Below are 56,911 nucleotides of genomic sequence, written 5' to 3'. Positions count from 1 at the left end.
CAAACCTAACCAAACTCCGAATACCTAAGAGTGATATGCGGGAGACAGACGGCGGGTGCTAAGGTCCGTCGTCAAAAGGGAAACAGCCCTGACCTACAGCTAAGGCCCCCAAATCGTATCTAAGTGGGAAAGCATGTGGGACTTCCAAAACAACCAGGAGGTTGGCTTAGAAGCAGCCATCCTTTAAAGAAAGCGTAACAGCTCACTGGTCTAAACAAGAGGTCCTGCGGCGAAGATGTAACGGGGCTCAAGATACGTGCCGAAGCTTAGGGTGTGCCACTTATGTGGTACGCGGTAGCGGAGCGTTCCGTAAGCCTGTGAAGCGATCTGGTAATGGGTCGTGGAGGTATCGGAAGTGCGAATGCAGACATGAGTAGCGATAAAGAGGGTGAGATGCCCTCTCGCCGAAAGACCAAGGGTTCCTGCGCAAGGCTAATCCGCGCAGGGTGAGCCGGCCCCTAAGACGAGCCCGAAGGGGGTAGTCGATGGGAACCACGTTAATATTCGTGGGCCTGGTGGTGTGTGACGGATCATGTGTGTTGTCATCCCTTATCGGATTGGGATGGCTTCGAAATGGTTCCAGGAAATAGCCCCACCGTATAGACCGTACCCGAAACCGACACAGGTGGTCAGGTAGAGTATACCAAGGCGCTTGAGAGAAGTGTCCTGAAGGAACTCGGCAAATTGCCTCCGTACCTTCGGAAGAAGGAGGCCCTCACTATGCGCAAGCACTTTGAGGGGGCACAGGCCAGGGGGTAGCGACTGTTTAGCAAAAACACAGGGCTCTGCTAAGTCGGCTTCAAGACGACGTATAGGGCCTGACGCCTGCCCGGTGCCTGAAGGTTAAGTGGAGGGGTGCAAGCTCTGAAATGAAGCCCAGGTAAACGGCGGCCGTAACTATAACGGTCCTAAGGTAGCGAAATTCCTTGTCGGGTAAGTTCCGACCTGCACGAATGGCGTAACGACTTCCCCACTGTCTCCAGGACATGCTCAGCGAAATTGAATTCTCCGTGAAGATGCGGAGTACCCGCGGTTAGACGGAAAGACCCCGTGCACCTTTACTGCAGCTTCAGAGTGGCATTAGGAAGAAACTGTGTAGCATAGGTGGGAGGCTTTGAAGCATCGGCGCCAGCTGATGTGGAGCCATAGGTGAAATACCACCCTGTTTGTTTCTGATGTCTAACCTCGTTCCGTAAGCCGGAACAGGGACCCTCTGTGGCGGGTAGTTTGACTGGGGCGGTCGCCTCCTAAAGAGTAACGGAGGCGCGCAATGGTGGGCTCAGGACGGTCGGAAACCGTCTGTTAGAGTGCAATGGCATAAGCCCGCCTGACTGCGAGACTGACAAGTCGAGCAGAGACGAAAGTCGGTCATAGTGATCCGGTGGTCCCTCGTGGAAGGGCCATCGCTCAACGGATAAAAGGTACGCCGGGGATAACAGGCTGATAACCCCCAAGAGCTCATATCGACGGGGTTGTTTGGCACCTCGATGTCGGCTCATCACATCCTGGGGCTGGAGCAGGTCCCAAGGGTTTGGCTGTTCGCCAATTAAAGTGGTACGTGAGCTGGGTTCAGAACGTCGCGAGACAGTTTGGTCCCTATCTGCCGTGGGCGTCGAAATTTGAGAGGAGTTGACCCTAGTACGAGAGGACCGGGTTGAACATACCTCTGGTGTACCAGTCGTTCCGCCAGGAGCGCAGCTGGGTAGCTATGTATGGACGGGATAACCGCTGAAAGCATCTAAGCGGGAAGCCTCCCTCGAGATAAGATTTCATAGAGCCGTCGGAGACCACGACGTTGATAGATCGGATGTAGAAGTGCGGTAACGCATGGAGCTAACCGATACTAATTGCTCTATTCGCGCTTGAGAGTCTCACACCATCAATGACAACACTGGGTCACCAGTAGCGACAAACGATGCGTGCGGATGATTAAGACGACGCCAGATTGCCAATCCCCTCGCCGTCGAGGGATTGGTACCAACTACAAATACACCAGCACTCGGTGTTCCGAGAGGCTGGCAACCAATATGTGCACGGTATCGATTTTAAGCCCCGTCCCAGCGAAAGCGCCGACGGGGTACCCAAAGCATTCCCCAACGTATCGTCGCACCGGCTCCATTGCCTGGTGGCTATAGCGTCGGTGTCCCACCCGATCCCATTCCGAACTCGGCCGTGAAACCCGACTGCGCCAATGGTACTATCGCTCAAGCGATGGAAGAGTAGGTCGTCGCCAGGCATTGAAGCCCGTGCGGCAATACGCAAACAGAACGCTTAAAACCCATTCACCATGTCTCATACCCCCTTCGCGAAAGCGAATGTCGCGGGGTGGAGCAGCCCGGTAGCTCGTCAGGCTCATAACCTGAAGGTCACAGGTTCAAATCCTGTCCCCGCAACCACCACTACAGAACTCGACATCACGCCGCCCCTTGGGGCGGCGTTGTCGTTTGTGGCCCAGGCTAGCAGGTCCGATACTTTGGCGACCACCTCCGCCTCCGGGCCGCCGGGTTCGTCGGGGCAGATCGTCACGCTTTCGATGAGCGTCGACATCACTGCCGCAGCCTCGGTCCGGATCGCTTCGTCGTCGAGCGACTGGCGGAGTGCCGCAACCTTGCTCCGGAAGCGGTCCACAAGCACCGGGTGGGGCAGGGAGACTACGATCGGTTTCCCGGTAGTGGTTGCAACTCTTTGTGCCTCCAGCCGCTCCTTCTCCGCCTCTCGCTCCGCGATCATCGCCCGGAGCACCGGACTGGCAATGCCAGCGAGCAGGTTCTGGTACAGATTGTCGAGTTCAGTAGTGACCTGCTTGAGGCGGTGTTGAGCTGCGTGCTCCATGCCCGCGTCCTGGCGGCCCAATCGCTGCATCTCGTGCTCGAATTCTTCTATAAATAGGCGCACATGGTTCTCGGTCAGCAGATGCTCCTGCAGAACCGCCAGCGTCGCGGCCTCCAGAGGTTCCTTGCGCACGGAAACACGATTACCGCACGTGCCTCGCTCCTTCTGACCAGCGCAGCGGTAATAATCCTTCCCGCTGATCGTATAGTTTGCCCCGCAGCAACCGCAGCGGATTAGCCCGGACAGGAGATGCTTTGCGCGCTTGCTGCCGACCGTCGACGATGCGGTTGCCGGGCGCTTGCGGCGTTCGATTTCATCGCGCGCGGCCTCGAAAACAGTATCGTCGATGATCCGCAGGTCAGGGACCGCAACCTCGACCCACTCAGACTGGTCACGGAGCCGATAGCGGCGTTCGCGCTTCTCACTGTCGGGGTTCCTGCGCCACTCCCGGCGCCCCCATACTAGGCGTCCCACATAGAGCGGGTTGTTGAGGATGCCGACGAGTTTGGCGGGATCGCCTCGGATCGTCGAGGCGTTCCACTCCCCACCACGGGGGCCCGGCACGCCCTCGTCGTTCAGCCGGGTGGCGATCTGAATAGAGGACAACCCCGCGGCGAACCATGCGAAGATGCGGCCCACCACCTCGGCCTGCGCTTCGTCAATTTCGAGCAGCCCGCGTTGAACCTCTCCGCTCGCATCGAGCCGCACCATCCGCTTGTATCCATATGCACGCCCTCCGGCGAACCGCCCCGCAAGCACGGCTGCCTCCATGCCACGCAGCGTCTTGTCGACGAGATGCTTCAGGAAGATCGATCCGAGTAGCCCTGCCACTGCGAATTTGATCTCGTCGACATGGCCTTCGCTAACCGTGTGGAGCTGGACGCGGTGATAGGCGAGCTTCTTGCCCAGCCAGGCCACGTCTTCTGCATCACGCGCCAGCCGGTCGAGCGACTCGCAGACGATGATGTCGATTTCGCCAGCTTCCGCTGCGCGCAGCAACAGCTGTAGTCCTGGGCGATTGCGGCGATAACCTGACAACTGAGGATCAAGCTGGGTCGCCACGACGTTTCCGCCCAGAAAGCTGACCAGCGGTGCACAGGCCGCAACCTGATCAGCGCTTGATGACGCGGTCTGCATGATGGTCGAGTGACGGCCGTAGAGCGCGATGCGGCGGGGTAGGGGAGTCAGCATGACTTATTCTTTCATAACTTCGAGGCGCCGGGAATCCCGCGCTTCCCGATGAGCCTCTCTTGCTGCCTGATGCGCGAGCAGCCGGACGAGATCGGCAAGCGCCTCCTGCGCCTTCTCGTCTTCCACCCACTCGATTTGCACAGCGACCATGCTGACGTTTTGGGATGGTTGTTATCTAGCGTGCATCAACGATACAAAATCGGTAAATGCTCTCAATGTCTTGCGCACGTCCGCGTCCCCGCATGCGTCTGCCTGCAGGCTTTGGCGGGCTTCGTGCCGATTTGGGTGAGATCATACGGAGCTATCGACAAGGCGAGGCGGGAATGGGCGAGCCGATCGCGCCGAAGGTTTTCGCGGCGCGGGTCGGGATCGGTCGGGTTGCGCTGTCGCGGATCGAGAACGGAAAAGCGTGGCCCCGTTCCGAGACGCTCAAGCGAATGATGGCGATCTTTGAATTGGACTGGGCACAAGTGGCGGAGGTTGGATCAAACACGGGGTCTCATCCCCGGATGCGCGACACCCCCAGGATGGTCAGCAAGTTTATCTTTGCAGAATCTCTCCGATGGGGACGCCGACGGCTTGGTTGGACGCTCGCCGAGCTTGCCCGCCGTAGCGGCGTCTCCGCGTCGCAATTGTCCCGGATCGAGCGCGGTCAGGTTGCACGCTCCGCAGTGTTCACCTGGCACCCGGAAGACGGAAACATCGTTCGTGAGGATCGGAGGATTGTGTTCGGCCACCCGCTCCTCGCTGCGGTCGCGGGGGGCAAATTGCGCAGCGCCTCATTCTGATCTTGGCGCCGATCGTTCATGCAATCTCTGCACCGTGCGTTCGAGCGGGGCGGGGTCATCGCTGATGCCGACACCGACCCAATCCGCGTTTCTTGGTTGCTCTGGATCGGCGATCGTTGTGATGAACCAACCGAAATGATGGTCCAGCATACAGATCGGCGATCTGGACGAGGCAGGCGAACATGGAGAACAATACGTTCTCATCGCGCGACGGATCAACGCGCGATGCGGTGGTCGGGCTGATTAGCCAGACCGTCTAGCTGCAACCATTCGTCGATGGAGATGACCGGCTCCGTGGCGCCTGTCCGTGGCATCCCGATGCAACCCGCAGCCTCCACGCGACTGACACGGCATGGCAATGCTTTGCCTGCCGCGCTGGTGGTGATGCCGTCGATTGGAACATGAGGCGGGACGCGGTGGACAAGAGACAAGCGGAGGAAAGATTTCAGGAATTTCGCCGTTCAAAGCAATGAAGTCGGTCGTGGCGGCGCATCGTCCAAGACATCAACGCGCACGGGGCCTTGTCTGATCGATCGGGCGTGCGGATATCAATTGTGTGGCGGATCGCCGTGACGAAACACGACCGTCCGCATTTGGTGGAAAGCGGCCCGGCCGTTCTCGGGCGGCGACTCCGGTAAACAGCCGTTCGTACATTTGATGGGGCAGGGGGGCTAACCGGCCGTTTCCTGGTGGATTGCGGCCAGTCTGCTTTCGGGCAGCGATCGCGAAAGCAGCTGTTCGTCCAGGTGATGGGGCAGGCGCCGAGACGCTGGGAACAGGCAGACAGCCTATACGGGCGCGATCAAAGCGTCGCCGACCAGCGAACAGGCCGGACAGTCGCTGGCAAGCCAGCCGCGCGACGCCGGCCGACCGCCGGCAGATTCTCGACCGACGAGCTCGCAAGCAGCCTCACTCCAGGCGCCGCCGCTCGCCAGAAGACGATCCGCCAATACTTCGATCACCAGTATGACGAGGCGCTGGCGGTCTACGACGACATCAGGGAACGGCTGGGGACGGGGCCGCACCAGGAAGTGGATGACGCGCGTCTCTTTGCGACCTGCTCCCGCAATGGTGCGGAATGCCTCCTCGATCCCGCACTGCGGCCGATCGACGGCGCGATACGCGATCGGCTGGAGCAGATGCTGAACGCGGGCCGGGATGTGGCGGAGGAAAGCGGCCTCGGCGAAGTCGCGGCGGACATCGACTACACTCTCGCCCGGATCGCCGAGGCGGCTGGAGACGAGGCCGCCGCGACCTCCATACTCGTTGGCCTGGTTACCGATGAGGCAAAGGAGGGCTATCCGCTCCTGGCGGCGATCTCGGCGATGCGGCTCTTCTGGTCCGGGATCGCGCACGGTCGCGCGGCCTTCGCCTGGGACCGTTTCGATCGGCTTGTTCGGGCGCTGGACCTGTTTGACCACGCATGGGCCGTGCGGGTCGCGATCCGGGCGAGGCTTCGCGCCACCAACGCCCTATTCCTTCGGGGAGCCGCGGACGACCCCGCACGCGCGCGCGCTGGTGAAGGAGAATATAGCGGCGATCAACCGGAACCACGGTTTGCTGAGTCACGACGATACGCGCGACGCGGCGCTGACTGCGGCCGCCGGGGACATTCTTGCCGTCGAAGATTCTCAAAGGTGGCCGCAGTTCGCGGCCGGGCCGAGGGTGGCGATGCTGCCGTACGGCTGGGCCAGGAAGACTGCGGCAGAAATCTGGGAGGAGGCCAGCTGATGGGAACGGCGAGCTTCGGCGGCGGGAGCGGATCGATCGGCGGAGGCGGCTCCGGCGCAAAGGGCTCCGGCGGGTCGCTCACGAACGCGATCACCCACCTCCTTGGGATATCCAGCCGGCTCAAGTTGGACGGGGATCAGGGGAGGCTGACGAAGGAGATCAACACGCTACTCCAGGACCGGGGGCGAGCCTCTTCGATCAAGACCCTGCTCGGCGACGGCTTCGCTGACGCGCTTCTCGGCGATCTGCTCGACGTGAAGGCCCGCCTCGACTCGGACGAGAGCTGGGCCGTGATCGTGGATGCCTACGGTGTCACCGCAGGCATCCGCTCTATGGAGGCGTTCTGCGACAACCGTATCGATGCCGCCCTGGGGACGAGCCACTACGACGACCGGACAGTGGAGCGGGCAGCCATCATATTGAGTGACGTTAGCCGTTCAATTTACACTAAAGTTTTTGGGCCGCCCCTGCCACATACCATGCAATATACCATACCGATGAATTTTTTCATGTGTGGCTGGTATAGCCGTATTCGAACTTAAGCCCAGGATCACCGGGTAGCTGTTCAGAAAGCCTGGCTATTTGGCCTCTACGAAACGAGCTGACGATACGAAGACCTACCGGCGGTTGCGAAGCTGGGGGTAGGCGCAACGTTTAAGCGTCGAACTCCGGCCATTCCTTATCAGGATAGATTCCCGAGGAATGAGCAGCCAGATTTCTGCAGGATGCCGCCAGATAAGCCCTATGCATCCCTTCGGCGTCGTCAGTATATTGCGATATGCCGGCTCCTCCTGATCCAAATGTACCATTGCGCTCGTCGCGATATTTCATCGCTGGGGAGGACGTTGGCCTGTCAGGCGGAACGTCCCGAGATTGCCGTTATATTAAAGGGTCGATAGCCTTCACGGAGTGGATGGTGGGCTTTCGGGAGGGATGTGCAGCGCGCTTCGATCTCACCGATGACATGATAATCTGCCCTCCCTATGCCCCGAACTCGGGACCTTCCTCATCAGGATAGAACGCGTGGGGATCGTGAACCGGCCTCGCTGTGGCATGTAGTTAACCGAGCTTTCACGCCTTTCTGCGATCGAAGGGCTGATGAATTTGCATGAGAATACAGCCCTTAAGCCCGGTCGGCACCCGACCGATGAACGCGTCGCCGTCCGGCGTCCTATCCACCTGCCTGCATTCTTGATCGCCTCTGGGGGTGAGCGGTTTTCTGCGACCCTTCTTGATGTTTCGACGCATGGCTTTCGGATCCGCTCCGGATACCCGACAACGATTGGCCGATTTCTCGCGGTCGACATCCCGGCGTTCGCTCGATACTCAGGATGGGTGGCTTGGGCCTACCAATTTGAGTTTGGCTTTGACGTGGCCAATCCGCTCCCCGACGAAGTCGTGAACCATCTGCAGTGGTTGGCCGCTGCCGACTAAAGTCAGGCGTCAACTCAGGCCCTTCATCACGATAGAAACCGTGCGGACCGGAAAATCGTGGCGGCGGCTGCGTTCGATCAGCCGTCGACGAGCTTTAAACGCCGGTCGCCGTGATGCGCCGGCCGCCCCGTCGCCTGCAGAAGTGCGATCACTCGCTCTTCGTAAAATTGGGCGAGATTCATATGAAGTTCCATCACCGGTGCGGTCACTGCCAGTGCTGCCAGCATGACGTGATGTCGGCGAGAAGCCTCTAGGTCGATCAGATTGAAATCCGGCGGAAACAGCATGGGAGCCATCTGCGGCACCTAGATCAACAGGGCAAAAACGATGCCTCAATCCGAGTGTAATTCGGGTCAGTACGAGTGGAATTGCACGCAAACGGCTTCGGCTGGCACAGGCACGCATTCTCGATCAGTGCCCGAACTCAGGCCTTTCCTCATTAGGATAGAACGCGGGGAGATTTTTTCTCGAGCGTGAATGCGCAGCGCAGGGCAGTGCCGAGGAATAGGCCGAGCATTACCTGCCACGATGGAGCTGCCGCAGAATCCTTTGCAATGGCGAGTGCCCTGTGACCGCGAGCAACGCGATGGCGACCCACAATATGTCTTTTGCAAAGCGTAGAAGCCGGGGCGGTACGAATGCTAACACCTGCGCGCACTCCGTTGAGATCAGGCGTCCCATTCCGGCCTATTAGAAATTGGATAGAAAGCGTGGGGATTGTACGCCGGCAGTCAGATCAGGTTGAGTGCTCGGTAACCGGCGCGCGCAGCAGGTGCGACCTCAAGCAGCGCAGCACGCATTGATTTGACGGCATCCCGTTTGCCGTCGCTCTTCTCACGGGCCGCAGCGATCGCGGCGAGCTCGTCAGATACCAGGGGGCGACCCAACATTCGCTCATAGTGCGAGACGAATTTGCTGGGCTTCATCCTCCTGACATAGGTGAAGCGGGGTCAACAACCTAATGTTAAGCGCTGAACTCGAGACCGTCTTCGTCTGGTAAAGGCGTGAGGATAGTACACCGGCCGCGGCCCTGATCGCATCCGACGGGGAGGTTGAGGCTTTAGAACATCAGGAACTGGGTCGTCCAGAGTAGGTAATCCGCCTCCGAACCGGATCCGGATATAGGCCCTATTCCTGTGCATCGCCTGAAAGACCGCGGTCGCGTCGTCTTCCTTCATCCGCTTGCCGATCAGGGGCGCACGCTCGGCGCTGACGTAGCCCAGTTCCTTGCCGCGATCGCTCCAGCCGGCGACCGCGTTCTCGTCGAACGTATTCTTTGGCTCAAGACGCAATTCCACCAGATCACCCGGGGCGCACATCATGGACTCCATCCGCCTGTTGCTCTTGCCCCCGCCCTCGTTTGAAAAGTCGATTCCGACGATTGAGGTGGTGAGTTCGTCCATATGCCACACTTGCGCGTTACTGAACGGGTGACCAACTTTCCACACCGTTATCCGGGTAGCCAGTAATGGACATCGAAAAGTTCGATCGGCTTTATCCATCGCCTGCACACGCAGCGGTCGCGGATTTGCGCGACCGGTATGCGCCCAGACATCTTCAGCCTGAGCCTAGGAGCTTGGTCCCTGATCGCTCAGGCATCGTTATTGGAGTTGCCGCACTCACAGCGGCGTTTTTAGGCGGTGCGGCATACGTGTTGACGGCAGGACAAACGTTAAAGCCGACTCCTAGTAATAGGAAGATTCAAGTATCCTTAGCAGTGCCGGCGGCAGAGCAGTTGGCTCCGACCGCACGCGTTTTGCCGGTGCCAGCCCAACCCATGATAGCGCCGCGGAGCACAATCGTAGCAGGTTATCGAACTAGGGCTGCACCAGAGTTAGAAAAACCCGTTCCTGAGCGAAAGGGGTCGTCTGGCTGGATCCTTGACCCGCTGTCAGGTGACGCGCTAGCCGCTGCGCTTGTCATCGATAAACAGCGGACGATCGAACTGAACGCGCAGCAGTTGGGTAAAATGACAAGAGAGGATATTCAGCCACTTCCTACAGTCGATGCTGGCGGTGAGAGCCCTGATAGGTCGTAGGCGGTATGTTCGCCAATCCAGATAGTTCGCCTGAATCGGTCGAGGCGGCGACCGCGTTTTCGTCGAACGGGTTCTTCGGATCGAGGTCCAATTTCACCAAGTCGTTCGGGCGCACTTCAAGCACTCCACCCGCCTATTGACCTGCTCCCCAGAATTCATGCCATTGGTAAGTTAGCTCGTCAGATGGAGACGAGTGATGCGGCGAGGCCGATTTACCGAGGATCAGATCATTGGCGTGCTGCGCGAGCATGAGGCCGGCGTGAAGACCGCCGAGCTGTGCCGGAAGCATGGGATCAGTGACGCGACGTTCTACAACTGGAAGGCGAAGTACGGCGGGATGACCGTGTCGGACGCGGCGCGGTTGCGGGCGCTCGAGGACGAGAACCGCCGGCTGAAGAAGCTGCTGGCGGAGTCGATGCTCGACGTGTCGGCGCTGAAGGATCTGCTGGAAAAAACTGACCCGGTCTGGAGATCGCTACGCTGCGGTGGAGAAGCTGATGGCCGACCACAGCTTCTCCGAGCGTCGCGCCTGCAGGCTGATCGGGGTCAACCGGTCGGCGTGGCAATATGAGCCGCTTCGCGGGAAGGACGATGCTGTCCGCGAGCGGATGCGCGAGATCGCGAATGAACGTCGTCGCTTCGGCTATCGACGGCTGGCGATCCTGCTCAAGCGGGAGGGCAAGGGCATGAACCTGAAGAAGGTGTATCGGCTGTATCGCGAGGAGCGACTGACGGTGCGCAAGCGTGGCGGTCGCAAGCGCGCGCTGGGCACGCGGGCGCCGATGGCGATCCCGCAAGAACCCAACCAGCGCTGGTCGCTCGACTTCGTATCGGAATCGTTGGCCTGCGGCCGGCGGTTCCGCATGCTCAACGTCATCGACGACTACAGCCGGGAATGCCTGGGATGCATCGTCGACACCTCGCTGTCGGGTCGGCGGGTTGTTCGCGAGCTGAGCGCCATCGCCGAGCGTCGCGGGCTGCCGTGCATGGTGGTCAGCGACAACGGCACCGAGCTGACCAGTCATGCCGTCCTCGCCTGGTGTCAGGACACCGGGGTCGAGTGGCACTACATCGCCCCGGGGAAGCCGCAGCAGAGTGGCTTTGTGGAATCGTTCAATGGTCGCTTGCGCGACGAGTGTCTGAACGAACACCTGTTCCCCTCGCTGGCTGCGGCGAGACGGATCATCGAGGCATGGCGGACGGACTACAACACCGTGCGTCCGCACAGCAGTCTTGGCGGGATGGCACCCGCCGAGTTTACGAACCGCCCCCGCCAGGGGCATATGAACACCGAAGCTAAGTTATCAGCGGCCTGAAAACGGGGAGCAGGTCAGACCGGGTGGCTGTTTGCAGCCGGATCGGTTAATGCGGTAGCAGCAGCAATGGCTGAATGCATGGCAGCGCCAATCGAAGTCTGCGCTCAAATGGGCGAAGCTGGTAAATCTTAGGTTCGAGAGCGTCACAACGCAAGCGTGGAAGCGCGTAAAGTTTATAACCTTATCGTTTCGAACACCCGAAAAGGTAACGCTGGCCGAGAACGTGCCGAGCTGCACGATGGTATCGTTTGCCTCGCATCCTCAGATTTCATCGTTTCCGCTTGAGACGGTCAGGAAAAGGACTGAGGTTGGCGACCGTCGCGGCGTCATCTCTGCCTTGGTAGATGACGCGGCGATACCTAAATTTCTACAAACCTGCGGACGATCCTGCGGAAACTTGGGGATACCGCGCAGCCGAGGGCGACGCTGAACATCATTACCAGCGGCGCGCCCCATAGTACCGACAGCGAAAACCAAGAATCATCAAAGATGGGACCGATATAGACTGATGCTCATGCCTAACGCAGTGGGAGGCAATCGTGGTCCTTTCAAGGGAGCGGAGAAGTTGGTTAATTCTTTTGGGAACACAGGTGGTTAGCCAAGCGTCAGATCGATGGCGGCACGATTGGAGAACCTGATGCTGGACGACTCTGAGAAACGTGCCGATCATCGCGAGGCGTTGAAAGCTCCACAAATGAGCGGGCTCGTCATTGGAGCACTCGCCGGCGCGTTGGCTTGGATGTTGATCGGCCTGATCGTTTCTGCACTGACTTGACGGTTTAATGGCCGTGATGAGCGCGACAGTTTTGCTAATCGCGCAGGATTTTAGCTCCACTGCCCAGCAACCAAAGCCGCCTGGAACGACATGGCGTACCCGGCGACCTTCTCGGCACGGTCGATCCCGTTGATGATGCGCCGCGCCGACGTGAACTGTACGTTTGTCGCTGGTCCCTTCGCCGGCAGGTAGCTGGCGAACCGCTTCCCGATGAGCCAGCCCTCAGTCTTGCCAAGGGCCATGATCTGCGCGGAGATCTCGGTCTCCATCGCCCGGTCGTAGTTCGACGTCAGCGCGCCCTTCAGTCCGAGCTCGTCGTCCGCGCGCTCGTAGTTATAGTCGTGCGTCAGCTGGACATCGCCGCGGCCGTACGCGACTTGGCCGCCATGCCTCCCAGGCTTGCCATATGGATAGTTGTGGCCGCGGCCGATCTCTGGGACCGGCTGCATCTTCTGAGCGGTCTCGTGAAACGAGGTGGCAAGCCCATACGCCACGTACGCGACGGGCAAGCCCTGCGCGGCAAACGCGGTAAGCTTCGCCTGGATGCTCTCGAGCTGCGCTTGCGTCGTCGTCCCGAACAGCGGTCGAATTGTCGCGAAGAATTTGTCCGGCGACGTCAGCCCATGCGTCAAGCGCGCAGAGGCGGTCGCCGGCTGTGATGCCGTCGGCATGTTTATTCCTTCCATAGTGATTAGGGTTAACATCGCCTCTGGAGGGCGGGCCTAGACGCGGTGGCCGGCAACGCTCCCACCGTGCCGGCGCAGGTCCATTGACTAGTCCTGCAAGCGGCCAGCCTGTTTGTTTTCACAGCATGTTTTTCAGACAGGTTGGCCGCCTAAAGCGTCGAGCCCCTTCGCTACAGTCGCGCTAATTATTCGGTTTGTGAGGGGCCGATATCCGCGTCGGAAGGTTCTGCCCTCGCCGGGGCGTTCTTCCAAGCCGGTCGGCCCGCCCCCACGCCCCCGTGGGTCGGGTCGTTACTTCGCAGGTTTATCAATCGTTTCGACACCGAACACGGCGCCAGCCTTCTGCAGATACTTCTCGGCGATCTTTAAGATGCCCTCGTCGAGCACGCCCAGCCCGGCGCGGTATAGCAGCCCGCCCAATGGTTCGGGACGCATCGCGATCACGATCGCCGCGGACACTGCCAGCGCCATGCCGGTGACCGGAATATCAAGGCTCCAGCGGTGCTCATGCCGGACGGACTGGGCGGCACCGATCCAAAAGCGTGCGGCGAAGCACGCGAACAGCGCCTCAATCATTCCAGCTGCTTCGAATGGATAGCCGAGGAAATGCTAGATTACCGGTACCGACGTCGCGATCGTCGCCCCCTTCTCTGTCAGCGCAGCAGCGGCAACAGGTAGTATAGCCGCCATCGTTGCGCCCCCTTTGTAAATGCTGCCCGTGCCGATCATCGCGTGGAAACCACACCGAGCTCGGTCACCGCGAGCATCGGCCCGCGCGCGATCTCTACGGTTCGGGTCGACCAGTCGCCTGACGTCGATCCCGCCTCCGGGGCCAGCTTGCGAAACCGGTCGGCCCATTCGGGAACGCTGATCCATGGCGGGGGCGTCATGCCCCGGCGCCACGATCGTTCTAGCCGTTCGTCCTTACTCGGCGTTTGCGAAGTCGGCTTCCGGCTCGCCGAGAGACGCGAGGTGCTGCTGGACATGGTCGTTCAGCGCCTCCAGCAGCGGCTCGACAGAGATCCCCAGTGATGCAGCGATCAGTGGCGAGACGCGCGACGGCCAGTTGAGCCAGGCATCTCCCACCGACCGCGCCATGTTGAACAGCAGGGTCTCGGCGACTTCGAGATCGATGACGTCGCCGGCCTCACGTCGGGCTGCCAGCAGGCTTCGGGCGGCAAGGCCGTTTTCCTTTACCCGCTCAGCTTCGCCGGTGAGGGCGAACCTGCCAGCCAAGACTTCGGCAATGAAGTCCTCGTCGTCGAGCCGCAGCGGATCGAGGGTCTCGTCCGCAGGTGCGGACACTTTTGCGTCGCGCTTCGAGGTGCGGACAACAGGTGCGGATATTTGCGCGGTGTCCGCACCTTGTCCGCACGCTTTGCGGTCCTCCGATTGGTCCGCCGCCAGCCCGTGCCGGCGAGTGCCGGATCGAGCTTGCCGTCGGCTGAAAGCCGAAGTTTTCCTTCGCTTATTGCCCGTCGGACCAGCTTATCGCTGCACCCGTCCAGCCGGGCGAACTCGCGAATGCTGACGGTGTCAAAAGGTGCGGACATTCTAGGTGCGGACCCCTTTGGCGACCTGTAGCTGGGGATCATTCACGCCTTTGCCCCCCGTATTACCCAGGATGCCAGGAAGGACGCAAAGCGACCACCCCGGCCCTTTCGTGATCGTGCGCGGTAGCGCAACAATCGTGCGTGTAAACCGGGTCAGGTCAGAGAGTTAGCATCAGTCGTCTGATTACTTGGAGGCGGATGCTGGCTCGCAAATCCGCTGCGGCTTAACGGTGTCAGGCTCGCCGTCCCTGCGGGTAAGGATCGATAGATTTCGGCACTGTCCCCGACCGGTATCTTCTGCGGTGCCAGCGACTACAAAACCATGCGCGCCAGTTGCGAGATCACCCCACTCCTGCACTTCGCCGGTTGCCATTGCCAGCTGCACTGCCTTCGCCACGTCCCCCCTTTGCGCGGGTTGCGCAACGTCACGGTGCGCCGAGGTTGAGGCAATCAGACCCGGAGCAGGCAGGGATACAGTTTGAGAGGTCACCTTCGCCAGCGGGGGGCGGATCAGCGATGCGCGGTGTACCTCGGGCTTGGCGATGCTGACTATGCGTGCCTTCGGTAAGGCGTCCGGGACCGGTACAGCGACCGAGTATACCGATCGGGCGCTAGCATGCTGGGTGGCTAGTCCGATCGATATAGCCACGATCATACAGACCGCAGCAGACGCTCCTAAACGCCAGCTGATCAGCGGCTTGGCAGCGTAAGGCCTGCCATCGCCTGTGAAATGCTGAGCTACCCGTCTATCCCACGCCTCAAAACGAAAGCGACCAAGCTCAATGCTGAAGCCGCGCTCCTGCATCAACGGTGGGATAGGGTAGACCGCGCTCATAAAACCCCTTCGACGACCGATCGAAGGCTAAGCCGTGATGGCGAAGATTACGAGGACTATCGCATCAGACCAAGACGATACCGCATCGAACGGCCATCTAGACCGCACAAACATAGTTACTCGAAAGCACGAAGTTGCGACGGGAACAAGCTTGCCATACCGCAGGACAGTTGCCCGAAGCACTGCTCCCGGGTGAAGGACGAGGGTGGCTTGCCACTGCGCTCGTCACGGTCCGCTTATGCGGCGATTGGCGAGCTATGTACCTCATCCGTTCCAAGTAGCCAAGCCCCGATCTTCATGTTGATGCCGGCAAAGGCGACGAGCACGAACTTGCCGCCACCATCTTTCACCACCTTACCTGACAAGCCAGCATCAGGCCCCTCGGTGACCTTGACTGGCCGACCGATCGTGAACGCCTGTCGCTGGCCCATTTTGGCAGCGCGCTTCCCTCGCTCTTCGATGCGACTAGCTTCGGCGATCTCTGCATCACTGATCGTCGGGATGGCGCCGAGGTATCGGAACACCGAGAATCCGGGATGCCCAGAGAAGGGCAGAGCGGCAAGGCGTGCCAGGTCGTCGCGCCTATCTGCGCGGGCGAACACGAACGTCGGCATGATCGGAGCGCCGCCGACGAAGGCACTTGTCAACGCCGGGCACCGAGCGTGGTCCAGGGCAACGCGCCGTTCCCGGTTTCGATGTTCCCGGCGACCCACGAGAGCCGCGGTTGCGGAGAATGGGTCGCGAGGAGCGGCACGGGCGGCGCGCCGGATGACGGTGAGCGCATGGGGGAGGGTGGGGCGGCTGACGATACCGTCACGCGATTTCGAAAGATCGTCGCATGATACGGCTGCGACCGCTTTCAAAGGCTACGCTCTGTCAGCTCGATTGCTCGTTCAGGATCCGCCGAAGGTTTAGATCTGCGATCAATGCGCCGAGGGCATGCCCGTCGAACGTATGCGGTCGCACCCGTCGATCGGGCAATGAGACCGAGTATCCTCGCCTCGCCTCGATCGGTGTACCCGCGACCTTTTCGATTACCTTGTGCAACGGGCCTTCGAAGAGGATTTCGCGATCCGCTTCCGTGCTGCTCGTCCGGTCCTTGATGCGAATGAGCGTCGCAAGCTCGTTCCATGGAATGTCCATCCCGCTTCACCCCTCTTCTGCTCTCCTGCAGTTATTAAAGCAGTGCTGCCAGATTGGAATTGATGTGGGGCAATACGTCCCCGGGATGGGTGCATCGCGAAGGATGCGGTCGGGGTGGCTGAGATGCAGCGACACGCAGACCATCGTCCCGCGCATCGCCACGTCAGTTGTCCGATCAATCGGTCTCGCTCGTGCCGCTGCCGTCGTCGGTCGACTTCCAATTGCCTTCGGCGACCTTGTCGTCATCGCCTTCGATCGCCTGCTCGTACGCAGCGCTTTCGTCCGCGATGCCGGCCTCCGCGCTCTTCTTGGCGGTGTCCTTGAAGTCAGCTGCGCTCGGGTCGGTCTTTTTGCCGTCGGTCATGGTCTGCTCCTGTACTGGAATGGTTCGAACGCGCGACGACCGTGGGCGGGTTCCAAACGCTCTTCCTATCCCTGGTCAACATTCGGGAGCATCCACTGATGCGCCTTGCACTGGAGCGGCTGCCTGATTGGCCTGTCGCCATGAACCGGGAGTTGGCGCTCGCGTGCACCGGTGTCGCTGAAGCCCAGCTCCGCGAGTGGGAACGGCGCGGCACTGTCCGCTTCTGCATGCGCGGACCTCGGGGCGCCGCGATCGCAGCCCGCTCTTCGCTAGACGCCGCGGTCCAGAGTCTGTTCGCAGCGACCGCCGACGATGGCGCAATTGAATTCGACTGATGGCGATCGCGCGACTGCCGGCATACGTCCGGCCGATGAAGCTCGCCGGCGACAAGACCGGCTACTATTTCGAGCTGCCCGCTTGGGCGCGACCGACGAAGGATCGTATTCGAGCTTCAGTACGTTGCGGACGCTTGCGTTCGACAAGATCAAGATCGACCGCGAATTCGTGACGAACGTCGACACGCGGCGCGATAGCCAGGCGATCTGCCAGAGCATCGTCGCGCTGGGCCGAGGGCTCGGTATCCGCGTCCTTGCCGAAGGTGTCGAACGGCGTGCCGAGTATGAATGGCTGTTGCGTCACGGGTGCAGCCATTTCCAGGGCTATTATTTCTCGCCACCGCTAACCGGCGCGGATTTCGTCGCGTTTGCGCGCGACACCACCGGTCTCGCCAAGTTGCTGGCCATCCAACCGCGTATCCGAAGTCGGATCACCGAAAGGCTTACCGCATGACTCCCTCCTTCCGCACCACGACACGCGTTGGAGCGCTGATACTGACTCTGGCGATAACGGCCTGTTCGCATGGACCCAAGGCCGGGCCGCAACTCGCGCCGATCGCGACGACCACACCGGCGAATGAGATCGACACGATCCTGTCTCTGCTCGATCTGGGCGAGGTGGGCGCTGCGAAAAAGCGCATTGCCGCAATATTGAAGAGCGATCCGATGGACCCGTCGGCCCAAGTGCTGCGCGCTTCGATCGATGAGGACCCTAAGGCGCTGCTTGGGCCGACGAGCTTCGCCTATGTCACGCAGGCTGGCGACACGATGTCGGGGCTGGCGCAGCGTTTCCTGGGCAACCGCCTGAAGTCGTATCAGCTCGCGCGCTACAATGGGATCGCCAAGCCCGCCGACCTTACCGCCGGACAGACGTTGCGCATTCCGGGCGTGCTGCCACGCGCCCAAGTGCCCAAGCGGATCGAACCACGGTCCGCGACGCCTGCTGCATTGAAAGCCAGGTCCGCCGCACCGAAGCCTGTATCGGTCGCCAAACCGTCCCCCGTGGTGGTTAATCCGGGCGCGGCACGGCAGGCGCGCGTGGCGGGGCTCGCGGCGCTCAATGCAGGCAATGTCGCCCGTGCCGTAGGTCTGCTGCACCGCGCCGCCGCGCTCGATCCGCGGAACCCGGTGATCTCGCGCGACCTCGCGCGCGCCGAGCGGATCGCTGCTACCGTCAAGGCGCGCAAATGATGACCGAGATGCTGGGACGCTACCGGATTGACGGACGGCTGGGCGAGGGCGCGATGGCGGATGTCTATCGTGCCTTTGATCCGGGGATCGGCCGGACCGTCGCGATCAAGGTGCTGAAACCCGACTATGGCCGCGATCCTGAACTCGGCGAACGCTTTCTGCGCGAAGCGCGCGCGGCAGGCGCCCCGAACCATCCGAACATCGCCACGATCTACGATGTCGGCGAAGCGCAGGGCGTCGCCTATATCGCCATGGAGTTGATCGAGGGACAACCGCTCGACACGCTTCTCCAAGAGCAGGGTCGTCTGCCCTATGAGCGGGTGCTGGCACTGGGGCAGCAACTCGCCTCGGCACTCGATTATGCACATAAGGCAGGGGTCGTTCACCGCGACGTCAAGCCATCGAACATCCTATTGTCGGCGGACGGCCGCACCGCAAAGCTGCTCGATTTCGGTGTCGCGCGGATCGGCGAGATCGACGTGTCGGGAGCGGAGGGCCGGCTCGCGCGGACGCAGGTCGGGCAGATGATCGGTACGCCGCGGTATATGAGTCCCGAGCAGGCGCTTGGCATCCCGGTCGATCGACGCTCCGACCTCTTCTCGCTCGGTGTGGTGCTGTACGAGATGGTGACGGGCAAAGTCGCTTTCCCGGGCATGGGGCTGGCGACGCTTGCCATTCAAATCTCACAGGAACGCGTCGAGCCGATCGCACGCTCGGTTGCCGATTGCCCACCTGGCCTGCGGTTCGTCATCGACAAGTTGCTCGCGAAGAAACCCGATCAGCGTTTCGCCGATGGCGACGCGGTGTATCAGGCACTGACCCGCGAGATTGCGGCAACCGGCGAAGCGTCGACGGGGCGGCGTGGCCTGCCGCTGAAGATCAAGCTGCCTCTGGCGCTCGTCACCGTTACCGCGATCGCACTGGTCGCGAGCGTGTCGTCGATTCTCGCGCGCGAACAGCGAACGCTTGAACATATGGCGATTGTTTCGGGCGGCTCGATTGCCGCCTTCGTTACCAGCAACACCGCGGTGTTGGCGGCCGACAATGCAGGCCTGGCACCCGAGCAGCAGGACTGGACCGCGCTGCAGGCGTTCGTCGCATCGGCGTCGCGCGATCAGGAGATCCGCGACCTGGTGGTCGCGGATACTGGCGGGATCGTGCGCGCCGCCGAGAACGTCAAGCTGATCGGTACACGCTATCGCGCGCCCGTGGGCGAGGCCGCGATCAGCGGGGATGCGGGCGTCACGGCCGCACCGGATCGTGGAACGGGTGCCGGGCTGCGTTTCGTCCGACCGATCCGCTATGCCGGTGCCCGGTTCGGCACGGTCGATCTGGTGCTACGCCGCGCCGCGCTCGACGCCGCGATCGACAATGCGAGAACGCTGCTGATGGTGCTGTCGCTTGTCATCATGGGCGTTGTGCTGGTGATCGGCTATCTCAGCGGCGCGATGGTCGCGCGGCCATTGGCACGATTGCGGAAAGCGCTCGACGAAGCGGCAAAGTCCGATTTCGGCCTGCGCATCTCGCATCGCCGCCGCGACGAATTCGGCGCGGCGTTCGATGCCTTCAACCGTGCCGCCGCCGCGGTCGAACCGCATCTGGCTGGCACGGGCGCGCAGGCCGACAGCGCCATGCTCGCCACGCGTGTTGCGCCGTCTCCCCGTCTGGCTGCCTGAGGATCGTCTCTATGTACATGTTGCAGCTTTTCGATACGGATGACGTGATCCAGCCCCTCGACGTGCGGCTGATCAGGGAGGGCCTGCTGACGATAGGGCGGGATGCCGATGCCGACTGGCCGATTGCCGACCCCGATTGTGCCTTGTCGCGCGCGCACTGCGAATTGAGCGTCGATCGCGATGGCCTGACGCTGCGCGCGCTGGGGGCGAACGGGGTGTTCGACGCCGATACGGGCGAGCGTTTTCCGCAGGCGATCGACGTGCTGCTGCCGGTGCCGAGCGCGCTCCGGCTTGGGCGGTTCAAGATGGTCGCTACGCATGCACCGCACGGCGACATCGAGGTCGATGGCGCGCTGACCATGGTGTTGACGCCGCCGCTCGGCTCTTCCGTCGACGTGCCGAGCGACTGGGTCGATGCCAGCACGCCGCACGTTGCCGGCGAGGGATCGCTGCTCGAGGCGTTCTGCGAGGGCGCCGGGCTCGATTGTTCGCTGTTGTCTGCCGAGGAGCCGACCGAGATCATGCGACGGGCGGGGGCGGTGTATCGACAGATGGTGCTGGGCATTGGTGATCTGATGGCGGAGCGCGACCATGCGCGCGGGCGTTATCAGCTGACCCGTACGACGATCAGCGGCGCGGACAATAATCCGTTCAAATGGGCACCGACGCAGCGGCTTGCGATCGACCTGCTGCTCGCGGAGTCGACGGGGTTCTTATCGGGACCCGCAGCGCTGAAGGCCTCGTTTCGCGATGTGAAGCGGCATCTCGTCGCAACCTTCGCGGGCTTGCAGGAAGCCTTCGCGCGGCGATCGGAAGTTTTGCGCCTGCGGTGCTCGACGCAGCGGTGGCAGACCGCGTTACGATGCTGAAGAGCCGTGCGGGCTTGCAGATGGCGGAGGTGGCTGAGCGTCACGCCGATTTGACGCGACAGATCGCGGAGTCCGCGCCGGGGTCGCTCGATCGCGCCTTCGCGGTGGCCTACGACGCCACCGACTCTGCGATGGCGCGTGACAGCGTATGAACCTCGGCGGTCTGCTGCGTCGCAAGGTGCGTATGGTTCCGGTCAGGACCTGTCCCGCAGGTTATCGATCGGAGGGGCGGACGCACGTTGGGCGCGTGCGGGCGGTTAACGAGGATCGGCTCCTCGACCGTGCCGACCGGGGTCTTTGGGCGGTGGCCGACGGTATGGGCGGACACAGCGGAGGAGCAGCGGCAGCGACCACCGTCGTGCGGATGCTCGATGCGCTGGCGGACGATCCTCGACCGATCGACGATGCCCGTTTGCGCGACGCGCTCGCCCGCGCAAACCGGGCAATTCATCAAGACGGCAGCGCCGACGCGACCAGCGGTGCGACGGTGGTGGTCGCGTTGACCATGGGACCGACCGCGGTGATCTGCTGGGCTGGCGACAGTCGCGCCTATCGCATTCGCGGCGGACGCGCCGAGCAACTGACGCGGGACCATAGCGTCGTGCAGGAGATGATCGATGCGGGCGTACTGAGCGCGGCCGCGGCGGAGCGGCATCCGCAGGCGAATGTCGTGACGCGCGCGCTCGGTGTTGCGCCGACGGTCATCGTCGACAGCGTGCGGGTCGCGCTGGAGCCGGGCGATCGCTTGTTTCTGTGCTCCGACGGCGTGTCCCGGTCGGTCGATCCCCGTGATTTCGTCACCATGCCGGAATCGATAAGCGACAGTGCCGACCGGTTCCTCGCAAACGCACTGCAACGCGATGGAAGTGACAATGCAACCTTGGTCGTGATCGCTGTTTCGTGACCTGAAATACCGGACTAAGTGCGCTCCGCTGCAGCATCCATAGCGATCCTCGACTGCGGGAGGTTCGCTCGCTCGCGACCTGATCGCTTCGGGGCGTGCGGCGTCGGAGGTAGCTCAGCATCGGACGAAAGGTCGCGAACCGCGCTAGAAACCTATCCCGTTCTCGCAGGAAAGGGAGCGCGTTGCGTACGTCCTGACTTTGCCAGAGACGCGGTTAAGACCTTGTACCGCGCAATCGCCAAGAGGGGTGAAGCTCAGACCCGCGGTGCACGCGACGACTGCGCCGCGAGGCTATCAGCGGATTTCCGCGGGGGCGGTGAATACCTTACTGCTATCGCCGGGCTGTAAAAAATGGTGGACGCACTTGGGCTCGAACCAAGGACCCGCTGATTAAGAGTCAGCTGCTCTACCAACTGAGCTATGCGTCCATTCCGGGGCGGTTTTGAGTGGCGCCCTGGTGTGGCGCCCCGCTGCTGGAGGCGCGCTGTTAGCAGACTCATCGGGACCCGCAACCCCCTTTTCGTCGATCCGAGTCCCTTTTCTTCAAATACGCAGTCTTTTTGCGGATTAGGCCGCTTTTCGACCTACCAGCCGACCGTCTTGCGGTTCTGGCGGTCGATCGACATGAGGATGCCGAGGCACAACAGCACGGTCATCTGCGCCGAGCTGCCGAAGCTCACCAGCGGCAACGGGATGCCGACGACCGGCGCCAGACCCATCACCATCATCAGGTTGATCGCGACGTAGAAGAAGATCGTCGTCGACAGCCCGGCAGCAGTGAGGCGGCCGAAGCGGGTCTGCGCGCGCTGGCCGACCTCAATCCCCCAGCGGATCACCAGCAGGAAGGCCAGGATCAGCAGGCAGCCGCCGACCAGCCCCCATTCCTCCGCCATCGTCGCGAAGACGAAGTCGGTATGGCCCTCGGGGAGGTAGTCGAGATGGCTCTGCGTGCCCTGGAGGAAGCCCTTGCCCCAGATCCCGCCCGAGCCGATCGCAATCTTCGACTGGCTGATGTGATAGCCGGTGCCGAGCGGATCGCTCTCGGGATCGAGAAAGATCAGGATGCGGTTGCGCTGGTAATCGTGGAGCAGGAAGTTGATCGAGAGCGGGATCGCCACCGCCGCCGCGATCGCGCCGCCGACGAACAGCCGCAGCGGGATGCCGGCGAGGAACATCACCGTCGCGCCGCCCGCGCAGATCATCAGCGCGGTCCCGAGATCGGGCTGAAGCATCACCAGCGCAGCAGGGACGCCGATCAGCATCGCCGCAGGCCAGATCGCGCCGAACCGCCGCGTCTCGTTGGGCGGGAGCATGTCGTAGAATTTGGCGCAGGCGAGCACGATGCCGGGTTTCATGAACTCGGACGGTTGCAGGCGGATGAAGCCGAGGTCGAGCCAGCGCTGCGACCCGCCCGACACTTTCCCCAGCACCTCGACCGCGATCAGCGAGACGACGAGGATCGCGTAGGTCGGCAGCGATCCCGCCTTCCACACGCTCTCGGGGACGTAGGAGAGCCCGATCGCGCCGGCCAGCAGGACGAAGAAGCGGATGCCCTGCGACAGCGCCCAAGGGTGCAGCGAGCCACCCGCCGCGGAATAGAGCACGACCTGGCCGAAACAGCCGATCGCGACGACCAGCAGGATCACCATCCACGGCAGCTTGGCGAGCGGTTCGGGGACGATGCGGTTCACGGCTGACGGTCCCTTGAATCATCTTCGGCGACGGTATTGCCGGGCGTGGTGAGGGCTTCCTGCGTCGCGTTGGCCATGTCGGTGGCGTTCTCGACCGCAGGCGCGTCGCTGGGGACAATCGCGTCGGTCTTGGTCGCGATCGCCGCTGGCGGCGCGGATTGTGCCTTGCGATAGGTCTCCGCGGTCGCCGCCATGCGGGTGCGGATGTCGCCGCCCCAAGTCGGTTCGACCTCGGCGAGCGATTTCAGCGCACGCTCGCGGTCGAGCATATAGGTCATGATGTCTCGGCCAATCATCGGCGTGTCGAGATTGCGCACGGTATGGCCGTTATGCTCGAGCACCACGGCGAGCGCATAGCGTGGGTTGTCGGCGGGCGCGAAGCCGATGAACAGCGCGTGGTCGCGCATCTTGAACGGCAGCTGGCCGTTCTTGAGCACGCCCGAGCGTCGCTCGGCCATCGTGATGCGGCGGACCTGCGCGGTGCCGGTCTTGCCCGCGATCGCGACGCCAGGGATCAGTAGCTTGGCCGCGCCGCCGGTGCCGCCCTGGTTGATCACCCCGAACATCGCATCGCGAACGCGCGCGAGATGCTCGGAGTCGATCGCGAGGGCAGGGGAGTCGCGGTGGACGTGGCTGGCGAGGATGCTTGGCTGCAACGCGCGCCCCGAGGCCAGCCGCGCGGCCATCACCGCGAGCTGCAACGGGTTGGCCAGCACATAGCCCTGGCCGATCGACGCGTTGAGGGAATCCGCGACGGTCCAGTCGTGCTTGTATTTCTTCAGCTTCCACGCCGGATCGGGCACCGTGCCGTAGCGCTGCGTCGAGAAGGGCAGGTCGAACTTCTGGCCGAGGCCCAACGTGCGCGCGATTGGCGCGATCGCGTTGTAGCCGACCCGCCGCGCCATCTCGTAGAAATAGATGTCGCAGCTCTGCATGATCGCGTTTTTCAGATCGAGCGGACCGTGGCCACTCTTCTTGTGGCAATGGAACACGCTGGTCCCGAGCCGCATCGCGCCGGAACAGTTCACGCGGGTCATCGGATCGATGCCGGCGTTCATCAGCGCGAGGCCGTTCATCGGCTTGACGGTCGAGCCCGGCGGATACAGCCCCTGCGTGACCTTGTTCATCAGCGGCACGTGATCGTCGTCGCTGAGCATCTGCCATTCGAGATGGCTGATCCCATCCGAAAAGCTGTTCGGATCATAGGCCGGCATCGACACCATCGCGAGCATCTCGCCGGTGCGGGTGTCGAGCACGACGACCGATCCGGAATTGGTGCCGAGGCGCCGCGCGGCATATTCCTGGAGGCCCGCGTCGATCGTCAGCCGCGCGGTCTTGCCGGGGACGTCGGGCTTGGTGGCGAGTTCGGCGACCAGCTTGCCGCGCGCGGTGACCTCGACGCGCTTAGCGCCGGCGACGCCGCGCAGTTCGGGTTCGAGCATCTTTTCGAGCCCGTCCTTGCCGAGCTTGAAGCCAGGGGTGACGAGCAGCGGGTCGCGGGTTTTCTTGTACTGTTCGGCGTTGGGCACGCCGACATAACCGGTCAGGTGCGCGACCGCGGCACCCGCCGGATAGCTGCGCGCAAAGCCGCGGGTGGGCGCGACGCCGGGGAGTTCGGGGAGGCGGACGCTGACTGCTGCGAACCGCTCCCAATCGAGATTCTCCGCGACTTGGACCGGCTGGAACCCGGCGGCGTGCTCCAGGTCGATCGCAATCCGCTCGACTTCCTCGGGCGGCAGCTGGAGGATGCGGCCGAGCAGCGGCAGCACGCGCTCCTTGTCGCGGAGGCGGTCGGGGATGATGTCGACGCGGAAATCGGTGCGGTTGTTGGCGATCGGCACGCCGTGGCGATCGACGATCCAGCCGCGCCGCGGCGGCAACAGCGTCATGTTAACGCGGTTGCTCTCGGACATTGCCGTGTAGCGCTCGTTCTGCGCCACCGACAGCCACGCCATGCGCCCGGCGAGCAGCAGCCCGACGCCGCCTTGCGCCGCGCCCAGCATCCAGGCGCGCCGCGAAAAGCTGTACGCCTGCGACATCTCGGTGACGATCCGCGGGGTATTCCTCATTCGGCGCCGCGCTTGTTCTGGATCGCCGCGACGATGCGCGCCGCGAGCGGGAAGGTGAGGATCGTGACCGCGATCTGCGCGATCAGGATCGTATCGACATGCGCGCCGACGGGCACCGCGATGAAGCGGCCGACGATGATGCACAGCGCGATCAGCCCGCTCGCGATCAGCCAGTCCTGCCAGTGATCGCGGAACGCCAGGCGCTGTTCGATCATGTCGATCGCGACGAACGCCAGCGACCAGAGCAGCACCGAACTACCGAGCGGCTGCCCGCTGACGAGATCATCGAAGAAGCCGAGCGGGGCGGCGGCCCAGGGCCGGAACGCGAACCGAGCGAGCAGCCGCCACGCGAGCAGCACGACCAGCCCGAACGGCGGCAATAGCGGGATCGTGGCGATCACCGGAATGATCGTCACCAGCGATCCCGCCATCACCGTCAGCCACGGGATGATCCGGGCGCGGCTCGCGGGGAGCTTGGTCTCGAACGGCTTGTAATCGACGCTGTCGACGACGCGCGGGCGACTCATTGCTGCGCCACCGGACGGGGCGGCGGTACCGGCATGAACATCCGCTCGACCAGCGCAAAATCGAGCGTGTCGGGATCGGCGAACGCGCGCGCCATCACCGAATCCGAGCCAGCCTTAGTCACCCGCGCCACGGGAACTCCCGGCGCATAGATTCCGCCAGTGCCGGTCGTCACGAACAGGTCACCCGCGTTGAAGCGGACGTTGGTCGCGTTGACCGAGCGGATGTCGATCATCCCATCGCCGCGCCCCGCCGCGATCGCCGGCATGCCGTCGCGGGTGCGGCGGACGGGGACGATGCTGTCGCCGTCGCTCAGCAGCAGCACGCGCGCCGCGTTCGGTCCGGTCTCGACGACGCGCCCGATCAAGCCGTCGGGCCCGCGCACCGGCATGCCCGGCAGCACGCCGTTCCAGCGGCCCGCATTGAGCAGCGCATACCGCCGCCCGCTCGACGCACTCGAACTCACCAGCCGCGCGGTCACCACGGGGTCGGGCGAGCGATCGCGGATCGCCAACAGCGAGCGAAGCCGCCGGTTGTCATACGCGATCGTCCGGGCGCGCATCAGCAGCGCGCGCGTCCGCTCGCGATCGGAGCGCAGCGCGACGTTCTCCTGCTTCACGAAGAAGTAATTGCCGATCGCATCGGGGATGCCCGAGATCGACGAGCCGACCGTGGCGAGCCCGGTCGACACCGGCGTCGTCACCCCTGCAACGCCCATCCGCAGCGCCGAAAACGCAGGCGGATTGAAGACCGACGCGACGAGCAGCACCAGGCCCACCACCGCACCAGCGACGGCGAGCACATAGCCCATGAACACACCATATTGCCGACGCCGGGAAAACCCCGTGCGCCGGTCGCGGGCTGGCGCCATGCGCCTGTCCCCCTGTCTCGGGCGCCGGCGAACCGCGAGGGCCAGATCCCCCGCGACTCGGACGACGCGATTTCGTGTCCGCGTGTCTTAAAGCAAAAACAAACTCTTAGCCGCTCATCAGCACGCCGCGGAACAACGGATCCTCAAGCGCGCGACCGGTGCCGAGCGCGACGCAGGTCAGCGGGTCCTCGGCTACCGTCACTGGCAGACCGGTCTCGTCGCGCAGCACTTCGTCCAGCCCCTGAAGCAACGCGCCGCCGCCGGTGAGCACGATGCCTTGGTCGACGATGTCCGCGGCCAGCTCGGGCGCGGTGTTCTCGAGCGCGACGCGGACGCCCTCGACGATCGTCGCGACCGGCTCGCTCAGCGCCTCGGCGATCTGGCCCTGGTTGATCTGGATCTCTTTCGGCACGCCGTTGACGAGATCGCGGCCCTTGATCTGAATGATCATGCCGATGCCGTCGACCGGCGGCTTGGCGATGCCGACCTCCTTCTTGATCCGCTCCGCGGTCGCTTCGCCGATCAGCAAATTATGGTTGCGGCGAACATAGGAGACGATCGCCTCGTCCATCTTGTCGCCGCCGACGCGCACCGAGGTGGTGTAGGCGAGACCGCGCAGCGACAGCACCGCGACTTCGGTCGTGCCGCCGCCGATGTCGACGACCATCGAACCGATCGGCTCGGTGACCGGCATGTCCGCGCCGATCGCCGCCGCCATCGGCTCCTCGATCAGCCAGACCTGCGACGCGCCCGCGTTCGACGCGGCATCGCGGATCGCGCGGCGCTCGACTTTGGTCGAACCCGACGGCACGCAGATCACGATCTCGGGCCAGCGCGCGAACTTGCGCGGGCCGTGGACCTTCTGGATGAAATACTTGATCATCTGCTCGGCGACGTCGATGTCCGCGATCACGCCGTCGCGCAAAGGCCGGATCGCCTCGATGTTGCCCGGCGTCTTGCCCATCATCATCTTGGCGTCGTCGCCGACCGCCTTGACGCGCTTGATGCCGTTGATCGTCTCGACCGCGACCACCGACGGCTCGTTCAGGACGATGCCGCGGCCACGGACGTAGACGACGGTGTTCGCGGTGCCGAGGTCGATCGCCATGTCGTGCGACATGAACTTGAAGAAACGCGAGTAGAAGGCCATTCAATCAGGGTCCCGTAATCCTGGCCGCCGGACGGGCGGCACATCGCACACATCATCTCGCGTGACCCGCCGGTGATGTCGAGCACCGGGTGCCTGTTTAAATGGCGTTTGCGGGTCGCGGGATGCCGTCGCTTGGTCTAGACGCAAACCCATGTCAATACGGCGTCTCCCCGAGCATCTGGTCAATCGCATCGCCGCCGGTGAAGTGGTGGAAAGACCCGCCAGCGCGTTGAAGGAGTTAGTCGAAAACGCGATCGACGCCGGCGCTGGACGCGTCGCGATTCTCCTTGTCGAAGGCGGCACTTCGCGGATCGAAGTCGCCGACGACGGCTGTGGGATGACCCCTGCGGACATGGCTCTGGCGCTCGAACGCCATGCCACCTCGAAGCTACCCGACGAGTTTATCGAATCGGTCGTGACGTTGGGCTTTCGCGGCGAGGCGTTGCCCTCGATCGCGAGCGTCGCAAGGCTGACGATCGAGAGCCGGATCCGCGGTGCCGAAGGCTGGGCGCGGACGGTCGACAATGGCCGGGTCGATCGCGAAGGCCCTGCCGCGCTCCCGCCCGGTACGCGCGTGGTGGTCGAGGATCTGTTCGCCCGCGTCCCCGCCCGCCGCAAATTCCTCCGATCCCCCCGCGCGGAGTATGCCGCCTGCCTCGACGTCGTCCGCCGGCTCGCAATGGCGCGGCCTGACATCGGCTTCACGCTGGAGCATGACGGCCGCCGCGCGCTGTCGGCGATGCAGGTCGAGGACAGGCCGGGCAGGGTGGCAACGCTCACCGACCGCGCGCTCGCCGACAATTCGGTCGCGATCGATCTCGAACGCGAAGGTCTGGTACTCGGCGGCGTCGCCAGCCTGCCGACCTATAATCGCGGCATCGCCGACCACCAGTATCTGTTCGTCAACGGCCGCCCGGTAAAGGACCGCCTGCTGATGGGCGCGATCCGCGGCGCCTATGCCGAGATGCTCCCGCGCGACCGCCACGCCGTCGTCGCACTGTTCCTCGACATCCCCACCGACCAGGTCGACGTCAACGTCCACCCCGCCAAGACCGAAGTCCGCTTCCGCGACCCCGCGATGGTCAGAGGCCTCATAGTCTCCGGCCTCCGCCGCGCCCTGGACGCAGCCGGCCACCGCAGCCAACGCGCCAGCGAGTCCGCCCTCTCGATGTGGCAACCGGAAAACATCTCCTCTCCCCCGGGGGGAGAGGAAGGGGCCCATCCGCAAATCGGATGGGAAGGTGAGGGCACGCCCCAAAGGCTCCCGCTGGAAAGCCGAAGCTACAGCACCGTAAACGAAGCCCGCCCCACCTTCTTCGCCGCACCCCCGCAGGCGCGCGCCGAACCCGCCTGGACGCCTCCACCTCAAACCGCCGCCTTCCCCATGGGCGTAGCCAGAGGCCAAGTCGCGAAAACCTACATAGTCGCCGAAGCCGAAGACGGCCTCGTCCTCGTCGACCAGCACGCCGCCCACGAACGCCTCGTCCTAGAACGCATGCGCGCAGCCCTGATCGGCGGCACCATAGCGAGCCAGGCCCTGTTGATTCCCGAAGTCGTAGAACTCGACGAATCCGCCTGCGACCGCCTCGAATCCCGCGCCGAGGAACTGTCTGAGTTCGGCCTCGACCTCGAACGCTTCGGCCCCTACGCGATGCTCGTCCGCGCCACCCCAGCCTTGCTCGGCCAAAGCGACCCCAAAGGCCTCGTCACCGACCTGGCTGACGAACTCGCCGCCTTCGACGAAGCCCTATCCCTAAAAGAGCGCCTCGACGCAGTAGCCGGCACGATGGCCTGCCACGGCTCGGTCCGCGCGGGTCGCATATTGTCGGTAACTGAAATGAACGCGCTGCTTCGAGAAATGGAAGTCACCCCGCACTCGGGCCAATGCAACCACGGCCGCCCCACTTGGGTGAAACTGGCGCACGGCGATATCGAGAAGCTCTTCGGGCGGAAGTGACCGGGCTTTACGCGGCCTTGCGGGGGCGTCCGCCCTTCGCGCCATTCGCCCGCGCCGCCGCAGCCTTGGCGGGCGACGTCGTCTGTCCCGCATGACGCGCCAACTCACGCGTCATCCAGTCGCGCGTACCGAAAAGGCTTGATACCAGCGCCGGTACGTAGAGGTCGGCATCGAGCGCAGGCCAATGGAGATTGAACCCGAGGCCGTCGACTTCGACGTGGGCAAGCTGATCGTCGGTCGCACCGCTCAGATCCTGGACGAGCCGAGCCGGAAAGGCATAGGCGCAACCATTGGTCAGATCGATCGTCACGCGTCCGGTCGTGCGATCATAACGGGCTTCTGCCGCCCGCACCGCGGTCGTCATCAACTCCTGCCCGCGCGCTTCCGCCGCGTCGAACTGGGCTTCAAGTTGGGCGTCAGTCTTTTGAACCATGTATCTTCTCCCACTCCGCGAGAAAGTGCGCTTGATGCTCCATCGCCTCCGCCATCAGGCGGCGGATGTCGGCACGTTTGATGCCGATGCTCTGGATCATCTCCGGTCTGCCATCTGCGCTCAGCAGATTGATCTTGGCCTGTCCTGCGCCGGTGATGTGAACATGCGCGGGTTCGTGATCCAGGGTGTAGATCACGAACCGAAAGCCAAGGGCGCGGTGAACTACACCATCACGTCAAATAACCCATCCGATGGGTTTTCACAATGGAGCGGCTATTAGGTGCTTGGACAGTGGTACTTGGAGAGTGATGTGCAAAGGAGTTGCCATAAGGTCAGGCGTGGCATTGGCATTGTCGCGGCATTCCGGGCACAAGGTCGCAAATGGACTCCTCTCCCTATTCGGCCTAGCCGCAGTCTCCTTCACCCTGCTATGCTACGCCAAGGAGGCCGGGACGCACTGGTGGACGCTCGGCTTTGCGTTTGGCTGTGTGCTCGGCTCGATCTACGGCTTCCTCCAGGGTGCTTGGCCGTTCGGGGTGGTCGAGCTGATCTGGACGGTCGTCTCGTTCCGCCGCTGGCTCAAGCTGCGCCAAGCCGTACCGCCCGCCGCGGAACCGCTCGCTTGACACTGCGTTAGCGCGCGCCTATTCGAACTTTCCCCGACACGACGGTTCCGGCGGCGCTTGTTTGCGTTCGTCGCTATCGTGCGTTTCGGTTCATCGCTAAGAGATGGGGTCTGTGCAGCCATGCCGGACCTCGTGGAGCAGGAGAACCAAGTTCATGGCACGTATCGCGGGTGTTAATATCCCGACCAACAAGCGCGTGGTGATCGCGCTGACCTATATTCATGGCATCGGTTCGACCAAGGCCAAGGAAATCGTCGCGAAGCTCGGCATCGCCGACACTGCCCGCGTCCAGGACCTGACCGACCAGGAAGTCCTGCACATCCGCGAGACGATCGACGCCGATCACACCGTCGAGGGCGATCTGCGCCGCCAGACCTCGATGAACATCAAGCGCCTGATGGATCTCGCCTGCTATCGCGGCCTGCGTCATCGCAAGGGCTTGCCCGTACGCGGCCAGCGCACGCATACCAATGCGCGCACCCGCAAGGGCAAGGCCAAGCCGATCGCCGGCAAGAAGAAGTAATCCACTTTTTCAATGGATTACTCCGCCGGCGCTGGTCCCAACGGGCCGCCCGGCGTCACGCAGATACAGGTCAGGAAATACACCATGGCACGCGAACCTCAGCGCATTAAGCGGCGCGAGCGCAAGAACATCACCTCTGGCGTCGCTCACGTGAATGCCAGCTTCAACAACACCATGATCACGATCACCGATGCCCAGGGCAACGCGATCTCGTGGTCGTCGGCCGGCGCAATGGGCTTCAAGGGCTCGCGCAAGTCGACTCCGTACGCGGCCCAGGTCGCAGCGGAAGACGCCGGCAAGAAGGCCGCCGAGCACGGCGTCCGGACTATCGAAGTCGAGGTCAAGGGCCCCGGCTCGGGTCGCGAATCGGCACTGCGCGCGCTTCAGGCAGTCGGTTTCCAGATCACGTCGATCCGCGACGTGACCTCGATCCCGCACAACGGCGTGCGCCCTTCGAAGCGTCGTCGCGTCTGATTCTCCGCCTCCCGTGCGCGGTTGATCGCGCCGCACGGGTGTATTTTATTGGTCGGCGGACACACCCGTTCGCCGGCCCCCAAATTAGGGGAAGCATGTGTCTGTCAACGCAAAGAACTGGCAGGAACTCAAGAAGCCCAGCGGCCTGGAGAAAAAGGCCGGTGGCGACACCAAGCGCAAGGCGACCTTCATCGCCGAGCCGCTCGAGCGTGGCTTCGGCCTGACGCTCGGCAACGCGCTGCGTCGCGTGTTGCTCTCGTCGCTGCAGGGCGCGGCCGTCACCTCGATCAAGATCGAGAACGTGCTGCATGAGTTCTCGTCTCTGGCCGGCGTCCGCGAGGACGTGACCGACATCGTCCTCAACGTGAAGCAGATCGCGATCCGCATGCAGGGCGAGGGGCCCAAGCGCCTCCAGCTCTCGGCAACGGGTCCGGGTGAAGTCAAGGCCGGCGACATCGCCGTCTCGGGCGACATCGAGATCATGAACAAGGATCTCGTGATCTGCCACCTCGATGAGGGTGCGACGCTCAACATGGAGCTGACCGCCGATATCGGTAAGGGTTACGTGCCCGCGACCGCAAACCGCCCGGCCGACGCGCCGATCGGTCTGATCCCGGTCGATGCGCTGTACTCGCCGGTACGTCAGGTTTCGTACAAGGTCGACCCGACCCGCGTCGGTCAGGACCTGGATTACGACAAGCTGACGCTGACGATCGAAACCGACGGCACGATCACCCCGGAAGACGCTGTGGGTTACGCAGGGCGCATCCTCCAGGACCAACTCGCGCTGTTCGTCCACTTCGACGATTCGTCGGTCACGCGCTCGTCGGCCCCGATCGGCCAGGCAGCCCCTGCTGCCGGTGGTGCGGAGCCAGCAGGCGACACGCAGCAGATCAACCGTTACCTTCTCAAGAAGGTCGACGAGTTGGAGCTGTCGGTGCGTTCGGCGAACTGCCTCAAGAACGACAACATCATCTACATCGGCGATCTGGTCGGCAAGACCGAAGCCGAGATGCTGCGTACGCCTAACTTCGGCCGCAAGTCCTTGAACGAGATCAAGGAAGTGCTGTCGTCGATGGGTCTTCGCCTGGGTATGGAAATCCCCGGCTGGCCACCTGAGAACATCGAAGAGATGGCCAAGAAGCTCGAGCAGGAAATAATGGGCTAAGCGCTTCCGGACCCCATGCCGTCACCCCAGCGAAAGCTGGGGTATCGCGGTTCGGGTCCGGTCCGTTCCTCATGGAGATCCCAGCGTTCGCTGGGATGACGGTGAGGCTGAGGAAGCGTCCTAGGCGTAACCTTATCCTAACCTTCTTTTACGAAAGGCGATCGGTCGCGGCCTTAACGGCGACCAGCTCCCGGGTACCTCATACGGCCCCTGAACGAACGAAAAGGTATTAAACATGCGCCATCGCGTAGGCGGCCGTAAGCTTCAGCGGACCTCGGCCCACCGTCTTGCTCTGTTCCGCAACATGAGCGCCGCGCTCATCAAGCATGAGCAGATCACCACCACCGTCGCCAAGGCGAAGGAACTGCGTCCTTACGTCGAAAAGCTGATCACGCTCGCGAAGAAGGGTGGCCTGTCCAACCGTCGTCTCGCGCACGGCAAGCTGCTCGACGATGCGCAGCTGATCAAGTTGTTCGACACGCTCGCGACCCGTTACGCAGATCGCAACGGCGGTTACACCCGCGTCATCAAGGCCGGTATCCGCATGTCGGACGCCTCGCCTATGGCCGTCATCGAGTTCGTCGACCGCGACGTCTCGGCAAAGGGCCAGGATTCGGGTCCGGTGATGTCCGACGAGGATTACAACGAAGCGGCATAATTCCCGCCTAGTAGTATTCGAATTGCAGGCCGCGTTTCCCATCCGGGAAGCGCGGCCTCTTTCGTTACGGGCCCCATCCGGCTATGCGCCCGACATGGAGCACCCAGACAGCATTCTCATCGTCGATTTCGGCAGCCAGGTAACCCAGCTGATCGCCCGCCGCGTGCGCGAGGCCGGCGTCTATAGCGAGATCGCCCCCTTCCAGTCCGCCGAGGCCGCGTTCGACCGGATGCAGCCCAAGGGCATCATCCTCTCCGGCGGCCCTGCCTCGGTCACCGCCGAGAATTCCCCGCGCGTGCCGCAGCGCTTCTTCGAGGCGGGCATCCCGATCCTCGGCATCTGCTACGGCCAGCAGGTCATGTCCGCACAGCTCGGCGGCAACGTGATCGTCTCGGGCGACGGTGGCGAGTTCGGCAGCGCGTTCATTGAGGTCAAGTCCAACTGCGCGCTGTTCGACGGCCTCTGGGCCGAGGGCGAGCGCCACCAGGTCTGGATGAGCCACGGCGACAAGGTCGACGCGATCCCGCCCGGCTTCACCCCCGTCGCCACCTCGACCGGCGCGCCCTACGCGATCGTGGCCGACGAGGCGCGACGCTTCTACGGCGTCCAGTTCCACCCCGAGGTCGTCCACACCCCCGATGGTGGCAAGCTGATCGCCAACTTCGCGCGCCACGTCTGCGGGCTCAGCGGCGACTGGACGATGGCCGAGTTCCGCGAGACCAAGATCGCCGAGATCCGCGCGCAGGTCGGCAAGGGCCGCGTCATCTGCGGCCTGTCGGGCGGCGTCGACTCCGCAGTCGCGGCGGTGTTGATCCACGAGGCGATCGGCGAGCAACTCACCTGCGTCTATGTCGACCACGGCCTGATGCGCGCGGGCGAGAGCGAGCAGGTCGTCAGCCTGTTCCGCGGCGCCTACAACATCCCGCTGATCCACGTGAACGTCGAGGAGCTGTTCCTGAGCGGCCTCGCCGGGATCACCGACCCCGAGCTGAAGCGCAAGTTCATCGGCAAGACCTTCATCGACGTGTTCGACACCGAGGCGAAGAAGCTCGGTGGCGCGGAATTCCTCGCGCAGGGCACGCTGTATCCCGACGTGATCGAGAGCGTCAGCTTCACCGGCGGCCCGTCGGTGACAATCAAGAGCCACCACAATGTCGGTGGCCTGCCCGAGCGCATGAACATGAAGCTCGTCGAGCCGTTGCGCGAACTGTTCAAGGACGAGGTCCGCGTGCTCGGCCGCGAACTCGGGCTTCCCGAGATCTTCGTCGGCCGCCACCCGTTTCCCGGACCGGGCCTCGCAATCCGCATCCCCGGCGAGGTCACCAAGGAACGCTGCGACATCCTGCGCAAGGCCGACGCGATCTATCTCGAGGAGATCCGCGCGGCGGGTCTCTACGACACGATCTGGCAGGCGTTCGCGGTACTGCTCCCGGTCCGCAGCGTTGGCGTGATGGGCGACGGCCGCACCTATGACAACGTGCTCGCTCTCCGCGCGGTAACCTCGACCGATGGCATGACCGCACAGGCGTTCCAGTTCCCCGGCGACTTCCTGCCGCGCGTTGCGACCCGGATCATCAACGAGGTCAAGGGCATCAACCGCGTGACCTACGACTACACCTCGAAGCCGCCCGGCACGATCGAGTGGGAATAAGCTAGACGGGCGTTTTAACGATCCTCCCCCGCAAGGGGAGGTGTCTGGCTCTTGCCAGACGGAGGGGGAGGATAAGATGCAGAGGTTGCCGCTGACCGCCCCCTCCGTCAGGCTACGCCTGCCACCTCCCCCTGGCGGGGGAGGATTGCTGAGCTTCCACGCGCGGTCGTTGGTGGGCGCTCTAGCGATCGTCGCCACCGCCCCACTGCTGCTAGGCGCGGCCGACCCACCAGCCTGGACCCGGCCGCAAGCCCCGTTCCCAATCGCCGGCCCGATCATTTATGTCGGCAGCGAAGGTATCGCCGCCTACCTCATCAAGACCAGCGCCGGCGCGATCCTGATCGACGGTACGCTTGCTGAGAATGCAGGCATGATCGGGCGCAATATCGAAAAGACCGGCGTGCGGCTTCACGACGTAAAGCTAATCCTCGTGACCCACGCGCATTTCGATCACGCCGCGGGCGTCGCCGCGCTCAAACGGGCGACCGGCGCGCGCGTGGTCGCCGGCGCCGGCGACGTCCGCGCGCTCGAAACCGGCATACCGCCGGGTGAAACCAACTACGGCGTCATCCGCTTCCCGAAGGTGCACGTCGACCGCGGCATACGCGATGGCGAAACGGTGACGCTCGGCACCACCACATTGACCGCACGCGCCACACCCGGTCACACGCCCGGCTGCACAACCTGGACGATGCGGATCCCCGCAAGGCCGCGCCTGCTCGACGTCGTCTTCCCGTGCAGCGTCAGCGTCGCCGGCAACCGCCTGGTCGGCAACCGCGCCTATCCCGGCATCGTCGCCGACTATCGCCGCAGCATCGCGATGCTCGGCACGTTGCATGCCGATATCGTCCTGCCCTCGCACCCAGAACTCACCGACGTAATCGGCAGGGGTAAACGCCGTCAGGCTGGCGATACGACCGCGTTCGTCGACCCCAATCTGCTCCCGAAGATCGTCGCGAAGGCCAAGACCGCGTTCGCCGCCGATCTCGCCAAGCAGGCGCGCTAGACGGCATGCTGGTCCTGTGCGGCATCGCGGTGATCGTCGCCGGCTTCCTGCTCCGGTTCAATCCGCTGCTGGTAGTTGCTGTCTCCGCGCTCGTTACCGGTCTTGCCGCCGGGATAGCGCCACTCGCGATTCTCGCCGCGTTCGGGAAGGCGTTCAACGAGAACCGCTACGTCACCGTGATCTACATCGTCCTGCCGGTCATCGGGCTGCTCGAACGCCACGGCCTGCAGGAGCGTGCCCGGCTCGCCATCGCCAAGCTCAGGGGCGCAACGGTCGGGCGACTGCTGATCGGTTACCTGCTGTTCCGCCAGCTTACGGCAGCCCTCGGCCTGACTTCGATCGCCGGCCCCGCACAAAGCGTCCGGCCGCTGGTCGCGCCGATGGCCGAAGCCGCCGCCGAAGCGCAGGGCGTCGAGCCCGGCGGCGACCGCATCCCCGCCATGGCCGCCGCGACCGACAATATCGGGCTCTTCTTCGGCGAGGATATCTTCATCGCGATCGGCTCGATCCTGCTGATGAAGGGCGTGCTGGAGGGCTACGGCATCGTCATCCAGCCGCTCCACCTCTCGATGTGGGCGATCCCGACCGCGATCGCCGCGTTCGTGATCCACGGCTTCCGCCTCTGGCTGCTCGATCGCAGACTGGCGCGCGCCGCGATCCGCGAAGTGATCGGCACCGGCTTTATCTACGGCGTCGCGGGCCTGATGTTCGCAGCCTTCGCGATACTGAGCGCGACCGATCGCACCAACCCAAAGCGCTTCGGTAACGCGGCGTTCTACGCGGTGCTGGCGATCAGCTTTCTGATCGGCGGAAAGCTCGGCGATGTCGGCAACGGCGTTCTCGTCCTGGCTCTGGTCGCGATCGCGGGGTCGGGCGCGATGGGGCGGGGCGGGCGTGCCACCACCACGCTCGACGAGCGGCGCGCCAAAGCCGAAAGGCTCGGCAACCGGATATTCCTGCCCGCGCTGATCATCCCCGCCGCGGCACTCGGCGGCACCGTCCTCTTCCGCGCAGTCCCGAGCCTCGTCGATCCCAAGCAGGCGACGCTTGTCGCGCTCACCTGTGGTGTCCTGATAGCGCTGGTCGCGATGCAACTCTGGTTCCGCCCCCGTATCGCAACACCCTCGCGGAAGGCGTCAGGCTGATGGACGCGATCGGTTGGGCCGCCGTGCTCCCGCAGATGCTGGCGAGTCTCGGCGCCGTCTTCGCACTGGCCGGCGTCGGCGACGTGGTCGGCGGTCTGGCCGGCCACGCGATCCCCGAGGGCAGCCTGATCGGCGCAGTGCTCGCCTATACGCTCGGCATGGCGCTGTTCACGATGATCATGGGCAACGCGTTCGCCGCGTTCCCGGTGATGGCCGCGGCGATCGGCATCCCGCTGCTCGTGCGCCATTACGGCGGCGATCCCGCGGTGGTCGCCGCGATCGGTATGCTTAGCGGGTTCTGCGGCACGCTGATGACGCCGATGGCGGCCAACTTCAATCTCGTCCCCGCCGCGCTGCTCGAGTTGAAGGACAAGAACGCCGTCATCCGCGCGCAGATACCGACCGCCTTACCCCTGCTCGCGGTCAACATCGGCCTGCTATACTGGCTCGGCTTCCGCTGAGCCTCTAGCCGAGCTTCCAGTCCCAGCCGAGCGGGTCGCCGTCCATGACCTCGACGCCCGCCGCCGCCAGTTCGTCGCGGATCGCATCGGATCGCGGAAAATCCTTCGCCACGCGCGTCCCGCCGCTCCTCGAGCCGGGCGTAGATCGTCGCCTCGTCCAGCTTCGCGTCGGCCGGGCGGATACGCAGATCCTCGCGGCGGATCGTCGCGAGGTCGAGCCCCAGCACCGCGTCGAAATCGATCAGCGCGTCCAGCCGATCCGCCGGCGCGACCCGCTTGTCGCCGAGCATCTCGTCAAGGATCGGCAACGCGCGCGGCGTCGAGAGATCGTCCGACACCGCGGCATCGAGTCGATCGCGATAGGCGAGGGCGCTCCCCGAGGGTCCACCCGGCGGTCGCTGGCGCAAGGCATCGACGGTAATCGCCAGCCGCTTCAGCCGCGTCTGCGCTGCGGCGAGGTTCTCCCACGAGAACTCAAGCTCGCTGCGATACTGCGCCTGAAGGCACATCAGACGGTAGGCGAGCGGGTGGAAACCGCGATCGATCAGCAACTGCAGCGTGGTGAACGCGCCGCCCGATTTCGACATCTTGCCCGACCGCTCGACCAGGAAGTTGTTGTGCATCCACAGCGTCGCGCCGGTATCGCCGCACTCGCAATGCGCCTGGTTCTGCGCGATCTCGTTCGGGTGGTGGATCTCGCGGTGATCGATCCCGCCGGTGTGGATGTCGAACGTCGCGCCGAGATATTTCTTGCTCATCACCGAGCATTCGAGATGCCAGCCCGGTGCGCCGCGCCCCCAGGGCGAGTCCCACTCCATCTGACGGTTCTCGCCCGGTGCCGATGTCCGCCAAATCGCGAAATCCTGCGGGTTGCGCTTGCCCGCGACCGGATCGATCCGGCTCTCGCCCGCGTCGTCCTGCGACCGCGCGAGGCGGCCATAATCGGGCACCGTCGTCGTATCGAAGTACAGGCCGTCGGGCAGGACGTAGCAGTGGCGCTCGGCGATTGCCTCGGCGAACGCGATCATCTCGGCGATGTGATCGGTGGCGAGCGGGAATTTGCTGGGCTCGCGGATGTTCAGGTCGACGAGGTTCTGCTTGAACGCATCGGTATAGTGCTTTGCGATCGCCCAGATATCCTGGCCGCTCGCACGCGCTGCCGCCTCCATCTTGTCGTCGCCGGCGTCGGCATCCGACGTCAGATGCCCGACATCGGTGATGTTGATGATGTGGGTGAGCGGATAGCCCTTCCACGTCAGCACGCGGCTCAGCGTGTCGGTGAACACGTACGCGCGCAAATTGCCGATATGTGCGTAGTTGTAGACCGTCGGCCCGCATGAATAGATGCCGACATTGGTCGGATCGATCGGCCGGAACGTCTCGATCGCGCGCGAGAGACTGTTATAGAGCGTAAGGGGAATTCGGGTCATGCGCCGCTCCTAGCGCCACGGTACGGGTCTCGCAAACGACGCGATTCAACGGGGGGCGGGTGCACAGGCTTGAAACCTCGGGCAGGCGCTGGTAGGGGCCACGGTTCATGCGGCGCGGACCTGTTCGCGACGGCTAAATATATTCGACCGGAGCTAAACGGGTTTATGCAGATCATCGTACGCGACAACAACGTCGACCAGGCCCTTCGCGCGCTTAAGAAGAAGCTGCAGCGCGAAGGCGTGTATCGCGAGATGAAGTTGCGCCGTCACTACGAGAAGCCGTCCGAGAAGCGCGCGCGAGCGTGCAGCAGCGATCCGTCGCTCGCGCAAGCTCGACCGCAAGCGCGCCGAGCGTGACGGCGCACGGTAAGCGTTGATCGGTCCCGCGGATCGATCGCTATCGTGCGATCGGGTGCGGGATCATGATGTTCGGGGTTGCGATCGTAGCAACCCCGTGATGATTTAGTCGCAAGACTTTACAACGGCACGCGCGGCGCTCCGGCGTGACCAGATGACCGGGGCTAGATCCGATGTCGACCGTCACCGCCGTGCCGCTGCAGCCGACCAAGCGCAGCTATCTTGTCTATCTTTGGGTTGGGATCGCGCTCGCGTTGATCGCGGCTGTCGCGCTTGCGCGGCAGGGTGATGATCCGCTGGCGCGCAACGCCCGTGCCCGCGGCGTCGTGGTGACGGCATCGGGTCTTCAGTACAAGGTGCTGGCGCCGGGTAAGACTGGCGCTGCGAAGCCGACCGATGCGGACGTTGCGCTCGTCAATTACGAGGGCAAGCTGCTCAACGGCACGACCTTCGACAAGTCGCAGCAGCCGACGCCGATGCCCGTTACCGGCGTTGTCCCTGGCTTTTCGGAAGCGCTCAAGCTGATGCCGAAGGGCGCGAAGTATCGCTTCTGGATGAAGCCGTCGCTTGGCTATGGCGACAAGGCGACCGGGCCGATCCCGGCGAACTCGACGCTCGTATTCGACGTCGAAATGCTCGACTTCCTCCCGCAGAGCGTCGTCCAGCAGATGCAGGCGCAGGCCCAGATGCAGCAGCGCGGCATGCCGGGCGGCGCCCCGGGTGCTCCCGGTGCGGTCCCTGTCCAGCCCTGATTTCGGCTAGGCTGGCAGGGAGTCGTTGCGCCGTTCGGTCGGCGCGCGACCCGTCGGCCTTGAAATTGCCTGATGTAGAGCTTGTCGGGTTTCATCCTCGGTGAGGTCTTGATGAAGATCAGTACGGGTCCCGATCTGTTCTTCTAGGTTCGACCACGGTACGAGGTCGCGCGAAGAGGGGACTTGGATGATCTCGGGTAAATTTCTGTTGGGTCGTGGCCGGCACGAACTGAGCGACGAAGAAAAGCGGGTGCTGGAGGACAGCATCGGGTCGGTGCGGCAGATCGCCGCCCGGAAGCAGATCGTACGCGCAGGCGCGATCATCGAGACCAGCACGTTGCTGCTCGAAGGATTCGTATGTCGCTATATGGACGATCGTGAGGGGCAGCGACAGTTGGTCGCAGTGCATGTCCCAGGCGATTTCGTCGACCTCCACGCCTTCCCGATGAAGCGGCTCGATCACGACATCGCAACGCTGGGGCCGGTCAAGATCGCCTGCTACGATCATAACACGCTGCAGACGATCACCGAACGCTACCCGCACCTCACCCAAAAGCTCTGGTTCAGTACGTTGCTCGACGCCGCGATGCACCGCGAGTGGATTTTCAGACTGGGTCGCCTGGGTGCCGAGGGTCGGGTCGCGCATTTGTTCTGCGAACTCAACGAACGGCTCGAAATGGTCGGTCTTGCGGCCGATGGCCGGTTCATGTTGCCGATGACCCAGCCGGACATCGCCGAGGCCAGCGGGCTGACGGGGGTGCACGTCAACCGCGTGTTGAGAGCACTGCGCGAAAAAAATATGCTGACATTTAAGGCAAATGAGGTCCGTATTCTGGATCGGAAGGCGCTCGCAGCCGTTGCGGAGTTCGAACCACAATATCTGTACGGCTCCAAAGGCGACTGACTGTAACCGAGCAGCCTGTCGAGGGGACCGCTGCCGGGAGCGCGATCATGTTGGAGCCTGAAACCATCCCCGGCGTCGCCGCGGCGGAAAATGGCGTGGTCACGCTGGACGGACCCGATGGACTGGCGATCGCCATGACTCCCGAGGCGGCTGCGGAGACGGGGCGGCGGCTGATCGCAGCGGCCGAATTGGCGGCGACCCAGGCGACCGACGAACTGCCGCTGGACTGAGCGCCAAGCATGCCTGGCGAGCCCGGCGGGGGCTAATTGCCCCGCGCGGCTTCCTCTGTGTGACTTTATCACTATGCTACCCGGTACATCGACCGGGAGATCCATGTGCAGTTTCTATACCTCGCCGCCAGTGCCGTTGCGCTGATGGCGTCTACCTCCGTCGTCGCGCAGACTGGTGCGGCCACGACGACACCCGCCGCAAATCCTCTGCTCGCCGATTGGACCGGCCCGATGGGCGGGGTGCCGCCCTGGGATAAGGTTCGCCCCGAGCTGTTCCCACAGGGGTTCGAGACCACACTGGCCGAGCGCACCGCGGACTACCGCAAGATTGCCGACAATCCGGCAAAGCCGACATTCGCCAACACGATCGTGCCGATGCAGCTAGCCGGCAAGCGCTACGGCCAGGTGATGACGCTGTTCGGTGTGATGACCGGCAACATGAACACGCCCGCGTACCAGAAGCTCGACCGCGAATGGTCACCGAAATTCTCCGCCGCGTCGGACGCGATCACGTTCGACAAGCCGCTGTTCGCGCGGATCCAGGCGATCTACGACACCCGCAATTCGACCGGGTTGAATGCGCAGCAGATCCGCCTCGTGACTCGGATCTACGACAGCTATGTGCGGCAGGGCGCCAAGCTGAACGATGCGCAGAAGGCGCAGCTCTCGCAGTATAATCAGCAGCTCGCGACCGCGTTCTCGACGTTTGGCGAGAAGCTGCTCGCCGACGAGAGCACCGCCATCTCGGTCACCGACGAGGCGCAACTCGCCGGGCTTCCCGACAGCGTGAAGGCGGTCGCCAAGGCCGCTGCGACCGAGCGGAAGCTGCCGGGCTTCGCGATCGTCAACACGCGGTCCGCGGTCGATCCGGTCCTGACCTACGCGACCGATCGTGCGCTCCGCGAGAAGGTGTGGCGCGCGTTCGTCAATCGCGGCGACAATGGCGATGCGAACGACACGAACGCGACGATCGCGCAGATCGTGAAACTCCGCGCCGACCGCGCGCACCTGCTCGGGTTCAAGACGCACGCCGACTGGCGGATGCAGGACACGATGGCGAAGACGCCCGCCGCGGCGATGGACCTGATGATGCGCGTCTGGCCTGCCGCCAAGGCGCGCGTGGCCGAGGAAGTCGCGGACATGCAGCAGGTCGCCGGCACCTCGCTGACGATCGAGCCGTGGGATTACCGGTTCTACCAGGAGAAGGTGCGGAAGGCCCGGTACGACCTCGATCAGGCGCAGCTGAAGCCGTATTTCGAGCTCGGCAACATCATCCAGGGTTCGCTCTACGCCGCCAACCGTCTGTACGGGCTGACCTTCAAGGAGATCACCGGCACCGTCCCCGTGTTCGAGCCGAACATGCGGGTGTGGAGCGTCACCGACAAGAACGGCAAGGACGTCGGGCTGTTCTATCGCGACGATTTCGCGCGAACCGGCAAGCGATCTGGCGCGTGGGCGAACACCTATCGTGGGCAACGTGGGCTCGCCCCGGCGCAGCTCGTGCTGTCGTCGAACAACAACAATTTTGCCAAGGGCGCGCCCGGCGAGCCGATCCTGATCAGCCTCGACGATGCGCAGACGCTGTTCCACGAGTTCGGCCACGCGATCCACGCGATGCTCCAGACCGTCTATTATCCGGGGCTGGCGGGCACGCCGCGCGACTTCGTGGAGTATCCGAGCCAGGTGAACGAGCATTGGCTGCTGACCCGCGACGTGCTCGACAAATATGCGCGGCACTACCAGACCAAGGCAGCGATGCCGCAGGCGTTGCTCGACAAGATCGAGCAGTCGAGCAAGTTCAACGAGGGCTTCAAGACCACGGAGTATCTGTCGTCGGCGATCGTCGACATGAAGATCCACACCGTCCCCGACGGCGTGATCGATCCCGACAAGTTCGAGGCCGCGACGCTCGCCGAGATCGGCATGCCGAAGCAGCTGGTGATGCGTCACCGCGTGCCGCAGTTCCAGCATCTGTTCGCGTCGGACAGCTATTCGGCGGGCTATTACAGCTACCTCTGGTCCGAAACGATGGACGCGGACACCTTCGCGGCGTTCGAGGAAGCCGGCAGCCCGTGGGACAAGGCCACGGCGGACAAGTTCGCCAAGGTGCTGCTGTCGACGGGGAACGAAACCGATCGTGCCGAGGCGTATCGCGCCTTCCGAGGCCGCGATCCGGATGTCAACGCGCTGCTCAAGAAGCGCGGTTTCGCCCCAACTTCAGCTGTGCAGGGAGCTAAATGATGGCGAGCACGACAATCCCGCCCGAGAAGAACCACCGCCTCAAATCGATCCTCGGCGGGTCGGCAGGCAATCTGGTCGAGTGGTTCGACTGGTACGTCTATTCGGCATTCGGACTGTATTTCGCGCCGGTGTTCTTCCCCAAGGGCAATGCGACCGCGCAGCTGATGAGCGTCGCCGCGGTGTTCGCGGTCGGCTTCCTGATGCGGCCGATCGGCGCGTGGGTGATGGGCATCTATGCCGATCGGCACGGGCGCAAATCGGGCCTGACGCTGTCGGTGACGCTGATGTGCGCGGGCTCGTTCCTGATCGCGATCACGCCGGGCTTCGCGACGATCGGCTGGATTGCGCCGGCGCTGCTGATCCTCGCGCGGTTGATGCAGGGCCTCAGCGTCGGCGGCGAATATGGCGCGAGTGCGGTGTATCTGTCGGAGATGGCGGGCAAGTCGCGGCGCGGCTTCTTCTCCAGCTTCCAGTACGTCACGCTGATCGCGGGGCAGTTGCTCGCGCTTGGCGTGCTGTTGCTGCTGCAGTCGACGCTCGACACGGCGCAGCTCGACGCGTGGGGCTGGCGTATTCCGTTCGCGATCGGCGGTGTGCTCGCGCTGGTGGTGTTCCGCATCCGTCGCGGGCTGCTCGAGACCGAGAGCTATCAGAACGCCAAGGCTGACGGCACGCCCAAATCGAGCGGCTGGCTGCTGTTCAGCAAATACCCGCGCGAGGCGTTCACCGTGCTGCTGCTGACCGCGGGCGGTACGCTCGCCTTCTATGCGTACACCACGTACATGCAGAAGTTCCTGGTCAACACGAGCGGGTTCAGCCGTGAATCCGCGACGCTGATCATGACCGCGGCGCTGGCGTTGTACGCAGCGTTCCAGCCCTTGGCGGGGGCGTTGTCGGACCGCATCGGGCGGAAACCGCTGATGGTCGGGTTCGGGATCGCCGGCGTGCTGTGCACGGTGCCGATCTTCACCGTCCTCGAAACCGCGACGAACCCCTATCTGGCGTTCGGCCTCGTCGTGGGCTCGCTGTTCATCGTGACCGGTTACACTGCGATCAACGCGGTGGTGAAGGCGGAGCTGTTTCCCGCGCATGTCCGCGCGCTGGGCGTGGCACTGCCGTACGCGCTGGCCAACACGATGTTCGGCGGGACGGCCGAATACGTCGCGCTATGGCTCAAGAACGAAGGCATGGAGCGCGGCTTCTACTGGTATGTGACCGCGATGATCGGCGTGTCGCTGATCGTGTACCTCCGCATGAAGGACACGCGCACACACAGCCAGATCGTCGAGGATTGAACTTACTGCTCCCTCTCCCCTGCGGGGAGAGGGCTGGGGTGAGGGGCTGTTCCGGGCGGACCACTGTTTGGCCGCCCCTCACCCCGACCCTCTCCCCGGAGGGGAGAGGGAGCAGAAGGCGCTAGCGCGGCAGTTCGATGATCGCGTCGAGGCCGCCGCCAGCCTGATCCGACGGCGTGCGGTTCACCAGCCGGATTTCTCCACCAGCCTCGCGTACGATCGCGCGGGCCAGCGCCAGCCCAAGCCCGATCCCCCCGTCTCCCGGTTTCGCGAACTCTCCAGCCGCGTGAAGGCATCGAACACGTCGCCCATCCGGTCCTCGGGAATGCCCGGGCCTTGATCGGCCACCACGATGGCAACGGACCGCGCCCCGGCTTCGACCCGTACCTCCGCCGAAACGCCATACTTCACCGCGTTCTCGATCAGGTTGCGTACCGCGCGGCGCATCAGCGACGGCCGCAACCGCATTCGCAACCGATCCGCCTCGACGAAGCTCACCTCGCTGCCGATGTCGCGAAAATCCTCGACCACCGCATCGACCAGCGCGGCCAGATCGACATCCGTAGGCGGCTCGCTCGGTCGTCCCAGCCGCGCCAGCGACAGGATGTCGTCGAGCGTCCGGTTCATTTCGGCGACGGTGTCGATCATCTTCGCGCGATCGACATCGTCCTCGACCGACTCGATCCGCACCCGCAGCGCGGCGAGCGGCGTGCGCAGATCATGCCCGATCGCGCCGAGCATGCGATCCTTCTCGTCGAGCATCCCCGTCACCCGCAGCCGCAGCGCGTTGAACGCGGTGATCAGCGCTGCGACGTCGTCGGGCCCTTCCGCCGGCATCGGCGCGCCCGGTTCGCCGGGCCGAAACCGCTCCGCCGCCACGCGCAGATCGCGCAGCGGTCGCGACAGCCGGCGGACGATCCACAGCACCGGCAGCAGGACGATGATGTAGAGGATCGCGGTCTGGCTCAGCAACGCGAACAGCAGGCGCGCGCCGGGTTGCGGCCACGGCGCGGTGATCGTCAGCCAGCCGCGGCCGGGCTGTTCGACCGCGATCAACAGCGTGGCGCCATCGCGCTCGCCACGGCGGATTCCCGCCCGACGGCGATTGTCGCGGTCGCTGTCGTCGTCGAGCGTCGAGGGCTGCAGCCCGGTATCGATCCGCCCGACAGTCACGCCCTGATCGGCGAGCTGGCGGCGAAGTTCGGCGGCGACCTCGGGATGGCTTTCGTTTCCGGCGTTTCCGATCCGTCGGATCGGATCGGCGGGAAGACGGCGGACGCGGCCGCGGTCCGCGGTCAGGGGACGCCCGCCATGCGCCTCGCGGTCGAGCGCATCGGCGATCCGGGTCGCGACCGGGCGGGTCGCTTGCGAAAGGCGAAACTCGATCCGATCGCGCAGGACCAGCCCGAAGTTGATCGCCTGCGCGACGAACAGCGCGAGCGCGATCAGCAACGCCATCTGCCCGGCCAGATTGCGCGGCCAGGGGCGGGTCATGAGCGTAGGATCATGGGAGGGCGATCACAGACGGGTCACTTCGGCGGCCAGCGTATAGCCGCCGCCCCAGACCGTCTTGATCAACTCGGGCGTCTTGGCATCGGTCTCGATCTTGCGCCGCAACCGGCTGACCTGATTGTCGACCGCGCGATCGAACGCCGCGGCCTCGCGCCCCTGAGTCAGGTCGAGCAACTGGTCGCGCGTGAGCACCTGGCGCGGCCGCGTTACCAGCGCGAGCAGCAGGTTATACTCGCCGGTCGACAGCGGCACCGACACGCCCTCGCGGTCGACCAGCGCACGCTCGCCCGATTTCAGCACCCAGCCGGCAAAGGCATAGGCGTTCGCCTCGGGCGCATGTTGCCGCGCCCCGCCCGCGGTCGCGCGGCGTAAAATGACCTTTACCCGCGTCGCCAGCTCTCGCGGCGAGAACGGCTTCACCACATAATCGTCCGCGCCCATTTCGAGCCCGACGATCCGGTCGGTCTCCTCGGTCCGCGCGGTCAGCAGGATAACCGGCACGTCACTGGTCGCGGCGATGTGGCGGCACAGCGACAGCCCGTCCTCGCCCGGCATCATGATATCGAGAATGACGAGATCGATCGCATACGCCGTCAGCCGCGTTCTTGCGCTCTCCGCATCACCCGCCTGCGTAACGCGAAACCCCTGTTTGGTGAGGTACGCGGCCAGCGGCTCACGGATCGAGCGCTCGTCGTCGACGAGCAACAGATGCGGCATATCTCCCATCGGGGCAGTGTCTAGCATGGCGACTGTCCAGGGGAAGCACCGGGACGTGGTGCCTCCCACCTTTCCGAATTATCGAGCAGGAGCGGGCGCTGGTGCGGTTGGCGCGGGCGGGGTGACGCCTTCGCGACGTTCGCGACGATCGACGTGGCGCATCTCGGCGGCATTGGCGCGCTCGGTCGCGTCGATCGTGCCGTCGTGATTGGCGTCCATCCGGTCGAACCGCTTGAGCGCGCGCGCCTCGAACTCTTCGCGGGTCACGCTCCCGTCGCCGTTCGGATCCATCCGGCGACCCATGCCGTCATGCTTGGCACCACCCGGCGGCGGCACCGGCACGTCGCGACCGCTGGCGATCATTCGGTCGTGCATCGCGGTCCGATATGCGCGCATCTCGCCGGCGGTCACTTGGCCGTCACGGTCGGTATCCATCTGCGCGAACCGCCCATCGGCCTGTGCGATCGCTTCAGCACGCGTGGCGACACCGTCGCGGTTGGCATCGTGATGCATCGGCGGACGCGGCGTAGGGGTAAGGGCGGTTTGCGCACTGGCAGCGGACGTGATCGCGCTGGCGGCGAGCATCAGGGTGAGGACGGTCTTGCGCATGTCGAACTCCGGCTGAGTGGGACGAATTCCCATCGAATAACGCCGGTCTAAACCCTGGTTGTCTCAGGCTTTTGCCGCCGCGCCGCCAATGTGTCGCAAGATATGTCGAACACGCGAAGTTCAGGCGAAGATCGCGACGCTCTGCATCTGTTCGGCAACCGGCGTGCCGTCGGCGTTCCAGATCGCCATCTGCTGGCTCGAACTCCCCTCCCGCGTGTAGTCGGTAGTCGCGCGGAGCAGCCACCAGCCGTCGCGCGTCACGGGCTGCGGCCCGAGGATGTTGAGCAGCCACGTCATCGAACTGAGCGGGGCAGGGCCGCCGAGCAGCTTCAGCGCGGCAGGCGGCAGGCAGTCCGCGATCGCGATCAGCTCGACCATCGGATCAAGGCCATCGCGCTCGACCAGCCGGGCCCAGCGGAGCCATTCCGCCGGCCCGACGCTGTCGTCGCGGCGATCGAGTAGATCGAAGTTGCGCGAAAACGCGACCGCGCTGTGGCCGCGGAACGTCTGCGTATCGGGCTCCGGCATCGGAAAGTCCGGCGCGCGACCGGTTTGGTGATCGACACGCGATTCGACCGCCGCCATGAACACGAACGTCGCACGGAGCCCGAGCCCGGCCGCGCTCTCGACGTCGGCCTGGACGAACGCCGCGTTGCGTCCGCGCCGCAGCCGGCTCGCCCGGATCACGATCTCGCCCGATAATGGCCCGATGAACGACACCTGCGCAGACCGCAGCGGCGGCAGGGCGACGTCGGACTGCTGCGCGACATGGAGTGCCAATGCCGCCGAGAAGCCACCATACGCCGTGCGTCCCTGCGCCCAGTTCTCCGGCACCGTGCCGCGCCAGCCGTCCTCGGTCAGCTCCAAGGCGTCGATCGCCTGTTTGAGAGTGGTCATGGGTTTAGCTCTCTCATCTGCGGGTGATTGCGCGTGTCGAACTCCGATTTGGCCTCCGTCGTCATCCTGACGAAAGTCAGGACCCAGAGCCAAGGATCGGGGCGCTTGTGGTCCTGGGTCCTGACTTTCGTCAGGATGACGGGACTGTTGAGGCGAGCCGGTCGCGGAGTTCGCGCTTCAGGACCTTGCCGATCGCACTGCGGGGTAGTTCGTCCGCGACGTGCAGGGCCGACAAGCGCTGCGTCTTGCCGAGCTGCGCGTTCGCCCACGCCAGGATCGAATGCGCATCTTCGGTCGCTCCATCGCGCGGCACATAGAACCCCACCGGCGTCTCGCCCCACGCCTCAGAAGGCACGCCAATCACCGCGCAGTCCGCCACGGCGGGATGCCGGGCCAGCACCGCCTCCAGGTCGGATGGATAGATGTTGAACCCGCCCGAGATGATCAGGTCCTTCTTACGGTCCATCAGCGTCAGGAAACCGTCCTCGTCGAACCGCCCGACGTCGCCGTGGCGGATGTAGCGGTTGCCGTCGGCATCGTACCATTCGGCGTCGCGCGTCGCCTCCGCGCGGCCGTGATAGCCGTTCATCATCGCCGGGCTGCGACCGACGACTTCGCCCATCTCGCCGGGCGCGACCTCGTTGCCGTCGTCGTCGATCAGGCGGATCTCATGCCCCGGCATCGGCTGGCCGACGGTGTGGAGCTTGGTCGGGCTGGCGGTGGCGTTCAGCGCGCAACTCGCGCCACCCTCGGTCATACCGTAAAATTCGACCAGCAATCCCGGCCAGCGGGCGACGACGTCGGCCTTCAGCGCGGCGGAAAAGGGCGCGCTGGTGCTGGTCTTGAAGCGGAAGGCCGACAGGTCAAAGTCGTCGAAATCGGGCAGCGCCATGATCCGCTGATACTGCACCGGCACCAGCATCGTGTGGGTGGCGCGGTGTCGCTCCGCGAGTTCGAGATACGCGCGCGCCTCGAACTTCTTCATCAACACGACGGTGCCACCCCATCCGAGCGTCGGGAGGAAGCTGACGAGGGTGGTGTTCGAATAGAGCGGGGTGGCGATCATCGTCACCGCGGTGTCAAACCCGGCGGCGGTGTTGCGCGAAATGTGAGCCCAGCGCATCGCGTGGCTCTGGACGATGCCCTTCGGCGTGCCGGTCGTGCCGGAGGAATAGATGATGTTGAACGGGTCTTCGGGCGAGATTGCAACGGGGGTGGGTTTGGCGCCATCGGGAGCGAGCCAATCCTCAAAAGCCTGAAAAGCTTGTTCCCCCGCGAAGGCGGGGGCCCAGTCTGGGCCCCCGCCTTCGCGGGGAACAAGACCACGCGGGCCATCAACAGTTGCCCTTCCAACGTCCGCGCATTCTCCGCATCCAAGAACACGATCGGCGCTCCGCTATCCGCAATCATTGTTGCGATCGCCGCCGGCGTAGCGGAGGGAGCGATCGGCGTCGCCACACACCCCGCCCGTACCGCACCAAGGAATACCGCAGCATAGTCCGTCGTCGGCGCCGCGACGATCGCCACCGCAGTCCCCGGCGCTACCCCGTCGCGCCGCAACGCTACGGCGACCCGGTCCATTGTCGAATCGAGCGTCCGATAGTCGACACTGCCCTGTGCATCGGCGACCGCGGTGCGGTCCCCGCGTTCAAGCGCATGCTCGCGGATCAAATCGGGCAGCGTGGCGAAGCCCGTGGCGAGCATGTCTGCGGCAGTTGTCATTCGCGCATCGCTAGTCGAACGCGCCCGGCAATGCCATACGGTATATTCGAAAACCGATATCGAGGAGACGTCGATGCTGTTCTACGATAGCGCACTGCCCGCGCCCAACCCGCGCCGCGTCCGCATATTCCTCGCCGAAAAGCATATCCGCGTACCCATGGCGCAGATTTCGATCCCAAAGGCCGAGCACAAGGCGGAGGCGTTCCTTTCGGTCAACGCGCTGGGCCAGACCCCCGCGCTGGCGTTCGACGATGGCCGCGTGCTGACCGAAAGCGTCGCGATCTGCCGCTATTTCGAGATGCTCCACCCCGATCCGCCGCTGTTTGGCCACGGCGCGCACAACGTCGCTGAGATCGACATGTGGACGCGGCGGATCGAGTTGCGGCTGATGATGCCGCTGTCGATGGTCTGGCTGCACACGCACCCCTGGACCGCGCGGATCGTCCAGCCGCAATATACCGAGTTCGGCGAAAGCCAGCGTCCACGCGTGCTGGCCGCGATGGCAGAGTTCGATCATGCGCTCGCGGGTCGCGACTGGCTCGACGGGGAGCGTTACACGATCGCCGACATCGTCCTGCTGACGACGATCGACTTCGCCAAGTTCGTCGGCATCGCAGTGCCTGACGAACTGGTGCACCTGAAGGCCTGGCACGCCCGCGCCACCGCCCGACCAAGCTCCCAAGCGTGACCGGCAGCGGCACATCCAGTTGTCCGATTTTACCAAGACTGCCAGGATCTGCAAAAGTCGCTTTGCAAAGCCGCGAATCTATGCGAGGGGGCCGCATACCCGGTATTCAGATTGCCCGGACGCTCCGCTCCATCGATGATGCGAGACGAGCCCGGCCACGACGTTGGAGAGGGGATAAGGCGGAAGAGCGACCCGAACGAGGACGCATCTTCCGCCATCCTTCCCGCGAACCACCGGCCACACCCCGAAACGCGCAACGCTATGCTCCGGCGCGATAATTCCGCCTTGCGACGGCATGCCCTCGGCTCGTCGCAGATGTGCCCGGCGTGCAGCTTTAGCTTGTCTGGTACGTCTCGATTGCCCTAGCGTAAGGTCTGTTTCGACTTCGAGGTATTGCCGATGGCCGCAGCGTATCAGTCCCATCCCGAGATCGCCGATGCCTTGGCGATGAAGCGACGGGGCCTGACGCTCGCGCTGCTCACCTTCACCTATTTCTTCAGTTACATGGACCGCCAGATCCTCGCGATCCTGCTCGAGCGGATCAAGGCGGACCTGCTGCTGACCGATACGCAACTCGGGTTGCTGTCCGGACTCGTCTTCGCGATCTTCTATGCGACGCTCGGCATTCCGGTTGCGCGACTCGCGGACCGGACCAGCCGGCGCAACATCATCGCCGCCAGCCTGACGATCTGGAGCGCGATGACCGCGCTGTGCGGGCTCGCGCAGAACTTCACGCAGCTGATGCTCTTCCGGATCGGCGTCGGCATCGGCGAGGCGGGGTCGAGTCCGCCCAGCCATTCGATCATCGCCGATCTCTATCCTCCCGAGAAACGCGCGAGTGCGATGGCGGTGTATTCGCTCGGCGTGGTGCTCGGCGCGGGCTTCGGCACGCTGATCGGCGGCGTCGTCGCGCACTCGTACGGCTGGCGGATTGCGATGATGACCGTCGGTTTGCCGGGGATCGTGCTCGCTGTCCTCGTCCGCCTGTTCATGGTCGAGCCCCGCCGCGGCCTGTCCGATGTTGCACGCGCAGTGGCGGCGCCGATGCCGAGCGTGGGGCAGGGGTTCGCGTCAATGTGGGCAAGCGCACCGGCGCGGCATCTCGTCGTCGGTGTCACGCTGACGTCGATGATCGGCTACGCACTGACGGGCTGGGGCCCGAGCTACATCCAGCGCTCGCTAGGGATCTCGATGCTCGACATCTCGCGCTACATCGCGCTGCCGGGGGCGCTGTTCGGTGCGGTCTCCGCGCTGGCGGGCGGCAAGATAGCCGACATGCTCGCCAGGCGTCACGGGCTCCACGTCCAGGCGTGGGTGGTACTGGCGATGAAGGGCCTGTCGCTCCCGTTCGCGCTCGCCTTCTACCTGATCGATGCGCCGGTGATCGCGATCGGCAGCTATTTCGTGTCGCTGATCTTCGCGAACTCGTATCTCGGGCCGAGCTTCGCGCTGATCCAGCACCTCGCCCCGTTGCAGATCCGTGCGATTTGGGCGGCGATCACTCTGCTTGTCATCAATCTGGTCGGGCTGGGGCTCGGACCAACGATGGTCGGCTGGCTTAGCGACCTGCTGAAGCCTGGGTTTGGCGAGGACTCGCTGCGGTATGCGCTGATCATCATCGTGCTGATGACGCCGTGGGCGCTGTTCCACTATTGGCGCGCCGGCGTCCTGCTGAAGCGCGCGGAGGATGTGGCGAGGTAGTCGCCCCTCGTCAGGCTAACGGCGGGGCGGCGGCCGCGGCAGGGCGGGCCAACGCATCCGCCAACAACCATGTCATCGCGCTTGTCCGGTCATCAAATACCGCCATGTCGTCGCGCACCGCGACGATCCGCTTCACCTGCAACCGCGCGAGCTTGCCGTCGGTGAACAAGGCGACTTTCCGCGATTTCAGCGGGATGGTCAGAGCCACGCGCTGGAGCATCGCCACCACTTCCTGGGGCTGGATCGCGGACCGCGAGAAATTGCCCAGCAGCATGTGACGCTTGCCGGTCGCCAGCACGCGCCGTGCCTCGCCGTCCAGATCGCGGAGGAAGCCCTCGACATGCGGGATCGTCCAGAATCCGGACGCCTCGACCTCGATGATGCCGGTGTCGAGATCGGTCGTGATCGTGTGCATGACGCCCTCCGTGGAGGTGTCGGGATCGGCCTCTGGGCGTTAACGGCGCGTAACCAAACCGTTACGAGTGCGATTGTCGCCCCGCCTGTGACGCCGTGCGGATCAGCCCCTAGCCATCCGATCGTCGAACAGTCCGAACATCAGCGTCGAGGCATACATCGCGATTGCCCGCTCGCGCGGCATCGTCGACGCCCATTTGCGCATGTCGAACGCGGCGTTCTGGAGCGCCATCAGCGCTTGCGCCGCGATCAGCGCATCGACCGCGCGGATCGAGCCCTCGCCGATGCCGTCCATCATCATGCCCGCGTACCGCCGCGCGATGCCGTTCGAGCGGTCGACCATCGCGTTGCGCACGCCGACCGGCAGGCCGCTCAGCGCCGTGGTACGCAGCAACGGCCCCCGCTCGGCGAACTGCACGTCGAGCAAGGTCGCGACGGTACTCGACAGCTTGTGCCAGTAGCTGCCGCCCTCGGCCTCGCCACGGCTCTGCGCATCGGCGATCGTGTCGAAGCTGCGGCGGTAGCACGCGATGACGAGATCGTCCTTCGCGTCGAGATGGTGATAGAAGCTGCCCTTGGTCACGTTCAGCTCGGACGCGATCTTCTGCACCGACGCGCCGCGATAGCCGAGTTCGTTGATCAGGCGCGTGGCGGCGAGCAGGAACGCCTCGCGCCCCGGCTCTGCCTCGTCATGGCTGAGATCGAGCAGCTTCGGCGACCATTTGGCGTCCTTGCCGGCGATGCCATGTGCGAACACGTCCATCAGCCGCTCCTCGACACGACCGTACTGGTCAGGCTCGTAGCGCGTCAGCCAGATCGGCAACCAGAACGTGTTCTCGAGCAGAACATGTGCACGCGCGCCGTTGAGATCGGTTTGCGCGCGAGGATGTCGGCCCCCACAACAGGCGCGTCCGGCGGAACACCTCGCGCCAGCCTGCCATCAGCCGGCCGCGCATCGGCTCCTCGGTCGCGCGCAGATCGGACAGGACGGCGAACGCCTTCTCCTCGCCGCGCTGAATCCGCCCGAGCCGGTCCATGTTGAGCGCGAGATAGCGCCGAACGCGGTCCTCCGGCGTCGCTTCTTCCGCCGCGACGTCGAGCATCGCGATTAGGGATTCGAGCGTGTTCTCGAACGCGGCGGCCGCGAGGTCTTCCTTGCGCTTGAAATAATAGGTAACGCTGGTCGTATTGAGCCCGACGCGCCGCGCCACGTCCGCGAACGTCATGCCCTTGGCACTTTGTTCGTTGATCGCTTCTGCCGCCGCGGCGAGGATCGCGTCACGCTTCGCACGGAAGCGCTTGGTCCCCTGTTCGCTCTCGTCGCTGGCCTCTGCCGGAACCTTCATCGAAACACCCTAACAGCTTCGATTTGAAGATACAGTGCTTTTTAGGCGCTTTCAGGGCGGACTTGAAAACATGCTTTCCGGGGCCTCGCGCACGCTTTACCGAATACGCGGTATGGTCTAACCCGCGACAAAAGCGATGACGAACGGAGAGCCCGCATGGATTTTACGCTGAGCGAACGAGAGACGTATTTCCGGGATCGGGTCCGCGATTTCATCGACCAGAATATCCGCCCGCGACAGGCCGATTACGACCAGCAGGCGCATGAGGGCGAGCGCTGGAAGGTGATTCCGGTGATCGAGGAGATGAAGGAGAAGGCGAAGGCCGCCGGCCTCTGGAATTTCTTCATGCCGCCGCATTCGGGCCAGACGCACGTCGACGATCTCGTTCGAGTTCGAAGGCACGCAGCTCACCAATCTCGAATATGCGTTATGCGCGGAGGAGATGGGCAAGGTCAGCTGGGCGAGCGAGTGTTTCAACTGCTCGGCGCCCGATACCGGCAACATGGAGGTGTTTCACCGCTATGGCACGCGCGAGCAGAAGGAGACGTGGCTCGGGCCGTTGATGCGCGGCGAGATCCGCTCGGCGTTCCTGATGACCGAGCCTGCGGTGGCGTCGTCGGATGCGACTAACATCGAGACGTCGATGGTGCGCGACGGCGATCACTACGTCATCAACGGCACCAAATGGTGGTCGTCGGGCGTCGGCGATCCGCGCTGCAAGATCGCGATCGTGATGGGCAAGACGAGCTTCGAGGGCTCGCGGCACCAGCAGCAGAGCCAGATCCTCGTGCCGATGGATACGCCCGGCGTGACGATCAAGCGGATGCTGTCGGTCTATGGCTACGACCATGCGCCGCACGGGCATGGCGAAGTCGTGCTGGAGAATGTTCGCGTGCCGGTGGAGAACGTGCTGCTCGGCGAGGGGCGCGGGTTCGAGATCGCCCAGGGGCGGCTCGGGCCGGGTCGCATCCATCACTGCATGCGGACCATCGGCGTGGCCGAGACCGCGATCGAGGCGATGGCGCGGCGGCTGCTCGACCGGGTCGCGTTCGGCAAGCGGATCGCCGACTTCTCGGTCTGGGAGGAGCGCATCGCCACCGCCCGGATCGACATCGAGATGACTCGTTTGCTCTGCCTCAAGGCGGCGGACATGATGGACAAGGCTGGCAACAAATCCGCGCAGATCGAGATCTCGATGATCAAGGTCGCCGCGCCGAACATGGCGCTCAGGATCCTCGACGACGCGATTCAGGCGCATGGCGGCGGGGGGTCTCGGGCGATTTCCGGTTGGCGCATGACTGGGCGGCGATGCGGACTCTCCGGTTCGCGGATGGCCCGGACGAGGTCCACAACCGCTCGATCGCGCGCAACGAGTTCGGGAAATACGGCGACTTCCGTAAGGGCGGCGTTTCCAGCGGGGATGTCGGGGTGAGCCGGTAAACTCACCGCACTTTCCGTTCGTCCTGAAGTCGAAGGACCGGCTCGCTTGGGGCAATGTCCTTCGACTGCGCTCAGGACGAACGGAATTTTTGATTGTCCGCCCGCCAATTTCGGAGCCTGACTACCCATGAAAGCCGCAGTCCTTTTCGAAGCCAACACCCCGCTCAGCATTGAGGATGTCACCATCTCGAAGCCGACCGCGCACGAAGTGCTGATCCGCACGGTCGCGGTCGGCGTGTGCCGGTCCGACCTGCATTTCGTCGATGGCGCCTATCCGCATGCGATGCCGACGATTCCGGGGCACGAGGCTTGCGGCGTGGTCGAGGCGGTCGGTGAGGAAGTTCGCAGCGTGAAGGTCGGCGACCATGTCGTCACGTGCCTCTCGGCCTTCTGCGGCCAGTGCGAGTTCTGCGTCACCGGGCGGATGTCGCTGTGCATCGACGCCAGCGTTCGCCGTCCCAAGGGCGCCGCACCGCGCCTCATGCTCGGCGATCGACCGATTGCGCAGATGCTCAACCTGTCGGCCTATGCCGAGATGATGTTGGTCCACGAACACGCGTGCGTGGCGATCGACCGTGACATGCCAA

52 protein-coding genes, 2 tRNA genes, 2 rRNA genes and 7 pseudogenes (2 of these 63 running past the window's edge) are annotated in these 56,911 nt (G+C 64.0%); 36 read left to right on the top strand and 27 right to left on the bottom strand.

Annotation, left to right across the window (positions count from 1 at the left end):
- The 3 genes from QP181_RS08855 to QP181_RS08845 all read left to right on the top strand — a co-directional run.
- Positions 1–1,867: ribosomal RNA gene (locus QP181_RS08855) — 23S ribosomal RNA — on the top strand; it begins 929 nt to the left of the window's first position.
- 254 nt (positions 1,868–2,121) lie between these two features.
- A 5S ribosomal RNA gene (gene rrf / locus QP181_RS08850) occupies positions 2,122–2,236 on the top strand.
- Positions 2,237–2,319: 83 nt separating this feature from the next.
- Positions 2,320–2,396: transfer RNA gene (locus QP181_RS08845), tRNA-Met, on the top strand.
- On the opposite strand, the gene QP181_RS20000 is transcribed toward QP181_RS08845, so the two are convergent.
- A complete protein-coding gene (locus QP181_RS20000; protein ID WP_443027586.1) occupies positions 2,353–3,969 on the bottom strand; it encodes a recombinase family protein in 1,617 nt (538 codons plus the stop codon). The genes QP181_RS08845 and QP181_RS20000 overlap by 44 nt on opposite strands.
- Positions 3,970–4,026: 57 nt before the next feature.
- Positions 4,027–4,173: a hypothetical protein gene (locus tag QP181_RS08835; RefSeq protein ID WP_333928299.1), complete on the bottom strand. Its 147-nt coding sequence runs from the start codon at positions 4,171–4,173 to the stop codon at positions 4,027–4,029.
- Positions 4,174–4,346: 173 nt separating this feature from the next.
- Here QP181_RS08835 and QP181_RS08830 point away from each other — a divergent pair, with 173 nt between their 5' ends.
- From QP181_RS08830 to QP181_RS08820, 4 genes are all read left to right on the top strand, one after another.
- Complete coding sequence (locus QP181_RS08830) at positions 4,347–4,811, top strand: helix-turn-helix domain-containing protein (protein WP_333928298.1); 465 nt, start codon at positions 4,347–4,349, stop codon at positions 4,809–4,811.
- A 260-nt stretch (positions 4,812–5,071) separates the two neighbouring features.
- Complete coding sequence (locus tag QP181_RS19995; protein WP_443026951.1) at positions 5,072–5,284, top strand: CHC2 zinc finger domain-containing protein; 213 nt, start codon at positions 5,072–5,074, stop codon at positions 5,282–5,284.
- A 216-nt stretch (positions 5,285–5,500) separates the two neighbouring features.
- On the top strand, positions 5,501–7,084 hold the full coding sequence (locus QP181_RS08825) for a hypothetical protein (protein ID WP_333928297.1): 1,584 nt from the start codon (positions 5,501–5,503) through the stop codon (positions 7,082–7,084).
- Positions 7,085–7,640: 556 nt separating this feature from the next.
- Positions 7,641–7,976 carry a PilZ domain-containing protein gene (locus QP181_RS08820; RefSeq protein WP_333928296.1) on the top strand — a complete coding sequence of 112 codons (336 nt, stop codon included), beginning with the start codon at positions 7,641–7,643 and terminating at the stop codon, positions 7,974–7,976.
- Between the two features lie 77 nt (positions 7,977–8,053).
- On the opposite strand, the gene QP181_RS08815 is transcribed toward QP181_RS08820, so the two are convergent.
- The 3 genes from QP181_RS08815 to QP181_RS08805 all read right to left on the bottom strand — a co-directional run bounded on the left by QP181_RS08815 (position 8,054) and on the right by QP181_RS08805 (position 9,379).
- The gene (locus QP181_RS08815; protein WP_333928295.1) at positions 8,054–8,263 is read right to left on the bottom strand and encodes a hypothetical protein; all 210 of its coding nucleotides are present in this window, start codon (positions 8,261–8,263) and stop codon (positions 8,054–8,056) included.
- Positions 8,264–8,707: 444 nt separating this feature from the next.
- Positions 8,708–8,902 (bottom strand): hypothetical protein, encoded by a 195-nt coding sequence (locus tag QP181_RS08810; protein ID WP_333928294.1) that lies wholly within the window; start codon positions 8,900–8,902, stop codon positions 8,708–8,710.
- 24 nt (positions 8,903–8,926) lie between these two features.
- On the bottom strand, positions 8,927–9,379 hold the full coding sequence (locus QP181_RS08805) for an HIRAN domain-containing protein (protein ID WP_333928293.1): 453 nt from the start codon (positions 9,377–9,379) through the stop codon (positions 8,927–8,929).
- A gap of 831 nt (positions 9,380–10,210) precedes the next feature.
- On the opposite strand from QP181_RS08805, the gene QP181_RS08800 reads away from it, so the two are divergent.
- Positions 10,211–11,330 (top strand): IS3 family transposase gene (locus QP181_RS08800; protein ID WP_333928292.1). Its coding sequence is split into 2 segments (ribosomal slippage): positions 10,211–10,464 and positions 10,463–11,330, totalling 1,122 coding nucleotides; the frame shifts between segments, so codons are not numbered across the junction.
- Between the two features lie 637 nt (positions 11,331–11,967).
- Entirely contained in the window at positions 11,968–12,105 is a 138-nt protein-coding gene (locus QP181_RS08795) for a hypothetical protein (RefSeq protein ID WP_165886666.1), read from the top strand.
- 50 nt (positions 12,106–12,155) lie between these two features.
- Here the strand turns inward: QP181_RS08795 and QP181_RS08790 are convergent, their stop codons facing one another.
- The 6 genes from QP181_RS08790 to QP181_RS08765 form a co-directional block, all read right to left on the bottom strand.
- Positions 12,156–12,776: a hypothetical protein gene (locus QP181_RS08790; protein WP_333928291.1), complete on the bottom strand. Its 621-nt coding sequence runs from the start codon at positions 12,774–12,776 to the stop codon at positions 12,156–12,158.
- A gap of 306 nt (positions 12,777–13,082) precedes the next feature.
- Entirely contained in the window at positions 13,083–13,367 is a 285-nt protein-coding gene (locus tag QP181_RS08785; protein WP_333928290.1) for a hypothetical protein, read from the bottom strand.
- A 149-nt stretch (positions 13,368–13,516) separates the two neighbouring features.
- Entirely contained in the window at positions 13,517–13,681 is a 165-nt protein-coding gene (locus tag QP181_RS08780) for a hypothetical protein (protein ID WP_333928289.1), read from the bottom strand.
- Positions 13,682–13,715: 34 nt separating this feature from the next.
- On the bottom strand, positions 13,716–14,096 hold the full coding sequence (locus QP181_RS08775) for a hypothetical protein (RefSeq protein ID WP_333928288.1): 381 nt from the start codon (positions 14,094–14,096) through the stop codon (positions 13,716–13,718).
- Positions 14,097–15,415: 1,319 nt separating this feature from the next.
- On the bottom strand, positions 15,416–15,793 hold the full coding sequence (locus QP181_RS08770; protein WP_333928287.1) for a transcription termination/antitermination protein NusG: 378 nt from the start codon (positions 15,791–15,793) through the stop codon (positions 15,416–15,418).
- Positions 15,794–16,497: 704 nt separating this feature from the next.
- Entirely contained in the window at positions 16,498–16,686 is a 189-nt protein-coding gene (locus QP181_RS08765; protein ID WP_333928286.1) for a hypothetical protein, read from the bottom strand.
- Between the two features lie 140 nt (positions 16,687–16,826).
- Between QP181_RS08765 and QP181_RS08760 the strand changes: the two genes are divergently transcribed.
- The 7 genes from QP181_RS08760 (at position 16,827) to QP181_RS08730 (ending at position 21,661) form a co-directional block, all read left to right on the top strand.
- Positions 16,827–17,021, top strand: a complete 195-nt coding sequence (locus QP181_RS08760) for a hypothetical protein (RefSeq protein ID WP_333928285.1) — start codon at positions 16,827–16,829, stop codon at positions 17,019–17,021.
- 82 nt (positions 17,022–17,103) lie between these two features.
- The gene (locus QP181_RS08755) at positions 17,104–17,475 is read left to right on the top strand and encodes an EAL domain-containing protein (protein WP_333928284.1); all 372 of its coding nucleotides are present in this window, start codon (positions 17,104–17,106) and stop codon (positions 17,473–17,475) included.
- Positions 17,472–18,212, top strand: a complete 741-nt coding sequence (locus tag QP181_RS08750; RefSeq protein WP_333928283.1) for a LysM peptidoglycan-binding domain-containing protein — start codon at positions 17,472–17,474, stop codon at positions 18,210–18,212. The genes QP181_RS08755 and QP181_RS08750 overlap by 4 nt, the downstream gene beginning before the upstream one ends.
- On the top strand, positions 18,212–19,888 hold the full coding sequence (locus QP181_RS08745; RefSeq protein ID WP_333928282.1) for a serine/threonine-protein kinase: 1,677 nt from the start codon (positions 18,212–18,214) through the stop codon (positions 19,886–19,888). The genes QP181_RS08750 and QP181_RS08745 overlap by 1 nt, the downstream gene beginning before the upstream one ends.
- A gap of 17 nt (positions 19,889–19,905) precedes the next feature.
- Positions 19,906–20,757 carry a type VI secretion system-associated FHA domain protein gene (locus QP181_RS08740; RefSeq protein ID WP_333922954.1) on the top strand — a complete coding sequence of 284 codons (852 nt, stop codon included), beginning with the start codon at positions 19,906–19,908 and terminating at the stop codon, positions 20,755–20,757.
- Positions 20,733–20,909 carry a hypothetical protein gene (locus QP181_RS08735; RefSeq protein WP_333922953.1) on the top strand — a complete coding sequence of 59 codons (177 nt, stop codon included), beginning with the start codon at positions 20,733–20,735 and terminating at the stop codon, positions 20,907–20,909. Before QP181_RS08740 ends, QP181_RS08735 begins: the two co-directional genes overlap by 25 nt.
- Before the next feature lie 32 nt (positions 20,910–20,941).
- A complete protein-coding gene (locus tag QP181_RS08730) occupies positions 20,942–21,661 on the top strand; it encodes a PP2C family protein-serine/threonine phosphatase (RefSeq protein ID WP_443027585.1) in 720 nt (239 codons plus the stop codon).
- Positions 21,662–22,013: 352 nt separating this feature from the next.
- On the opposite strand, the gene QP181_RS08725 is transcribed toward QP181_RS08730, so the two are convergent.
- From QP181_RS08725 to QP181_RS08700, 6 genes are all read right to left on the bottom strand, one after another.
- A tRNA-Lys gene (locus QP181_RS08725) sits at positions 22,014–22,089 on the bottom strand.
- A 156-nt stretch (positions 22,090–22,245) separates the two neighbouring features.
- Positions 22,246–23,310, bottom strand: coding sequence for a rod shape-determining protein RodA (gene rodA, locus QP181_RS08720; RefSeq protein ID WP_132897016.1), 1,065 nt, complete (start codon positions 23,308–23,310; stop codon positions 22,246–22,248).
- 38 nt (positions 23,311–23,348) lie between these two features.
- The gene (gene mrdA, locus QP181_RS08715; protein WP_333928280.1) at positions 23,349–25,421 is read right to left on the bottom strand and encodes a penicillin-binding protein 2; all 2,073 of its coding nucleotides are present in this window, start codon (positions 25,419–25,421) and stop codon (positions 23,349–23,351) included.
- Positions 25,418–25,948: a rod shape-determining protein MreD gene (gene mreD, locus QP181_RS08710; protein WP_333928279.1), complete on the bottom strand. Its 531-nt coding sequence runs from the start codon at positions 25,946–25,948 to the stop codon at positions 25,418–25,420. The genes mrdA and mreD overlap by 4 nt, the downstream gene beginning before the upstream one ends.
- On the bottom strand, positions 25,945–26,817 hold the full coding sequence (locus QP181_RS08705) for a rod shape-determining protein MreC (RefSeq protein ID WP_333928278.1): 873 nt from the start codon (positions 26,815–26,817) through the stop codon (positions 25,945–25,947). The genes mreD and QP181_RS08705 overlap by 4 nt, the downstream gene beginning before the upstream one ends.
- A 106-nt stretch (positions 26,818–26,923) precedes the next feature.
- Positions 26,924–27,967, bottom strand: coding sequence for a rod shape-determining protein (locus tag QP181_RS08700; protein WP_055878614.1), 1,044 nt, complete (start codon positions 27,965–27,967; stop codon positions 26,924–26,926).
- A 151-nt stretch (positions 27,968–28,118) separates the two neighbouring features.
- On the opposite strand from QP181_RS08700, the gene mutL reads away from it, so the two are divergent.
- On the top strand, positions 28,119–29,924 hold the full coding sequence (gene mutL / locus QP181_RS08695) for a DNA mismatch repair endonuclease MutL (protein WP_333928277.1): 1,806 nt from the start codon (positions 28,119–28,121) through the stop codon (positions 29,922–29,924).
- A 7-nt stretch (positions 29,925–29,931) separates the two neighbouring features.
- Here the strand turns inward: mutL and QP181_RS08690 are convergent, their stop codons facing one another.
- Both QP181_RS08690 and QP181_RS08685 read right to left on the bottom strand, forming a co-directional pair.
- The gene (locus QP181_RS08690) at positions 29,932–30,357 is read right to left on the bottom strand and encodes a DUF2442 domain-containing protein (RefSeq protein ID WP_333928276.1); all 426 of its coding nucleotides are present in this window, start codon (positions 30,355–30,357) and stop codon (positions 29,932–29,934) included.
- Entirely contained in the window at positions 30,341–30,553 is a 213-nt protein-coding gene (locus QP181_RS08685) for a DUF4160 domain-containing protein (protein ID WP_243693320.1), read from the bottom strand. The genes QP181_RS08690 and QP181_RS08685 overlap by 17 nt, the downstream gene beginning before the upstream one ends.
- Before the next feature lie 142 nt (positions 30,554–30,695).
- Here QP181_RS08685 and QP181_RS08680 point away from each other — a divergent pair, with 142 nt between their 5' ends.
- The 9 genes and pseudogenes from QP181_RS08680 to QP181_RS08640 all read left to right on the top strand — a co-directional run bounded on the left by QP181_RS08680 (position 30,696) and on the right by QP181_RS08640 (position 38,069).
- Positions 30,696–30,983: a hypothetical protein gene (locus tag QP181_RS08680; protein ID WP_333928275.1), complete on the top strand. Its 288-nt coding sequence runs from the start codon at positions 30,696–30,698 to the stop codon at positions 30,981–30,983.
- A gap of 154 nt (positions 30,984–31,137) precedes the next feature.
- Complete coding sequence (rpsM, locus tag QP181_RS08675; RefSeq protein WP_056015521.1) at positions 31,138–31,506, top strand: 30S ribosomal protein S13; 369 nt, start codon at positions 31,138–31,140, stop codon at positions 31,504–31,506.
- Between the two features lie 84 nt (positions 31,507–31,590).
- On the top strand, positions 31,591–31,980 hold the full coding sequence (rpsK, locus tag QP181_RS08670; protein ID WP_031395237.1) for a 30S ribosomal protein S11: 390 nt from the start codon (positions 31,591–31,593) through the stop codon (positions 31,978–31,980).
- 97 nt (positions 31,981–32,077) lie between these two features.
- The gene (locus tag QP181_RS08665) at positions 32,078–33,148 is read left to right on the top strand and encodes a DNA-directed RNA polymerase subunit alpha (RefSeq protein ID WP_031395236.1); all 1,071 of its coding nucleotides are present in this window, start codon (positions 32,078–32,080) and stop codon (positions 33,146–33,148) included.
- Between the two features lie 235 nt (positions 33,149–33,383).
- Positions 33,384–33,806, top strand: a complete 423-nt coding sequence (gene rplQ, locus QP181_RS08660) for a 50S ribosomal protein L17 (RefSeq protein WP_056047937.1) — start codon at positions 33,384–33,386, stop codon at positions 33,804–33,806.
- Between the two features lie 94 nt (positions 33,807–33,900).
- Positions 33,901–35,457 (top strand): glutamine-hydrolyzing GMP synthase, encoded by a 1,557-nt coding sequence (gene guaA / locus QP181_RS08655; RefSeq protein ID WP_333928274.1) that lies wholly within the window; start codon positions 33,901–33,903, stop codon positions 35,455–35,457.
- A gap of 172 nt (positions 35,458–35,629) precedes the next feature.
- Positions 35,630–36,463, top strand: coding sequence for a subclass B3 metallo-beta-lactamase (gene bla / locus QP181_RS08650; RefSeq protein WP_333929599.1), 834 nt, complete (start codon positions 35,630–35,632; stop codon positions 36,461–36,463).
- A gap of 5 nt (positions 36,464–36,468) precedes the next feature.
- Positions 36,469–37,113, top strand: a pseudogene (locus tag QP181_RS08645) (DUF969 domain-containing protein); the annotation flags it as partial.
- 15 nt (positions 37,114–37,128) lie between these two features.
- Positions 37,129–38,069: pseudogene (locus tag QP181_RS08640) on the top strand (DUF979 domain-containing protein).
- Positions 38,070–38,073: 4 nt separating this feature from the next.
- Here QP181_RS08640 and cysS read toward each other — a convergent pair.
- Positions 38,074–39,499, bottom strand: a pseudogene (gene cysS, locus QP181_RS08635) (cysteine--tRNA ligase).
- Positions 39,500–39,664: 165 nt separating this feature from the next.
- On the opposite strand from cysS, the pseudogene rpsU reads away from it, so the two are divergent.
- From rpsU to QP181_RS08605, 6 genes and pseudogenes are all read left to right on the top strand, one after another.
- Positions 39,665–39,869 (top strand): annotated as a pseudogene (gene rpsU, locus QP181_RS08630) (30S ribosomal protein S21).
- A 160-nt stretch (positions 39,870–40,029) separates the two neighbouring features.
- Complete coding sequence (locus QP181_RS08625) at positions 40,030–40,608, top strand: FKBP-type peptidyl-prolyl cis-trans isomerase (protein ID WP_333928273.1); 579 nt, start codon at positions 40,030–40,032, stop codon at positions 40,606–40,608.
- Positions 40,609–40,795: 187 nt separating this feature from the next.
- Entirely contained in the window at positions 40,796–41,512 is a 717-nt protein-coding gene (locus QP181_RS08620) for a Crp/Fnr family transcriptional regulator (RefSeq protein WP_333928272.1), read from the top strand.
- Between the two features lie 47 nt (positions 41,513–41,559).
- Positions 41,560–41,742, top strand: a complete 183-nt coding sequence (locus QP181_RS08615) for a hypothetical protein (protein WP_333928271.1) — start codon at positions 41,560–41,562, stop codon at positions 41,740–41,742.
- A gap of 105 nt (positions 41,743–41,847) precedes the next feature.
- Positions 41,848–43,983, top strand: a complete 2,136-nt coding sequence (locus QP181_RS08610; RefSeq protein WP_333928270.1) for a M3 family metallopeptidase — start codon at positions 41,848–41,850, stop codon at positions 43,981–43,983.
- Positions 43,983–45,278, top strand: a complete 1,296-nt coding sequence (locus QP181_RS08605; RefSeq protein WP_333922939.1) for an MFS transporter — start codon at positions 43,983–43,985, stop codon at positions 45,276–45,278. Before QP181_RS08610 ends, QP181_RS08605 begins: the two co-directional genes overlap by 1 nt.
- Positions 45,279–45,461: 183 nt before the next feature.
- Here QP181_RS08605 and QP181_RS08600 read toward each other — a convergent pair whose 3' ends face one another.
- From QP181_RS08600 to QP181_RS08580, 5 genes and pseudogenes are all read right to left on the bottom strand, one after another.
- Entirely contained in the window at positions 45,462–46,772 is a 1,311-nt protein-coding gene (locus QP181_RS08600) for a sensor histidine kinase (protein WP_333928269.1), read from the bottom strand.
- 24 nt (positions 46,773–46,796) lie between these two features.
- Positions 46,797–47,516, bottom strand: coding sequence for a response regulator (locus QP181_RS08595; protein WP_132740885.1), 720 nt, complete (start codon positions 47,514–47,516; stop codon positions 46,797–46,799).
- A gap of 69 nt (positions 47,517–47,585) precedes the next feature.
- Complete coding sequence (locus QP181_RS08590; RefSeq protein WP_333928268.1) at positions 47,586–48,116, bottom strand: EF-hand domain-containing protein; 531 nt, start codon at positions 48,114–48,116, stop codon at positions 47,586–47,588.
- A 120-nt stretch (positions 48,117–48,236) separates the two neighbouring features.
- Positions 48,237–49,013, bottom strand: a complete 777-nt coding sequence (locus tag QP181_RS08585; protein ID WP_333928267.1) for a thioesterase family protein — start codon at positions 49,011–49,013, stop codon at positions 48,237–48,239.
- Positions 49,014–49,143: 130 nt separating this feature from the next.
- Positions 49,144–50,735 (bottom strand): annotated as a pseudogene (locus QP181_RS08580) (class I adenylate-forming enzyme family protein).
- 73 nt (positions 50,736–50,808) lie between these two features.
- On the opposite strand from QP181_RS08580, the gene QP181_RS08570 reads away from it, so the two are divergent.
- Positions 50,809–51,423, top strand: coding sequence for a glutathione S-transferase family protein (locus QP181_RS08570; RefSeq protein WP_333928266.1), 615 nt, complete (start codon positions 50,809–50,811; stop codon positions 51,421–51,423).
- A gap of 399 nt (positions 51,424–51,822) precedes the next feature.
- Complete coding sequence (locus QP181_RS08565) at positions 51,823–53,124, top strand: spinster family MFS transporter (protein ID WP_333928265.1); 1,302 nt, start codon at positions 51,823–51,825, stop codon at positions 53,122–53,124.
- 10 nt (positions 53,125–53,134) lie between these two features.
- Here QP181_RS08565 and QP181_RS08560 read toward each other — a convergent pair whose 3' ends face one another.
- The gene (locus QP181_RS08560; protein ID WP_333928264.1) at positions 53,135–53,539 is read right to left on the bottom strand and encodes a hypothetical protein; all 405 of its coding nucleotides are present in this window, start codon (positions 53,537–53,539) and stop codon (positions 53,135–53,137) included.
- 102 nt (positions 53,540–53,641) lie between these two features.
- Positions 53,642–54,884 (bottom strand): annotated as a pseudogene (locus tag QP181_RS08555) (TetR/AcrR family transcriptional regulator).
- Between the two features lie 156 nt (positions 54,885–55,040).
- Here QP181_RS08555 and QP181_RS08550 point away from each other — a divergent pair.
- A pseudogene (locus tag QP181_RS08550) lies at positions 55,041–56,324 on the top strand (acyl-CoA dehydrogenase family protein).
- A gap of 127 nt (positions 56,325–56,451) precedes the next feature.
- A protein-coding gene (locus QP181_RS08545; protein WP_333928263.1) for a Zn-dependent alcohol dehydrogenase crosses the window boundary here: on the top strand, positions 56,452–56,911 show its beginning. The gene runs 623 nt beyond the window's last position; 460 of the gene's 1,083 nt are visible here — the first part of the coding sequence; the start codon lies at positions 56,452–56,454; its stop codon lies off the right edge, out of view.

This window comes from Sphingomonas sp. LR55, assembly GCF_036856015.1.
Taxonomy (GTDB): Bacteria; Pseudomonadota; Alphaproteobacteria; order Sphingomonadales; family Sphingomonadaceae; genus Sphingomonas.
This window is presented reverse-complemented; position numbering and strand designations above follow the sequence as displayed.

Excerpts from the sequence above, each read along its gene's own strand:
- QP181_RS08765 (WP_333928286.1), bottom strand. The coding sequence starts at position 16,686 with ATGACCGACGGCAAAAAGACCGACCCGAGCGCAGCTGACTTCAAGGAC.
- QP181_RS08560 (WP_333928264.1), bottom strand. The coding sequence starts at position 53,539 with ATGCACACGATCACGACCGATCTCGACACCGGCATCATCGAGGTCGAG.
- QP181_RS20000 (WP_443027586.1), bottom strand. The coding sequence starts at position 3,969 with ATGCAGACCGCGTCATCAAGCGCTGATCAGGTTGCGGCCTGTGCACCG.
- QP181_RS08620 (WP_333928272.1), top strand. The coding sequence starts at position 40,796 with ATGATCTCGGGTAAATTTCTGTTGGGTCGTGGCCGGCACGAACTGAGC.
- QP181_RS08830 (WP_333928298.1), top strand. The coding sequence starts at position 4,347 with ATGGGCGAGCCGATCGCGCCGAAGGTTTTCGCGGCGCGGGTCGGGATC.
- QP181_RS08750 (WP_333928283.1), top strand. The coding sequence starts at position 17,472 with ATGACTCCCTCCTTCCGCACCACGACACGCGTTGGAGCGCTGATACTG.
- QP181_RS08820 (WP_333928296.1), top strand. The coding sequence starts at position 7,641 with ATGAATTTGCATGAGAATACAGCCCTTAAGCCCGGTCGGCACCCGACC.
- QP181_RS08570 (WP_333928266.1), top strand. The coding sequence starts at position 50,809 with ATGCTGTTCTACGATAGCGCACTGCCCGCGCCCAACCCGCGCCGCGTC.
- rplQ (WP_056047937.1), top strand. The coding sequence starts at position 33,384 with ATGCGCCATCGCGTAGGCGGCCGTAAGCTTCAGCGGACCTCGGCCCAC.
- QP181_RS08595 (WP_132740885.1), bottom strand. The coding sequence starts at position 47,516 with ATGGGAGATATGCCGCATCTGTTGCTCGTCGACGACGAGCGCTCGATC.
- QP181_RS08585 (WP_333928267.1), bottom strand. The coding sequence starts at position 49,013 with ATGACCACTCTCAAACAGGCGATCGACGCCTTGGAGCTGACCGAGGAC.
- mrdA (WP_333928280.1), bottom strand. The coding sequence starts at position 25,421 with ATGAGGAATACCCCGCGGATCGTCACCGAGATGTCGCAGGCGTACAGC.
- QP181_RS08785 (WP_333928290.1), bottom strand. The coding sequence starts at position 13,367 with ATGATTGAGGCGCTGTTCGCGTGCTTCGCCGCACGCTTTTGGATCGGT.
- QP181_RS08730 (WP_443027585.1), top strand. The coding sequence starts at position 20,942 with ATGGTTCCGGTCAGGACCTGTCCCGCAGGTTATCGATCGGAGGGGCGG.
- QP181_RS08705 (WP_333928278.1), bottom strand. The coding sequence starts at position 26,817 with ATGGCGCCAGCCCGCGACCGGCGCACGGGGTTTTCCCGGCGTCGGCAA.
- QP181_RS08700 (WP_055878614.1), bottom strand. The coding sequence starts at position 27,967 with ATGGCCTTCTACTCGCGTTTCTTCAAGTTCATGTCGCACGACATGGCG.
- QP181_RS08835 (WP_333928299.1), bottom strand. The coding sequence starts at position 4,173 with ATGGTCGCTGTGCAAATCGAGTGGGTGGAAGACGAGAAGGCGCAGGAG.
- QP181_RS08790 (WP_333928291.1), bottom strand. The coding sequence starts at position 12,776 with ATGCCGACGGCATCACAGCCGGCGACCGCCTCTGCGCGCTTGACGCAT.
- mreD (WP_333928279.1), bottom strand. The coding sequence starts at position 25,948 with ATGAGTCGCCCGCGCGTCGTCGACAGCGTCGATTACAAGCCGTTCGAG.
- QP181_RS08745 (WP_333928282.1), top strand. The coding sequence starts at position 18,212 with ATGACCGAGATGCTGGGACGCTACCGGATTGACGGACGGCTGGGCGAG.
- QP181_RS08810 (WP_333928294.1), bottom strand. The coding sequence starts at position 8,902 with ATGAAGCCCAGCAAATTCGTCTCGCACTATGAGCGAATGTTGGGTCGC.
- rodA (WP_132897016.1), bottom strand. The coding sequence starts at position 23,310 with ATGGTGATCCTGCTGGTCGTCGCGATCGGCTGTTTCGGCCAGGTCGTG.
- rpsK (WP_031395237.1), top strand. The coding sequence starts at position 31,591 with ATGGCACGCGAACCTCAGCGCATTAAGCGGCGCGAGCGCAAGAACATC.
- QP181_RS08805 (WP_333928293.1), bottom strand. The coding sequence starts at position 9,379 with ATGGACGAACTCACCACCTCAATCGTCGGAATCGACTTTTCAAACGAG.
- QP181_RS08590 (WP_333928268.1), bottom strand. The coding sequence starts at position 48,116 with ATGCGCAAGACCGTCCTCACCCTGATGCTCGCCGCCAGCGCGATCACG.
- guaA (WP_333928274.1), top strand. The coding sequence starts at position 33,901 with ATGGAGCACCCAGACAGCATTCTCATCGTCGATTTCGGCAGCCAGGTA.
- QP181_RS08600 (WP_333928269.1), bottom strand. The coding sequence starts at position 46,772 with ATGACCCGCCCCTGGCCGCGCAATCTGGCCGGGCAGATGGCGTTGCTG.
- QP181_RS08690 (WP_333928276.1), bottom strand. The coding sequence starts at position 30,357 with ATGGTTCAAAAGACTGACGCCCAACTTGAAGCCCAGTTCGACGCGGCG.
- QP181_RS08625 (WP_333928273.1), top strand. The coding sequence starts at position 40,030 with ATGTCGACCGTCACCGCCGTGCCGCTGCAGCCGACCAAGCGCAGCTAT.
- QP181_RS08770 (WP_333928287.1), bottom strand. The coding sequence starts at position 15,793 with ATGCCGACGTTCGTGTTCGCCCGCGCAGATAGGCGCGACGACCTGGCA.
- QP181_RS08615 (WP_333928271.1), top strand. The coding sequence starts at position 41,560 with ATGTTGGAGCCTGAAACCATCCCCGGCGTCGCCGCGGCGGAAAATGGC.
- mutL (WP_333928277.1), top strand. The coding sequence starts at position 28,119 with ATGTCAATACGGCGTCTCCCCGAGCATCTGGTCAATCGCATCGCCGCC.
- QP181_RS08795 (WP_165886666.1), top strand. The coding sequence starts at position 11,968 with ATGCTGGACGACTCTGAGAAACGTGCCGATCATCGCGAGGCGTTGAAA.
- QP181_RS08565 (WP_333928265.1), top strand. The coding sequence starts at position 51,823 with ATGGCCGCAGCGTATCAGTCCCATCCCGAGATCGCCGATGCCTTGGCG.
- rpsM (WP_056015521.1), top strand. The coding sequence starts at position 31,138 with ATGGCACGTATCGCGGGTGTTAATATCCCGACCAACAAGCGCGTGGTG.
- QP181_RS08605 (WP_333922939.1), top strand. The coding sequence starts at position 43,983 with ATGGCGAGCACGACAATCCCGCCCGAGAAGAACCACCGCCTCAAATCG.
- QP181_RS08780 (WP_333928289.1), bottom strand. The coding sequence starts at position 13,681 with ATGACGCCCCCGCCATGGATCAGCGTTCCCGAATGGGCCGACCGGTTT.
- QP181_RS08815 (WP_333928295.1), bottom strand. The coding sequence starts at position 8,263 with ATGCTGTTTCCGCCGGATTTCAATCTGATCGACCTAGAGGCTTCTCGC.
- QP181_RS08760 (WP_333928285.1), top strand. The coding sequence starts at position 16,827 with ATGAACCGGGAGTTGGCGCTCGCGTGCACCGGTGTCGCTGAAGCCCAG.
- QP181_RS08740 (WP_333922954.1), top strand. The coding sequence starts at position 19,906 with ATGTTGCAGCTTTTCGATACGGATGACGTGATCCAGCCCCTCGACGTG.